The organism is Stenotrophomonas sp. GW821-FHT02D01 (assembly GCF_059421765.1).
This window is the reverse complement of the sequence record NZ_JBWKVP010000011.1, coordinates 57,672-115,342: the sequence shown is the minus strand read 5'-3', so window position 1 is coordinate 115,342 and position 57,671 is coordinate 57,672. Positions and strand designations below refer to the sequence as shown.

Annotated in this window: 43 protein-coding genes and 1 tRNA gene (2 of these 44 cut by a window edge); 37 read left to right on the top strand and 7 right to left on the bottom strand. The window is 67.3% G+C overall.

Translation table 11 applies throughout. The annotated features are described in order from the left end of the window. Positions 1–507, bottom strand: partial view of an L-piperidine-6-carboxylate dehydrogenase gene (gene amaB / locus AC07UW_RS17950; protein WP_495212563.1) — the 5' portion only. The gene continues 1,026 nt to the left of window position 1, outside the view; the window shows 507 of its 1,533 coding nt (coding positions 1–507); it begins with the start codon at positions 505–507; its stop codon lies beyond the left edge, outside the window. A 185-nt stretch (positions 508–692) separates the two neighbouring features. On the opposite strand from amaB, the gene AC07UW_RS17945 reads away from it, so the two are divergent. From AC07UW_RS17945 to AC07UW_RS17930, 4 genes are all read left to right on the top strand, one after another. Next, positions 693–769 (top strand) — tRNA-Arg (locus AC07UW_RS17945). Between the two features lie 45 nt (positions 770–814). Beyond that, the gene (locus AC07UW_RS17940) at positions 815–1,279 is read left to right on the top strand and encodes a GNAT family N-acetyltransferase (protein WP_495212562.1); all 465 of its coding nucleotides are present in this window, start codon (positions 815–817) and stop codon (positions 1,277–1,279) included. Positions 1,280–1,938: 659 nt separating this feature from the next. Then, entirely contained in the window at positions 1,939–8,118 is a 6,180-nt protein-coding gene (locus AC07UW_RS17935) for a CshA/CshB family fibrillar adhesin-related protein (RefSeq protein WP_495212561.1), read from the top strand. Next, positions 8,115–11,816, top strand: a complete 3,702-nt coding sequence (locus AC07UW_RS17930; RefSeq protein ID WP_495212560.1) for a TonB-dependent receptor — start codon at positions 8,115–8,117, stop codon at positions 11,814–11,816. Before AC07UW_RS17935 ends, AC07UW_RS17930 begins: the two co-directional genes overlap by 4 nt. A gap of 103 nt (positions 11,817–11,919) precedes the next feature. On the opposite strand, the gene AC07UW_RS17925 is transcribed toward AC07UW_RS17930, so the two are convergent. Continuing rightward, a complete protein-coding gene (locus AC07UW_RS17925; RefSeq protein WP_025874874.1) occupies positions 11,920–12,279 on the bottom strand; it encodes a response regulator in 360 nt (119 codons plus the stop codon). Then, positions 12,276–13,430 carry a two-component system sensor histidine kinase NtrB gene (locus AC07UW_RS17920; RefSeq protein ID WP_425518190.1) on the bottom strand — a complete coding sequence of 385 codons (1,155 nt, stop codon included), beginning with the start codon at positions 13,428–13,430 and terminating at the stop codon, positions 12,276–12,278. The genes AC07UW_RS17925 and AC07UW_RS17920 overlap by 4 nt, the downstream gene beginning before the upstream one ends. 151 nt (positions 13,431–13,581) lie before the next feature. On the opposite strand from AC07UW_RS17920, the gene AC07UW_RS17915 reads away from it, so the two are divergent. The 5 genes from AC07UW_RS17915 (at position 13,582) to AC07UW_RS17895 (ending at position 19,723) form a co-directional block, all read left to right on the top strand. Continuing rightward, positions 13,582–16,680, top strand: a complete 3,099-nt coding sequence (locus tag AC07UW_RS17915) for a response regulator (RefSeq protein WP_223494967.1) — start codon at positions 13,582–13,584, stop codon at positions 16,678–16,680. Further along, positions 16,677–17,501, top strand: coding sequence for a CheR family methyltransferase (locus tag AC07UW_RS17910; protein WP_032951761.1), 825 nt, complete (start codon positions 16,677–16,679; stop codon positions 17,499–17,501). Before AC07UW_RS17915 ends, AC07UW_RS17910 begins: the two co-directional genes overlap by 4 nt. Beyond that, entirely contained in the window at positions 17,501–18,076 is a 576-nt protein-coding gene (locus AC07UW_RS17905) for a chemotaxis protein CheB (protein WP_025874869.1), read from the top strand. The genes AC07UW_RS17910 and AC07UW_RS17905 overlap by 1 nt, the downstream gene beginning before the upstream one ends. Then, positions 18,073–19,212, top strand: coding sequence for a hybrid sensor histidine kinase/response regulator (locus AC07UW_RS17900; protein WP_025874868.1), 1,140 nt, complete (start codon positions 18,073–18,075; stop codon positions 19,210–19,212). The genes AC07UW_RS17905 and AC07UW_RS17900 overlap by 4 nt, the downstream gene beginning before the upstream one ends. A gap of 82 nt (positions 19,213–19,294) precedes the next feature. Next, on the top strand, positions 19,295–19,723 hold the full coding sequence (locus AC07UW_RS17895) for a BLUF domain-containing protein (protein ID WP_223494968.1): 429 nt from the start codon (positions 19,295–19,297) through the stop codon (positions 19,721–19,723). Between the two features lie 3 nt (positions 19,724–19,726). Here the strand turns inward: AC07UW_RS17895 and AC07UW_RS17890 are convergent, their stop codons facing one another. Next, a complete protein-coding gene (locus AC07UW_RS17890) occupies positions 19,727–20,014 on the bottom strand; it encodes an ArsR/SmtB family transcription factor (protein ID WP_223497244.1) in 288 nt (95 codons plus the stop codon). Positions 20,015–20,131: 117 nt separating this feature from the next. Here AC07UW_RS17890 and AC07UW_RS17885 point away from each other — a divergent pair, with 117 nt between their 5' ends. From AC07UW_RS17885 to thrC, 8 genes are all read left to right on the top strand, one after another. Next, entirely contained in the window at positions 20,132–20,569 is a 438-nt protein-coding gene (locus AC07UW_RS17885) for a YeeE/YedE family protein (RefSeq protein ID WP_495212559.1), read from the top strand. After that, positions 20,566–20,979, top strand: a complete 414-nt coding sequence (locus AC07UW_RS17880) for a DUF6691 family protein (protein ID WP_223494971.1) — start codon at positions 20,566–20,568, stop codon at positions 20,977–20,979. Before AC07UW_RS17885 ends, AC07UW_RS17880 begins: the two co-directional genes overlap by 4 nt. Before the next feature lie 63 nt (positions 20,980–21,042). Then, positions 21,043–22,095 (top strand): linear amide C-N hydrolase, encoded by a 1,053-nt coding sequence (locus AC07UW_RS17875; protein ID WP_223494972.1) that lies wholly within the window; start codon positions 21,043–21,045, stop codon positions 22,093–22,095. Between the two features lie 42 nt (positions 22,096–22,137). Further along, complete coding sequence (locus tag AC07UW_RS17870; protein ID WP_495212558.1) at positions 22,138–22,857, top strand: helix-turn-helix domain-containing protein; 720 nt, start codon at positions 22,138–22,140, stop codon at positions 22,855–22,857. A 67-nt stretch (positions 22,858–22,924) separates the two neighbouring features. Then, complete coding sequence (locus AC07UW_RS17865) at positions 22,925–23,875, top strand: DMT family transporter (RefSeq protein ID WP_309909018.1); 951 nt, start codon at positions 22,925–22,927, stop codon at positions 23,873–23,875. Between the two features lie 358 nt (positions 23,876–24,233). After that, a complete protein-coding gene (thrA, locus tag AC07UW_RS17860) occupies positions 24,234–26,738 on the top strand; it encodes a bifunctional aspartate kinase/homoserine dehydrogenase I (protein WP_495212557.1) in 2,505 nt (834 codons plus the stop codon). Beyond that, complete coding sequence (locus AC07UW_RS17855; protein ID WP_495212556.1) at positions 26,735–27,649, top strand: homoserine kinase; 915 nt, start codon at positions 26,735–26,737, stop codon at positions 27,647–27,649. Before thrA ends, AC07UW_RS17855 begins: the two co-directional genes overlap by 4 nt. A 29-nt stretch (positions 27,650–27,678) precedes the next feature. Continuing rightward, entirely contained in the window at positions 27,679–28,968 is a 1,290-nt protein-coding gene (gene thrC, locus AC07UW_RS17850) for a threonine synthase (protein ID WP_495212555.1), read from the top strand. A gap of 152 nt (positions 28,969–29,120) precedes the next feature. Here thrC and AC07UW_RS17845 read toward each other — a convergent pair whose 3' ends face one another. After that, positions 29,121–29,873: a Crp/Fnr family transcriptional regulator gene (locus AC07UW_RS17845; protein WP_336027699.1), complete on the bottom strand. Its 753-nt coding sequence runs from the start codon at positions 29,871–29,873 to the stop codon at positions 29,121–29,123. A 139-nt stretch (positions 29,874–30,012) separates the two neighbouring features. Between AC07UW_RS17845 and hisS the strand changes: the two genes are divergently transcribed. The 19 genes from hisS to cueR all read left to right on the top strand — a co-directional run bounded on the left by hisS (position 30,013) and on the right by cueR (position 50,732). Then, the gene (gene hisS, locus AC07UW_RS17840; protein ID WP_025874842.1) at positions 30,013–31,410 is read left to right on the top strand and encodes a histidine--tRNA ligase; all 1,398 of its coding nucleotides are present in this window, start codon (positions 30,013–30,015) and stop codon (positions 31,408–31,410) included. 23 nt (positions 31,411–31,433) lie between these two features. Further along, positions 31,434–31,703: a hypothetical protein gene (locus AC07UW_RS17835; protein WP_059064072.1), complete on the top strand. Its 270-nt coding sequence runs from the start codon at positions 31,434–31,436 to the stop codon at positions 31,701–31,703. A 164-nt stretch (positions 31,704–31,867) separates the two neighbouring features. Further along, positions 31,868–32,176: a YerC/YecD family TrpR-related protein gene (locus AC07UW_RS17830; RefSeq protein ID WP_099842376.1), complete on the top strand. Its 309-nt coding sequence runs from the start codon at positions 31,868–31,870 to the stop codon at positions 32,174–32,176. A gap of 34 nt (positions 32,177–32,210) precedes the next feature. Continuing rightward, positions 32,211–33,122 carry an ATP phosphoribosyltransferase gene (gene hisG / locus AC07UW_RS17825; RefSeq protein WP_033830971.1) on the top strand — a complete coding sequence of 304 codons (912 nt, stop codon included), beginning with the start codon at positions 32,211–32,213 and terminating at the stop codon, positions 33,120–33,122. Next, positions 33,119–34,414 carry a histidinol dehydrogenase gene (gene hisD / locus AC07UW_RS17820; protein ID WP_495212554.1) on the top strand — a complete coding sequence of 432 codons (1,296 nt, stop codon included), beginning with the start codon at positions 33,119–33,121 and terminating at the stop codon, positions 34,412–34,414. The genes hisG and hisD overlap by 4 nt, the downstream gene beginning before the upstream one ends. Next, entirely contained in the window at positions 34,411–35,505 is a 1,095-nt protein-coding gene (hisC, locus tag AC07UW_RS17815) for a histidinol-phosphate transaminase (protein WP_495212553.1), read from the top strand. The genes hisD and hisC overlap by 4 nt, the downstream gene beginning before the upstream one ends. Then, the gene (gene hisB / locus AC07UW_RS17810; RefSeq protein WP_025874831.1) at positions 35,502–36,575 is read left to right on the top strand and encodes a bifunctional histidinol-phosphatase/imidazoleglycerol-phosphate dehydratase HisB; all 1,074 of its coding nucleotides are present in this window, start codon (positions 35,502–35,504) and stop codon (positions 36,573–36,575) included. Before hisC ends, hisB begins: the two co-directional genes overlap by 4 nt. Continuing rightward, positions 36,572–37,174 (top strand): imidazole glycerol phosphate synthase subunit HisH, encoded by a 603-nt coding sequence (hisH, locus tag AC07UW_RS17805; RefSeq protein WP_025874829.1) that lies wholly within the window; start codon positions 36,572–36,574, stop codon positions 37,172–37,174. Before hisB ends, hisH begins: the two co-directional genes overlap by 4 nt. Further along, a complete protein-coding gene (gene hisA, locus AC07UW_RS17800) occupies positions 37,171–37,905 on the top strand; it encodes a 1-(5-phosphoribosyl)-5-[(5-phosphoribosylamino)methylideneamino]imidazole-4-carboxamide isomerase (protein ID WP_032975531.1) in 735 nt (244 codons plus the stop codon). Before hisH ends, hisA begins: the two co-directional genes overlap by 4 nt. Beyond that, entirely contained in the window at positions 37,899–38,675 is a 777-nt protein-coding gene (hisF, locus tag AC07UW_RS17795) for an imidazole glycerol phosphate synthase subunit HisF (protein ID WP_222389787.1), read from the top strand. The genes hisA and hisF overlap by 7 nt, the downstream gene beginning before the upstream one ends. Further along, positions 38,665–39,285 (top strand): bifunctional phosphoribosyl-AMP cyclohydrolase/phosphoribosyl-ATP diphosphatase HisIE, encoded by a 621-nt coding sequence (hisIE, locus tag AC07UW_RS17790; RefSeq protein WP_223494988.1) that lies wholly within the window; start codon positions 38,665–38,667, stop codon positions 39,283–39,285. The genes hisF and hisIE overlap by 11 nt, the downstream gene beginning before the upstream one ends. 158 nt (positions 39,286–39,443) lie before the next feature. Further along, entirely contained in the window at positions 39,444–41,033 is a 1,590-nt protein-coding gene (locus AC07UW_RS17785; protein WP_495212552.1) for a calcineurin-like phosphoesterase C-terminal domain-containing protein, read from the top strand. Between the two features lie 35 nt (positions 41,034–41,068). Next, positions 41,069–41,353: a hypothetical protein gene (locus AC07UW_RS17780; protein ID WP_025874818.1), complete on the top strand. Its 285-nt coding sequence runs from the start codon at positions 41,069–41,071 to the stop codon at positions 41,351–41,353. An 85-nt stretch (positions 41,354–41,438) separates the two neighbouring features. Continuing rightward, positions 41,439–42,461, top strand: a complete 1,023-nt coding sequence (locus tag AC07UW_RS17775; protein ID WP_032975527.1) for a glucokinase — start codon at positions 41,439–41,441, stop codon at positions 42,459–42,461. Positions 42,462–42,513: 52 nt separating this feature from the next. Then, positions 42,514–43,512: a glycosylasparaginase gene (locus AC07UW_RS17770; RefSeq protein ID WP_223494990.1), complete on the top strand. Its 999-nt coding sequence runs from the start codon at positions 42,514–42,516 to the stop codon at positions 43,510–43,512. Next, complete coding sequence (locus AC07UW_RS17765; protein ID WP_223494991.1) at positions 43,509–44,240, top strand: copper homeostasis protein CutC; 732 nt, start codon at positions 43,509–43,511, stop codon at positions 44,238–44,240. The genes AC07UW_RS17770 and AC07UW_RS17765 overlap by 4 nt, the downstream gene beginning before the upstream one ends. A gap of 381 nt (positions 44,241–44,621) precedes the next feature. Next, positions 44,622–47,579, top strand: a complete 2,958-nt coding sequence (locus AC07UW_RS17760; protein WP_495212551.1) for a TonB-dependent receptor plug domain-containing protein — start codon at positions 44,622–44,624, stop codon at positions 47,577–47,579. A gap of 186 nt (positions 47,580–47,765) precedes the next feature. After that, positions 47,766–50,267: a heavy metal translocating P-type ATPase gene (locus tag AC07UW_RS17755; RefSeq protein ID WP_495212550.1), complete on the top strand. Its 2,502-nt coding sequence runs from the start codon at positions 47,766–47,768 to the stop codon at positions 50,265–50,267. A gap of 12 nt (positions 50,268–50,279) precedes the next feature. Then, the gene (cueR, locus tag AC07UW_RS17750) at positions 50,280–50,732 is read left to right on the top strand and encodes a Cu(I)-responsive transcriptional regulator (protein ID WP_223494996.1); all 453 of its coding nucleotides are present in this window, start codon (positions 50,280–50,282) and stop codon (positions 50,730–50,732) included. Positions 50,733–50,809: 77 nt separating this feature from the next. Here the strand turns inward: cueR and AC07UW_RS17745 are convergent, their stop codons facing one another. Then, positions 50,810–51,004, bottom strand: coding sequence for a heavy-metal-associated domain-containing protein (locus AC07UW_RS17745; RefSeq protein WP_223494997.1), 195 nt, complete (start codon positions 51,002–51,004; stop codon positions 50,810–50,812). A 162-nt stretch (positions 51,005–51,166) separates the two neighbouring features. Then, positions 51,167–54,244 (bottom strand): TonB-dependent receptor, encoded by a 3,078-nt coding sequence (locus AC07UW_RS17740; protein ID WP_495212549.1) that lies wholly within the window; start codon positions 54,242–54,244, stop codon positions 51,167–51,169. 1,031 nt (positions 54,245–55,275) lie between these two features. On the opposite strand from AC07UW_RS17740, the gene AC07UW_RS17735 reads away from it, so the two are divergent. Then, positions 55,276–57,671, top strand: the 5' portion of a protein-coding gene (locus tag AC07UW_RS17735) for a GH92 family glycosyl hydrolase (RefSeq protein WP_495212548.1). It continues 79 nt past the right edge of the window; only the first 2,396 of its 2,475 coding nucleotides appear in the window; its start codon is at positions 55,276–55,278; its stop codon lies beyond the right edge, outside the window.

The window sequence follows — 57,671 nt, the reverse complement described above, 5'->3', positions numbered from 1 at the left end:
CCACACCGCCACCGGGAAGTTGAACGCGCTGATGATGCCGACCAGGCCGAGCGGCTGGTACTGCTCGTACATGCGGTGGCCGGGGCGTTCGGAATGCATGGTGTAGCCGTACAGCATGCGGCTCTGGCCCACGGCGAAGTCGGCGATGTCGATCATCTCCTGCACTTCACCGTCGCCTTCGGGCTTGCTCTTGCCCATTTCCAGCGCAACCAGCGAACCGAGGGCGTCCTTGTGCTTGCGCAGCGCTTCGCCACACAGGCGCACGGCTTCACCGCGACGCGGGGCCGGCGTGGTGCGCCAGACCTTGAAGGCTTCCTGGGCGCGCACGATGACGGTTTCGTACTCGGCTTCGGTGGTGGCGCGGACCTGCGCGATCGGCTCGCCCGTGGTCGGATTGATCGGGGTGATCAGTTCTCCGCCGGTAGCGCTCGACCACTCCCCGTTGCCCAGGTAGGTGCCAGCGTTGATCGCGTCCAGACCAAGGGACTTGAGCAGCTCGGAAGACATGCAGACTCCTGTGTTTCGTTACGTTGTGTTTGGTGCCGTCGCGGGCAGGTGGGGGCGCGACGAACTGAGCCGCCGATGGTAGCAGAGCGCCCGGACTGGCCATGGTGCGCCGCGCCAGTGGCAGTGGCGTGGCAGATGAAAGCTTGGAGGGCAGGGCGCCTTGCCTGTAAACTTGGCGGCTGCATGGCCCCGTAGCTCAGCTGGATAGAGCGTCCCCCTCCTAAGGGGAAGGTCGCCCGTTCGAATCGGGCCGGGGTCACCATCCACGTCGGGCGCATCGACGCGCGCCCGCAACAGCGCCGGCGCCATGGATTACGTCCTGCAGCCTGTCCAGCCTTCGCACTTTGCCGTTGTTGCCGGCTGGCTCGACTCACCTGAGGCGACCCTGCGCTGGGCAGGTCCCGGCGTTCCCTTCCCCTTGCCTGCCGAAGCCTTCGCCGCTGCATTGGCGTTGCCTTCGCGTCCAGGCTGGACACTGCAGGATGCCGACGGCACCTGCCTGGGCTTCGGCCAGTATTGGCAGACAACACCCGGCAGCATGCACCTCGGGCGCATCATCGTGTCGCCGCAGGCACGCGGCCGTGGTCTTGGCCGGGTGTTGATGACGGCGCTGTGCGCCGAAGCCGTTCGCCGCACCGCTGCGATGCAGCTGACGTTGAAGGTCTATAGGGACAATCAGGCGGCCGTGGCGCTGTACCGCGACCTCGGCTTCGTCGCCAGCGAAGACGCCTCCACGCCGGAGCTGCTGTTCATGGCCTGCCGTACAACCTGAGCGGGAAAGGGCAGGGCTCTGCACTCCCGCTGCACATCCTGTGCACGCGCTGCTGCAAGCGGACTCGGCAGTCTGGTGCCGTCCCCATCGGTTGCCTAGGAGCGCCCCCATGAATACCCCCGGCACCCCCAAGCCTTCCTGGCGCCAGCGCAACGTGCTGTTGACCGTCGCCGCCGTGCTGCTGGTGATCGTGCTGATCCTGCTCTTCGTGCCCTGGTAGAAGCTTGGCTGCCGCCAAGCGCGGCGCGATCACCCTTCCACTTCAGCTCCCGCCGGTAGCCCATGGCCCGGCGGTTTTTCTGTGCGCGCCCCCGCCGGACGCGTCGCTCCGGCTCCGAAAATGCGTGACGAATTGCCGGAAAGGGCGGTCCGCCTGCCGGATCCGTGCACGAGGCACGGGAGGGCGGTTGCTACAACTGTGTTCGTGGGGCCGGCGCCAGATTTGGCAAGCTTAAACGTGACCTGCATCACACAATTGTTCGTATTGTGTTATCTTCGTCACAGTTTTGCGAACCTGACCAACAGGGTCCAGGGACGGTTGTAGTCGCCACGGAACCGGCAGACACGCATTCGTACGCGTCTCCGGGTCCGGCAGAACCCTCCCCGGTACCCACTGAACAGCGGCTCCCCTGTGGGGCTGATGACGGGGAAAAACCAACATGTGGCAGTCGACGACGTCGCGCATCAGCGCGGGCGGTGAATCCGTTCATCCTGAAAAAAGTGCACATCCCGGCCGGACCGGGCGATGGCTGGCCGCCGGTCTGCTGTTGCTGCTGCTGTCGGTGGTGCTGCCATCGTCGGCCTGGGCTGCGGCCTACGCGACCGGCGGCACCAGCCCGTACCGCAACACGGTGCTGTGGCTGACCTGGGGGGGCGGCACGGACCTGGGCACTGCCGGGGTCACGCTCAACAATGGTGATACCTCGTCGATCTCGATGCCGGTGGCCGCGGGCATCAACCTCAGTGTCAGCTGCAGTCTGGCCAACATCAGTGGCGGCGGACTCCTGCAGAGCTATCGCCCGGGCAACTTCAGCGGCGACAGCCTGGACGACCTGTACAACGTCGGTGGCACTGGCGGCGCGAATCGGCTGATCGCGGGCATCTCGCGCAGCACGGGCACCTCCTCGTTCGAAATCAACTGCGTCTCGACCCTGGGCGGCGCGCCGTATCGCCTGCGCGGCGTGGTGATGGCCGACGCCGAGTCGATCAACAACAGCGGCGAGTTCGTCGAAGCCAGTGCACTGGGCACCTGGAACGTGGTGGAGATGCGCAAGAACCTCAGCGCAGGTGCCTACAACGTGACCAAGTCCAGCAGCGGCGGCAACAGCGTGATCCGCTTCGGGCCGGGCAACGACAACAACACCGCTGCGGTCACCTTCCTCAATTTCGACAACGCCGCGCACGCGCCGGGCAACCTCGCGGTGAACATGGGCTTCTCGATGCGCGGTGGCGGCACCACCGCCATCGCCATCGGCCTGCTGGTGCCGTACGCCGACTTCGGTGATGCGCCGCAGAGCTATGGCGACGCCATGCATGTGGTGGACGATCTGCAGTTCCGCCCGGATGGCCTGCCGGTCAACGCCACCCCCACCAACATCAACACCGCAGGCTATACGCCGGGTGGCCTGGCACCGCCGCTGACCGATTTCCTCGGCACGATGGGCCCGGATACCGAGCAGAAGAGCAGCTACAGCGCCGATGCGAAGGGCGACGACAACTTCCCTTCGGGCAATCCCAACGAAGAGAACGCCTGGCCGGCGAGCTACGTGCTGACGGTGATGCAGGCCGGTACCCAGATCAGCCAACCGGTGGCATGCGTGGGCAGCGGCAGCGTGGCCGGCTGGATCGACTTCAACCGCAACGGCACATTCGACCCGGGCGAGCGCAGCAACATCGCTGCATGCAGTGGTGGCGGGGCCAACCTGAGCTGGACCGTTCCCGCGCAGGTAAGCGCAGGTAGCAGTTACGTGCGCCTGCGCTATGCGACCAACGCGGCGCAGATCCAGCAGCCGACCGGCGTGGCCGACGACGGCGAAGTGGAAGACCACCTGATCACCATCACCGCACCCGCGCTGAAGGTGGTGAAGAGCAACAATGCCACCGGCGGCATCTGGAGCTACGGCCAGACCGGCACCCAGTACACGCTGACGATCAGCAACACCACCAACGTGCCGACCGGCAATCCGCCGAACGTGCCGGCGGGTGTCATCACTGTGCGCGACCAGTTGCCGGCAGGGATCGTGCCGAACTGGACCGGAACCCTCAGCAGTGGCACCTGGAGCTGTACGGCGAGCGGCCAGGCGGTGAGCTGCACCAGCAGCCAGGTGCTGTCGGCAGCCGGCACCGCCGGTGACAGCAGCAGCTTCACCCTGCCGGTGACCGTGTCCGCATCGGCAAGCGGCCTGTTGCGCAACCACGCCAGCGTCGGCGGTGGCTACGATCCGTTCAATGGTGGCAATCCGCCCGCACCGGGCGAGGCCTGCACCGATGCCAACCACTGCACCCGCAGCGATGTGACCGTTCCGGTTACACGGGTGAGCTACGCGAAACGCTCCAACACCACCGGTCCGGTGGCGGTGGGGGCGACGGTGAGCTACACCGTGGATGTCACCATTGCCGACGGCAACAGCCGCGACGTGTTGACCCTGACCGATACCCTCGGCACCGGTCTGGATTTCGCCAGCGTGACCAACGCCGGCGCCTTTACCTGCAATGCGGCCAATCCGCTGGTGTGCACGCTGCCAGCGGGCACCGTACCGGGTACCTACAGCCTGACCTATGCGGTCACCGTCAACGCGCAGGCCAGTGGCCAGGTGGTCAACACGGTGGTGGGTACCGGTACCGACACTCCCACCTGCAGCAGCAACTGCACCACCACCACGCCGGTGGCGGCGCCGCGCGTCTCGGTATCCAAGGCCAGCGCTACGGCCGGCCCGGTCGCGGTGGGCGACAGCGTTGCCTACACGGTGAGCGTGGTCGTGGCCGATGCGCGCACCACCGCTGCCGTCACATTGACCGATACCCTGGGCACTGGCCTGGACTTCGGCGGCATGACCAATGCCGGCGGCTTCATCTGCGTGCCCGGCAATCCGCTGGTGTGCACGCTGCCCGCCGGCACCGTGCCCGGCAGCTACGCGTTCTCTTATACCGGCATCGTCAACGCACAGGCGGTTGGCCAGGTGCGCAATGCCGTAGTGCCGAGCGGTCCGGAAAATCCGTCGTGCGTCGGCAGCTGTGATACCACTACGCCACTGGCCAGCCCGCAGGTGAGCTACGCCAAGCTGGCCTCCACCGGTGGACCGGTACGGGTGGGCGACAGCATCGGCTACACGCTCAGCGTGACCGTTGCGCGTTCGCGCACCACCGATGTGGTCACCCTGACCGATACGCTGGGCAGCGGCCTGGACTTCAGTAGCGTGACCAGCGCGGGCATCTTCACCTGCAATGCCGCCAATCCGCTGGTGTGCACGCTGCCTGCAGGGACGGTGCCGGGCACCTACAGCCTGAGCTACTCCGCCACGGTCAATGCGCAGGCCAGTGGCACGGTACGCAATGCCGTGCTCGGCACCGGCACTGACACGCCCTCGTGCACGACCAACTGCGATACCACCACGCCGGTGGCGACGCCGGGCGTGAGCTATGCCAAGTCGGTGAGCAGCACCGGCCCCGTGTCGGTGGGTGACAGCCTGACGTACACCTTGACCACGGTGGTGACCAACTCGCGCACCACCGATGTGGTGACGCTGACCGATACGCTGGGCAGCGGCCTGGATTTCGGCAGCGTGACCAGTGCCGGCGCCTACACCTGCAACGCGGCCAACCCGCTGGTGTGCACGTTGCCGGCCGGCACTGCGCCAGGCAGCTACAGCCTGTCGTACACCGCAGTGGTCAATGCCCAGGCCACCGGCCAGGTGACCAACGCGGTGCTCGGCAGCGGTGGCGACAACCCGAGCTGCACCGTCAACTGCGATACCACCACCCCGGTGGCTGGCAGCCAGATCGACTATCGCAAGACCTCGGCCGCGGCCGGTGCGGTCAAGGTGGGTGACAGCATCGCCTACACCCTGACCGCTGTGGTCAGCCGCTCGCGCACGACCGCTGTATTCACCCTGACCGACACCCTGGGGCAGGGCCTGGACTTCGGTTCAGTCACCGCCACCACCGGCTTCACCTGCAATGCCGGCAACCCGCTGGTGTGCACGTTGCCGGCCGCCACCGCACCTGGCACCTACACGGTGAACTACACCGCGACGGTGAACGCGCAGGCCAAGGGCAGCGTCAGCAATGCCGTGCTTGGCAGCGGCACCGGTACCAACACCTGTGCCACCGACTGCACCACCACCACCCCGGTGCTGGCGGCGACGGTCACCTACCGCAAGTCCTCCAGCACGGCATCGCCGGTCAACATCGGCGACGCGGTGGACTACAGCGTCGAGGTAGTGGTCGCCAACTCGCAGACCACCGATGTGCTCACCCTGACCGATACCCTGGGCGCAGGCCTGGACCTGCAGTCGGTGACCCAGCCAGGCGCCTTCACCTGCAATGCCAGCAATCCGCTGGTATGCACGCTGCCGGCAGGTACCGCACCCGGCACCTACACGCTGGGCTATCGCGCACAGGTCAACGCGCAGGCCAGTGGCAGCGTCCGCAACGCGGTGCTGGGCAGTGGCGGCGATACCCCCAGCTGCTCGGGAACCTGCAGCACCGAGCACGTGCTGGCCGAGCCGCGCGTGGTGCTGGAAAAACTGTCCGGCCCTGCAAGTGGCAGTGAAGTGCGTCCGGGTGACCGGTTGCGCTACACCCTGCGGGCCACGGTCGAGCGCGCTTCGCTGCGCCAGCCGTTGCAGCTGCTGGATACGCCCGATGCGGGCCTGAGCGTGGACACGCTGCCGGCAGGCTGCGTGCAGCAGGGCACCGACATCGTCTGCACGCTGCCGACCGGTACGCCGGTGGGGCAGCATGAATTCGTCTACCAGGCCATCGTCAACCAGGAGGCGCGCACGGAGGTGCTCAATCGCCTGCGCGGCCAGTATCCGGATGGATCGCCACCGCCGGAGTGCACCACCTGCGAAACGCGGCACAAGGTGATCTCGGACTTCGCGCTGCGCATCACCAAGACCGCCAACCCGCGGCTGGTGAAGATCGGCGACCTGGTGCGCTACCAGCTGGTGGTCGAGAACGTCGGCAGCAGCCACTGGCGCGACGGTGTGGTGGTCGATACGCCGCCGCCGGGCTTCAGCTATGTGGACGGCTCGATGCGCGTGGCCGACGACGACGGCGCGTTCTCGCTGGGCGGCAGCCAGACCCCGCTGCGCATCGGCGCGGTCGACATTGCCGTGGGCCGCAGTGCCACCATCACCTACCTGTTGCGTGTGGGTGCGGGCGTGCGCGCCGGCAATCACATCAACCAGGCCGTGGCCACCGCTGACGATGGCACGCCGCTGTCGAACGTGGCGACCGCTGAAGTACGCATGGATGCCGACCCGCTGCTGGAAGACAGCCTGGTGTTCGGCACCGTGTTCGATGACCGCGACGGCGACGGCTGGCAGGACAGTGCAGAACTGACCGGGGTTCGCGTGCAGGGCGGTTTCGCGCCTGCCGCGTACGTGCCGGGTTCGACAACGCTGGATCGTGGCGATGGACCGCAGTCGTTGGCCGATGCCAGCGCGCCCCTGCTGCATGGCGTGCAGGTGGGCGTGGTACACGGCCTGGCGTCTACGTCGGACACGGTCGAGAGCCACCAGGTGGTGATCCGCCAGCGCCTGCGCGAACTGTCATTCACCGATGATTTCGTGCTGGAAAGCGCCCAGGGCCATCGCCTGCAGCTGGATGCGCAGGGTGTGGCAACCGTGCAGCGCAGTGGCGAGGCGGCCAAGGGCCTGACCGCTGCCGAGCCGGCCGTGCATCGCGAGATCTCACGGGTGGCCGAGGGCTATGAGGTGGCCTACGTGATCCGCAACAGTGGCATCCAGGAGCAGGGTATTCCCGGCGTGCGCCTGGCCACCGTGGAGGGCCTGCTGATCGAAACCGATCCGTTCGGTCGTTACCACCTGGCCGATGTGCACGGTGGCGATGCGCGGTTGGGCCGCAACTTCATCGTCAAGCTGGACCCGGCAACGGTACCGGCGGGTTCCGGACTGACCACCGAGAATCCGTTGCTGCGGCGGGTTACCCAGGGCGTGCCGACCCGCTTCAGCTTCGGCGTGCGCCTGCCGCCGTCGCCGCAGGCGTCCGCCGAGCGCGCCGAACTGGCGTTGGGCGAAGTGTTGTTCGCCCCGGGCAGCAGCGAGCTGCGTGCCAGCTATCGTCCGGTGCTGGCGAAGATGGCCGAGGTGGTCGATCGCTACCAGGGCGGTGACGTGGTGATTGCCGCCAACGGCGAAAGCCAGGCATTGGCCTTCGCCCGTGCGGTGGCCGTTCGTGATGCGCTTCAGGCCGAAGTGGCTGAAGGTTCGCGCGCTGGCCTGACGGTGCAGCTGCGTACCGACGTGCGCGATCCGCACTCGCTGGTCGCTGGCGTAGATGCCGGCGGCGCCCTGCTGGGCAACGTGCTGTTCGACACCGACAAGGCGGTGATCCGCGAGGAGTTCAAGCCGCTGCTGGCTGCCATCGCCGCGCGCCTGGAGCAGATGGGGGGAGGCCAGGTCAGCCTGGTCGGCCATACCGATGTGCGTGGCAGCCACGCCTACAACCAGGCGTTGGGCCTGCGCCGTGCCAATGCCGTGTTCGAAGCGCTGCGCGTGCAGCTCAGCCCCGCCGTGCAGCAACGCCTGCGCGTGCGCAACGAGGAGACCGCCGCCACCCGCGCGGCGGCCCACCAACAGGAGGCCCGCCGATGAGCGCCCATCACTCTGTCGTCCGGCGTCCCGCCCGCCTGCACCGCGCTGCGCTGTACCAGGCACTGCTGCTGGGTCTGGCAGCAACCGCGCAGGCCGCGCCGCCGCCGGCCAAGGACGCGTCCATCGATGGCGCGCCCATCCACTGCGAGGCCAACCAGTGCAGCGCCGAGGGCGACCTGCTGTTCACCCTGCGCTCGCGCAGCTTCGATGAGCCGGTGACCGAAGGCACGTCGACGCGCTCGTCATCGCAGGTACTGCAGCCGGACCGGCGCGTAAGCGTGGCGCTGGACGAGCCGGGCAAGGCGACCGTCCGCGGTGAATTCATGATCCGCCTGCCGGAAGGCGGCGCGATCTGGACCACCGAAGACCCTGCGATGGGCCAGCCCGAGCTGTCGATCTCGGCGCCGGGCATGGTGGCGTTCGACCAGGGCCGCATCGTGCGTCCGGTCGAATTCTTCGTACGTGGCAACTACACCGCGTTCATCAAACGTCTGGAGGTCAGCATCTATCGCGGCAGCGACAGTGACCGGGTCGCGCCATTGGCGACCTTTGAACTGCCTGTGGCTGCAGTCGGGCAGGGCAGTTGGGACGGTACGCTGCCGGCGTCCACGCCGCTGCGTCGTGGCGACCGCCTGGTCTATGTGCTGCGCGCGTACGATGCCGAAGGCAATGTCGATGAGACCTCGGCGCAGTCCATGCAGCTGGTGACGCTGGCCGAAGTGGAGCGTGGCAACCAGCAGCTGCGTGACGCCCTGGAAGATCGCCGCGGTACTGCCGTCGATGCCAACCAGGCCGCCGCGTTGTCGCTGCTGGAGCAGGTGTTCGACAGCAACGGTCTTCGCCAGCAGAACATCCCGGTGTACGGCTCGCGCGTGCGCCTGCGGGGCCGCGACCTGCCGCTTGGCGCGGCACTGAAGATCAATGGCGAAAGCTACCCGCTGGACCAGGACCGCAAATTCGCCGCCGAGTACCTGATGCCGATCGGTCACCACGTGTTCGACGTGCGGGTCGAGCGGCCCGACGCGCCGGCGATCGCACGCACGCTGGAGGTGGATGTCAGCGGCAGCTATCTGTTCGGTGTGGGCCTGGCCGATGTCACGGTGTACCAGAACAAGGCCAGTGGTGCGGGCCGCGATGTCGCTCGTGGCGAGCGCGATGACGATGTGCTCAGCGATGGGCGGCTGGCGTTCTATCTGAAGGCCAAGACCCGTGGCCGCTACCTGCTGACGGCGCAGGCCGATACCCAGAACCGGCCGCTGGACGAACTGTTCACCGGTTTCACCACGGCCGATCCGCAGGACCTGTTCCGCAGCCTGGACCCGGACCTGTATTACCCCACCTATGGCGACGATTCGCTGACCCAACGCGACGTCGACAGCATGGGCCGCTTCTACCTGCGCATGGACTGGGACAAGAACCAGGCGCTGTGGGGCAACTACAACACCGGGCTGAGCGGCACCGAATACGCCCAGTACGTGCGATCGCTGTACGGTGCGGCGCTGTCGTGGCGCTCACGCGGCGCCAATGCCTGGGGCGATGCGCAGACCGAACTGCGCCTGTTCGGATCGCAGGCCGAGACCGCGCCGGGCCACAGCGAGTTCATCGGCACCGGCGGCAGCCTGTATTACCTGCGCCACGCCAGCATCCTGCGCGGCTCGGACCAGGTGGTGCTGGAGATCCGTGACCGCACCACCGGCCGTGTCGAACAGCGGGTGTCGCTGGTGCGCGGTGCCGATTACGAGATCGACGCGTTGCAGGGGCGCATCCTGCTGACCCGGCCGCTGGCCCAGGTCAGCCGCGAGAACCTGCGCCGGATCAGCCGCGACGTGCCGCTGGACGGCTACGAGCAGCGCCTGATCGTCGATTACGAATGGGTACCGACCGGCTTCGACAATGACGACATCACCGCTGGTGTGCGTGGCAAGCACTGGTTCGGTGATCACGTGGCGGTGGGCGCCACCTATGTGGACGAACAGCGCGCTGGGCAGGACTATTCGCTGCGCGGTGCGGACCTGACCCTGCAGGCCGGGCGTGGTACCTACCTGAAGGTCGAGCACAGCCGCAGCGAGGCGACCAGTGCGCCGGTGTTCTTCTCCGACAACGGTGGCCTGAGCTTCACCCGCCTCAACCCCGAGGGGCCGCGCGAAGGCGAGGCGACCGCGGTGGAGGCACGGGTGAACCTGCGCGAGCTGGGCTGGACCCAGCGCGACTGGAGTGCCGGCGCCTGGTGGCGGCAGGTCGAGGGAGGCTATTCGGTGGGCCGCTTCGACACCGGCCAGCGCGTGCGCGAACAGGGCGCCGAACTGCTGGGCTACGTGACCGACGATTTCAGCCTGTATGCGCGTTACAGCGAAGCACGGCGTGGCAATGAATCGTTGATCCAGGCCCAGGCCACCGCCGAATGGCGGATTGGTGAAAACGACCGCGTGTCAGCCGAGCTGCGCCGGGTGCAGGAGGACCGCGGCATCGGCAGCAATGCCGGTGTGCTGGCGGCAGCGCGCTACACCCATCGCATCGGCACCGCGCTGGACATTTATGGTGGCGGCCAGCTGACCGTCGATGACGATCATGGCCGCTACGCGGACAATGATGCGGTGGTCGCCGGTGGTACCTACACCTTCGCCAACCTGTCCACGGTTGGTGCCGAGGTCAGTGATGGTGATCGGGGCAGTGCCGCGCAGGTCAATGCCGAGTACAAGCTGACCCCGCAGCACAGCTTCTATGGTGCGTTCACCCAGTCCACAGACCGCAGTGAATACGACCCGCTGTTCAGCCCCAATGCGCAGGATGGCTGGACGCTGGGCCAGCGCTGGCGGTTGTCCGACCAGGTCAACGTGTTCAACGAGAGCCAGTTCCTGAAATCCGGCCAGGAATCCGGCCTGGCCAACACCTTCGGCATGGATTTCTATCCGGCGGTGGGCTGGAATGCGGGATTCACCCTCAGCGACGGCAAGCTGGATGCGAGCACTGGCCAGGTCGACCGCAAGGCCGTCAGCCTGTCCGGCGGCCGTACGTCGCCGGGTACCGACTGGCAGAGCAAGCTGGAGTGGCGTCGCGACACCGGTGCCGAGCGCCGCACGCAATGGGTCAGCACCAACCGCCTCAGCCATCGTCTCAATGACAGCTGGCGGATCGCCGCGCGGTTCAACTACGCCGACACCGACGATGCGATCAACCCGGTGGCCGGCGCCCGCTTCATCGAGGGCAATCTCGGCTTTGCCTACCGCCCCTGGGACAATGACCGCTGGGCGCTGTTCGGCCGCTACAGCTATCTGTACGACCTGTCGACGATGGGCCAGGTCAACGGCGTGGACTACGACCAGCGTACCCAGGTGTTGTCACTGGAAGGCGTGTACCGCATCGACCAGCGCTGGGAAGTGGCGGCCAAGCTGGCCCGACGCGAAGGCGAGGTCCGCTATGGCCGGGGCACCGGTCCGTGGTTCGATTCAGCCACGAACTTCGGCGCCGCGCAGCTGCGCTATGACCTGTACTACCAATGGCATGGCCTGCTGGAGTACCGCCTGTTGGACGTGCGTGATGGCGGTCGCCGGCAGGGTTGGCTGGCCGGCGTGGACCGCGACGTCGGCCGCAACTTCCGGGTTGGCGTGGGCTACAACTTCACCGACTTCAGTGACGACCTGACCAAGTTCGACTACACCCACCGCGGGTGGTACCTGAACCTGGTGGGTCGCTATTGAGGTGCCGGTGACCGAGGACCGGGCAACGCCAGGCCACGCCTGGCGGGCCCGCGACGGTCGCTACCCAGTAGTGCCAGGCCACGCCTGGCAGGGCAGCAACGGCTCAGGCCTGCCTGAGCAGCTCCACCAGCTGCCGCAGGCGGTAAGGCTTGGGCAGGAATTCCACCTGCTCGGGCAGCGGCGGCAACTGCGAGCGTGCGTAGCCGGAAGAAAGGATCATCCGCGCCTGCGGCTGGTCGCGCGCAACATGCTCGCTCAGCTCGATGCCCGACATGCCATTGGGCATGCTGATGTCACTGAACACCACATCGAAACGCGTATCGCCCTGCAGCAGCGCGACCGCTTCCTGCGCATCGGCCGTGGTAGCCACGTCGATGCCGAAGTCGCGCAGGGCCAGGCCGATCATTTCGCGCAGATCGGTCTGGTCCTCCACCATCAGTACGCGGATCGGATCATCGGTCATGGGTTGGGTTCCTCTGTGGCGGGTAGCAGCAGGCTGACCGTGGTGCCAACACCGGGCGTGGTGGACACGTCTACGAAGCCGCCGCTCTGGGTGGTGAATCCGAACACCTGGCTCAGGCCCAGGCCGCTGCCCTTGCCGATGTCCTTGGTGGTGAAGAAAGGCTCGGTCGCGCGTTCGGCGATGTCCGGGGCCATGCCGTGGCCCTCATCGCAGACGCTCAACGTCACATAGGTCCGTTGCCGGGATGTGTCGGCGTCGGGGTCCATGCGGTGTTCCAGCGCGGTGGCGATCAATACCCGGCCGCCACCCACCGTAGCGTCCGCAGCGTTGCCGACCAGGTTGGCGAGCGCGGTCTGCAGCTGCACGGTATCACTGAGTATGGCAGGCAGGCCCGCAGCCAGCGCGGTTTCCAGAGTGACGCCGGCAGGGCAGGTGGCCTGCAGGGCGGGCAACCAGTCGCGGATCCGCGCATTGATGTCCAGCGTTTCGCGGATCAGGGTCTGCCCGGTGCTGAAGGCCAGCAGCTGCCGGGTCAGCAGTGCGCCACGATCGCTGGCCGCCTGCGCGGTGGTCAGCAGGGTGTTGGCACGCTCGTCATCCCCCATGCGTGCCGACAGCAGGTCCAGCGCATTGACGATGGTGGTCAGCAGGTTGTTGAACTCATGGGCAAGGCCGCGGCTGAGCTGGCCGACCGTCTCGAACTGCTGGGTCTGGCGCAGCGCCCGCTGCGCATCGCGCAACAGCCGTTGCGCCTGCCACTGTTCGGTGATGTCGCGGGTGATCTTGACGAAGCCCACGAGCTCACCGTTCTCGACCACCGACTCGATGACCACGCTGGCACGGAAGGGAGACCCATCTCGGCGCACCCGCCAACCCTCAGCGGCATGGTGCCCGCATTCCGCCGCCAGCCGCAGCAGGCGCTGCGGCTCTCCCGTATCGCGATCAGCGGGCAGGTAGAAGCGGCCGAAGTGGGTGCCGATGACTTCTTCCGACCGGTAGCCCTTGATGCGTTCGGCGCCGGGATTCCAGCTGCAGACGATGCCATCGGGATCGAGCAGGTACAGCGCATGGTCGCGCACGCTGTCGATCAGCAATCGCAGCTGTCGGGAAGGGTCCGTCAACACGGACGGCGTCGAAGCGGCAGCGACCACGATGAAATGCGTATTACCTCTGTCAGGCACGAGAACGTAGGCAGTGGAGTGTGAAGAGGGCGTGCATGCGACGCCTGTGCCATTGGTCGTATGCGGCTGAATGCGACAAGGAGTAACATCAGTCCCCTTTTCCAAACTGGAACCGACCTGCATGCGTCCTGGTGCGACTACGCGTGACCGCTGGATCTGGATGACGTCGGCGGTACTGGTGGCGGCTACGGCCGCGCTGGAACTGGTGGTACCCCTGGGCTATGCCGTGTGGCTGGCCTATTTCATGGCCATCGGCGTCACTGTGTTCCAGCGCAGCGCCCGGGTGCCGTTCGTGGTGGCTGTCAGCGCCTGCGTGCTGCTGGCGGTGGGCTACAACGTGGCGCCGGCCAGCAACAACTCATCCTTCTCGTTCGTCAACCGGTCGATCGGTGGCGCGGCTTTCCTGATGATCGCACTCATAGCCTCGCGCGCCATCCAGGCGCGACGCGAGGCGATGCGTGCGCTGTGGCTGCAGGAGGCGGAGAACGCGGTCGCGCTCAGCCTGCGCGGTGAGCTCGGGCCGGAACAGATCGCCGAAGCGGCGGTGTCGACGCTGGCGACCCAGCTGGGTGCCGATGTCGGTGCGCTCTACCGGCTGGAAGGCGGACGCCTGCAGCTGACCGGTGGGCTGGCGTTGCCGAACGGCATCCCGGCCACGTTGGGCCTGCAGGAAGGGGTGGCAGGGCAGGTGGCCCGCGACCAGCGGGCGCGGCATCTGCAGGGGGATGAAGCGGCGCCGCTGGAGCTGCAGACCAGCCTGGGGCGCGTGCCTGTGCGTGAACGGATCCTTGCCCCGGTCAGCAGCGACGGCGCGATCGTGGGCGTGCTCGAGCTGGGCCGGGCGGCGGTTGGCGAACAGCGGGCGCTGGATGACGAGCTGCTGCTGCGCTGCGCCGAGACCATCGGCATGGCCCTGCGCACCTCGATGCTGCGCGCACAGCTGGTGGTGCTGCTGGAAGAGTCGCAGCGCCAGGGCGAAGAACTGCAGGCACAGCAGGAAGAGCTGCGGGTGGCCAACGAGGAGCTGGAAGAGCAGAGCCGCAGCCTGATGCAGTCGCAGACGCATCTGGAACAGCAGCAGGCCGAGCTGGAGCAGAGCAACGTGCAGCTGGAAGAGCGCACCCACGAGCTGGAGGCGCAGAAGCAGGCGCTGCTGGTCGCGCAGGGGCAGCTGGTGCGCAACAGCAATGAACTGGCGGCCACCTCGCGCTACAAGTCCGAGTTCCTGGCGAACATGTCGCACGAGCTGCGCACCCCGCTGAACAGTTCGCTGATCCTGGCCAAGCTGCTGGCCGACAACAAGGACGGCTCGCTCAGCGACGAGCAGGTCAAGTACGCCCGCGCCATCCTGTCGTCGAACAACGACCTGCTGGCGCTGATCAACGACATCCTGGATCTGTCGCGCATCGAAGCAGGGCACGTCGAACTGGCCGACGAAGTGGTGGTGGTCGACAGCGTGCTGCAGCGACTGCGCGAAACCTTCGAGCCGATGGCGCGGCAGAAGGGCCTGACGCTGCAGATCGAGTCCGATGGCCTGGCCCCCAGCCAGCTGGTGGCCGACAACCAGCGCCTGCAGCAGATCCTGAAGAACCTGCTGGCCAATGCGGTCAAGTTCACCGAGCACGGCAAGGTGAGCCTGCACGTTCGCAGCGGCGGCAATGGCCGGATCCGATTCGAAGTGGCCGACAGCGGCATCGGCATTGCACGCGACCAGCTGCAGCTGATCTTCGAAGCGTTCCGCCAGGCCGATGGCAGCACCCGCCGCCGTTACGGCGGCACTGGCCTGGGCCTGTCGATCTCGCGTGATCTTGCGGTGCGCATGGGCGGTGACATCCAGGTGGACAGCGAGCCGGGCCGCGGCAGCTGCTTCATTCTCGAATTGCCGCTGCAGGGCGCGCCGGCAGCCGAGGCCGCCGCAGGCGCCGCAGCGCCGGTGCCCGTGCAGCCAGTACCCGCCACCCCCGTGGCACCAGCCCCCCTTGCCCAGCGGTCCAGTGCCGCACCGGTGGCAGCGGTGGCCGATGACCGTGGCCGCCGCCACCATGCGGGACGCTTGATCCTGGCCGTGGAGGACGATGCGGTCTTCGCCGAAGCCCTGGTGACGCTGGCGCACGAGCTTGATTTCGACTGCGTGGTGGCCACCACCGCCGAAGAGGCGCTGGCGCTGGCGGCGGACCTGCGTCCCAACGGCATCCTGCTGGACATCGGCCTGCCCGACGTTTCGGGCCTGACCGTGCTTGAACGGCTCAAGCGCAACCCCGACACCCGGCACATTCCGGTGCATGTGGTCTCGGGCATGGACCGCGGCCAGGTGGCACGCGAACTGGGCGCGATCGGCTTTGCGATCAAGCCGACCACGCGCGAGCGCCTGGTGGCTGCCATCGAACAGCTTGAACAGACCAGCCAGCGCGACGTGCGGCGCCTGCTGATCGTGGAGGACGACAACGATCTGCGCCGCAACCTGGAGCTGCTGCTGGGCCGCGATCAGCTGCAGATCGCTGCTGTCGGTACGCTTGCCGCAGCGGTGGAGCAGCTGAGCACGGTCACCTTCGACTGCATGGTGATGGACCTGTCGCTGCCCGACGGCAGTGGCTACGACCTGCTCGAGCACATGGCAGGCAACGATGATGTCGGCTTCCCGCCGGTCATCGTCTACACCGGCCGTGCCCTCAGCCGCGAAGAAGAGCAGCGCCTGCGCCGCTACTCCAAGAGCATCATCATCAAGGGTGCACGCTCGCCCGAGCGCCTGCTCGACGAGGTGACACTGTTCCTGCACAGCGTGGAGGCCAACCTGCCCAGCGACCAGCAGCGCCTGCTGCGCGAAGCGCGCCGCCGCGACACCGTGCTCGATGGACGCACCGTGCTGCTGGCCGAGGACGACGTGCGCAACATCTTCGCGCTGTCCAGCGTGCTGGAGCCGCTGGGGGTGACGCTGGAGATCGCCCGCAATGGACAGGAGGCCGTCGACCGCCTTGCCCAGCGCGAGGTGGACCTGGTGCTGATGGACATCATGATGCCGGAGAAGGATGGCCTGCAGGCGATGCGCGAGATCCGCGCGCAGCGCCACCTGCAGGACCTGCCGATCATCGCGCTGACCGCCAAGGCCATGCCCGATGACCGTGAGCGCTGCCTGCAGGCCGGTGCCAACGACTACATCGCCAAGCCCATCGACGTGGACAAGCTGGTGTCGCTGTGCCGGGTCTGGTGCTCGCGGCAATGAACGAGCAGGCGCTGTTCGACCTGGAGCTGAAGGTGCTGCTGGAGGCGCTGTACCAGCGCTACCACTACGACTTCCGCAGCTATGCGGTGTCCTCGCTGCGCCGTCGCGTCAGCCAGGCCATGCAGCGCTACGAGTGTGAGCGCCTGTCGGACCTGCAGCATCGGCTGCTGCACGAGCCGGAGCTGTTCGCGCAGGCGATGCAGTTCTTCACCGTGCAGGTTTCGGAGATGTTCCGTGACCCGGAGTATTTCCGGCAGATGCGCGAACAGGTGGTACCGGTGTTGCGCACCTACCCCTCGGTGAAGCTGTGGGTGGCCGGCTGCAGTACCGGCGAGGAAGTGTGGTCGCTGGCGATCCTGCTGCACGAGGAAGGTCTGCTTGAGCGCAGCATCGTCTACGCCACCGACATCAACCCCGCTGCACTGGCCACGGCTGAGGCCGGCGCCTACGGCATCGACCGCCTGGCCCAGTTCAGCCGGAACTACCTCGCCGCCGGCGGCACCGCTTCACTGTCGGACTATTACAGCACCGCTTACGACGGCGCGGTCTTCGACCGCCAGCTGCGCCGCAACGTGGTGTTTGCCGACCACAGCCTGGCCACCGACACGGTGTTTTCGGAAGTGCACCTGGTCTCGTGCCGCAACGTACTGATCTATTTCAACCGCGACCTGCAGGATCGCGCGGTAGGACTGTTCCGCGAAGCCCTGGTGCATCGTGGCTTCCTCGGCCTGGGCAGCAAGGAGTCGCTGCAGTTCGGTCGCCATCACGATGCCTTCGAAGCCTGTTCGCGGGAGCACCGCCTGTACCGGAAGGTGGCCTGATGGCGGCGATGTCCCACCCTGACGTGGTGGTGATCGGCGCATCGGCCGGTGGCGTGGCCGCCCTGCAGATCGTGCTGGGTGCGTTGCCGGCCACCCTGCCGGTGCCGGTGCTGGTGGTGCTGCACCTGCCGCGCGACCGTTCCAGCCGCATCGCCGAGGTGCTGGCGCCGTACTGCACGTTGGTCCTGCGCGAAGCGGAGGACAAGCAGCCCCTGCAGGCCGGAACGGTGACGTTCGCGCCGCCGGACTACCACCTGCTGGTGGAGGACACGCAGGCCATCGCATTGTCGATGGACGAACCGGTGCTGTTCTCGCGGCCGGCCATCGATCCGCTGTTCGAATCGGCCGCAGCCGCGTTCGGCACGGGTGTGCTGGCGATCCTGCTGACCGGTGCCAGCAGCGATGGCAGCGATGGCGTGGCCGCCGTGCGCGCCGCTGGCGGCCAGGCCTGGTTGCAATGCCCCGAGGAGGCCGAGGCATCGATGATGCCGGCCTCTGCCCTGCAGCATGCCGGCGCCGACGCCGTGCTGCCCCTTGAACTGATGTGCCGCCGCCTGAAGGAGTTGTTTGCATGAACCTGCTGCCGCCGGACCCTGCCCAGTCGCAGGCGCCGGTCAACCTGCTGATCGTCGACGACGTGCCGCAGAACCTGGTGGCCATGCAGGCGCTGCTGCGCCGCGAGGGCGTCAACCTGTTGCTGGCGGACTCTGGCGCGCAGGCGCTGGAGCTGCTGCTGGAGCATGAGGTAGCGCTGGCGCTGCTGGACGTGCACATGCCGGAGATCGACGGTTTCATGCTGGCCGAGCTGATGCGTGGCTCGCAGCGCAGCCGGGATGTGCCGATCATCTTCCTGACCGCCTCGCCGGATGATCCGCTGCGGGTGTTCAAGGGCTACGAGACCGGCGCGGTGGACTTCCTGCACAAGCCGGTGGCGCCGCAGGTGATCCTCAGCAAGGTCAATGTGTTCATCGAGCTCTACCAGCAGCGGCAGCTGCTGAAGGCGCGCAACGAAGCGCTGGAGCGCGCGTTGAAGCTCAACGAGACCATGGCGGCGGTGCTGACCCACGACCTGCGCACGCCGCTGTCGGCCATCCTGCTGTGTGCCGACAAGCTGTCGCTGGAACTGCCGGACGACAATGCCGGTGCGCAGCAGACACTGAGCTACCTGGAGGCCAGCACGCTGCGGATGGCACGCATGGTCGAGCAGTTGCTGGACTTCTCGCGGATCCGCAGCGGTGGCCTGCGCCTGCAGAGCAGCGTCTGTGACCTGGCCGAGGTGACGCGTGCGGTGCTGGTCGAGGCCGGTGCCGGCCATCGAAGCGATCGGATCGCGCTGGACGTCCGTGGCGATTCGACGCTGCAGGGCGACATGGATCGCCTTGGTCAGATCGTCGCCAACCTGGTCGGCAACGCACTCACCCATGGCGCCGACGCGACGGTGCAGGTGCAGGTCGATGGTGGCGATGCACGGGTGGTCGCGCTGCGCGTACGCAACACCGGCCATGTCGATGAGGCGTTGCTGCCGCGCCTGTTCGAACCCTTCAAGGCCAGCTTCCACCAGAGCAACGGGCTCGGGCTGGGGCTGTACATCGTTGACCAGTTCGTGCGTGCCCATGGTGGCCAGTTGAGCGCGCGCAACGAGGCAGGGCACGTGGTGTTCGAGGCGCTGCTGCCTCGTCGATCCGATTTGCGCAGTCCGGCGGTTTCCTGAATTCTTCAGCTGGCGCGTGAGCGAACTGAGACGGGCTCGTCCGCAACTGCTACCGTGGCACCACTCTTGCAAAGGAAGCTCCATGCCACTGCGTGCCATCGCCTATGTCAGCCAGGCCAAGCCGGATCTGTCTGCCCCACGTCTGCAGACGCTGGTCGAGGATGCCGCGCGCTTCAACAAGATGGCAGGGGTGACGGGGGTGCTGCTGCATGACGGCGAGCGCTTCCTGCAGTACATCGAAGGCCCGCCTGATGGCATCGATTCGGTATACGAGCGCATCCTGCAGGCCGGCAGCCATGTCGACATCGTCGAGCTGGCGCGTGGCCGGCTGGGCCAGCGCCAGTTTCCGTACTGGGCAATGCGCGGGCTGCCGGTCGACGCCGCGCTGCTGCGTCAGCTTTCCGCAGGCGACTGGTCGGGATTCGCCCGCTCGGTGAACGGCGACAGCGTCGTGCTTACGGCGGTGGATCTGTTGGCCGAGGTCGTGCGGCCGGTACTCAGCGCGGGTTGACCGCTAACGCTGCGGGGCGCAGTACGCCGCGTGCAATGCCTGCAGCACCCCCAGCGCCGGACCCTCCAGCAGCCGATAGTGCAGTGTCTGTGCCTGCCGCCGCGTTGCCACCACCTCCAGATTGCGCAGCACGGCCAGATGCTGTGACAGCGCCGATGCGCTCAGGCCAGTCAGGGCCAGCAGTTCCGGCACCGGTGCTTCGCCTTCCACCAGGCGACACAACACGCGCAGTCGCGCCGGGTGTGCCAGCGATTTCAGCAGGGCGGCCGCCTGTGCGGCATGCGTAGCCATCGCGGCACTGTCGGTGGTGATGCTGGGCACGGCTTGACCCGGTAATTCAGGAAAGTCTAATTTAGAGAAATCTAAATTGAAGGGCAAGCCGATGCGCGCGATGCAGAGGGGCAGGGCATGAACCTGCCATGGGCGGCAATTGCAGGCGGCGGCCTGATCGGTGCGTCGGCGGTGCTGCTGCTGGCCACGCTCGGTCGGGTGGCGGGCATCAGCGGTATCGCTGCCGGCGCCGCGGCCGCGCCGCGTGGTGATCGTGGTTGGCGCTGGGCTTTCCTGCTCGGACTGATGTTGGCTGCTGCGGCGGTGCTGAGCTGGCAGGCGGGCACGGGACAACCACCAAGCGCCTTGCTGCGTGACGCACTGCCGGCTTGGCAATTGATCGGTGCCGGTGTGCTGGTGGGCTTCGGTACGCGGCTGGGCAATGGCTGCACCAGCGGCCACGGTGTCTGTGGCCTCTCCCGTGGTTCACGACGATCCCTGGTGGCGGTGCTGGTGCTCATGGCGTGCGCGATGCTCACCACGTTCCTGGTACGCCACGGCGGAGGCCTGGCATGAGCCGCAGCGTCTGGTTCGCAGGCGCGGCCGGTGGCCTGTTCGGTGCCGGCCTCGCGCTTGCCGGCATGACCGACCCGCGTCGCGTGCTCGGTTTCCTCGATGTGGCTGGAGACTTCGATCCCACGCTGGCCTGGGTGCTGGCGTCGGCGCTGCTGGTCAGTGCACTGGGTCAATTCTGGCTGCGGCGGCGGCAGCGGCCATGCTGCGCCGAGCGCTTCCAGCTGCCGACGGCGCAGGCTGTCGACACGCGGTTGCTGCTGGGTGCGGTGCTGTTCGGTATCGGCTGGGGCTGGGTCGGCTATTGCCCGGGGCCCGCGCTGGCCGCGTTTGCGGTGGGCGCGCGCGAAGCCCTGTGGTTCGTGCCAGCAATGGCTGCCGGTTTCTGGCTGCATGATCGCTGGCTGCGCTGAGGCTTCACGTTCGTCTCACCGTTGCGGGGTTCAGATCACCTTTCCCGGGGAACGGAGGACGGTATGGCACGGATGAAATGGAAAGGCAGCGCATTGCTGGCGGCGGCACTGGCGACGGCGGCAACGCCGGCGATGGCCTGCACGCGCGCGGTGTATCTGGGCGACAACGGCGATGTCATCACCGCCCGCTCGATGGATTGGAAAGTGGACGTGGCCACCAATCTCTACGTGTTGCCGCGTGGCATTGCGCGCACCGGAAAGGCGGGACCGGGGTCGATCGCTTGGACTGCACGCTACGGCAGCGTGGTAGCCACCGGCTATGACATTTCCACCACCGATGGCATGAACGAGAAGGGCCTGGTCGCCAATCTGCTGTGGCTGGTGGAGTCGGAATATCCGGCCCAGCGCAGCGGCAAGCCCGGCCTGTCGATCTCGTTGTGGGCGCAGTACGTGCTGGATAATTTCGCGACGGTGGAAGAGGCGGTGACCGCCCTGCAGCGCGAGCCGTATTCGATCGTCACCGACAAGGTGCCTGGCGAGGACCGCCAGGCAACGCTGCACCTGTCGCTGTCCGATGCGACGGGTGACAGCGCGATCGTCGAATACATCGGCGGGCGCCAGGTGATCCACCATGATCGGCGCTACCAGGTGATGACCAATTCGCCGGTCTTCGACCAGCAGCTGGCATTGAACAGCTACTGGCAGCAGATCGGTGGCACGGTGATGCTGCCGGGCACCAACCGTTCGCCCGACCGCTTCGCGCGGGCCTCCTTCTACATCAACGCGATTCCGAAAGCGGAAGATCCGGTGGAGGCGCTGGCCAGTGTGTTCAGCGTGATCCGCAACGTGTCGGTACCGTTCGGCATCACCACGCCGGGCGAGCCCAACATCTCGTCCACCCGCTGGCGCACGGTCGCCGATCACAAGCGGCGCCTGTATTTCTTCGAGTCGGCGCTGACCCCGAATACGTTCTGGGTCGATCTGACCAAGGTCGATTTCGGCGGCAAGGTGCTCAAGCTTGATCTGGGCCGCGACCAACGCAATACGTTTGCCGGGGATGCGCTGCAGCACTTCGTGCCCAGCGCACCGTTTACCTTCCTCGGCGTGGAGGGTTAGCGCAACATTGCGGCCCGGCAGCGGCGCGCGCACACTGGGTGAATGGGCGCCATTTTCCATCTACGGCACTACGGTCAGGCCACCGGCCTGGATCGCCACGACTATGCGCAGTGGGTGCTGCCACTGCTGGGTGAGCTGCAGTTCGAGACGGAGGGCAGGGGCGGCCGTCTTGACCTGCTGCAGGGGGCATTCGTGGCTGCCGGCGAGGCGCACGACCAGATGGCCGATGGTCCCAACGGTTTCGTGATTGTCGACTGCGGGCCGGGTGTGCTCGATGACGCGACCCAGGAGCATCTGTGCCGGCAGCGCTGGCTGCATCTACCTGCGTCACTGCGGCAGCGGCTTGCCCGGGTGCAGGCAGGGCAGCCGGTGCCTGCGCTGTTGCCGGAACTGCTGCGGACCTTCGCGCCTGCCGGTAGCGGTGCGCGCCTGCAGGGCCTGTGCGCTGCGGTCGAGGCGATGCCGGGGCAGGCGTGGTCGGTAGCGCGCATGGCCGCCTTTGTCGGCATCAGCGAAAGCCGCCTGCATGCGGTGTTCCGGCGTGAGTTCGGGCTCAGCCCGCAGGCGTGGCTCAGTGCCAGCCGCCTGCGCTGGGCCAAGCACCAGTTGCGGGTCAGCCCGGCATCGATCAGCGACATCGCTCTGGCCGCAGGGTATTCCGAGCAGAGTGCACTGACCCGTGCGCTGCGCCGCGAATGCGGGCAGACGCCGGCGGCATGGCGGCGAGCCACGCCCGACGCCGCGGAAGCGAACCGCCAGTAGCCTCGGTCAAGACCGGCGGGCAAGGGGCCGCTTACACTGCGCGGCCCGTTCTTGCTGTGAACCTGCAATGCGCAACAATCCGATTGCCCTGGGCATCGCCAATGGCATCGCCGCCGGTGCGCTGTGGGGCGTGGTCTTCCTCGCGCCCGCTGTGTTGAGCACGTTCAATGCCCTGCAGCTTTCCGCCGGCCGCTATCTGGTCTATGGCCTGATCGCCGTGGTCCTGCTGCTGCCGCGCTGGAAGCGGCTGGCGCCGAAGCTCGGTCGCGCCGAGTGGATCGGCCTGTTGTGGCTCAGCCTGGCCGGCAACCTGGTGTACTTCCTGCTGTTGGCCACGGCGGTGCAGTGGGCCGGTGGCGCCGCTGCTTCGCTCATCGTCGGCCTGATTCCGGTGGTGGTCACCCTGGTGGGCGTGCGCGAGCAGGGTGCGGTGCCGTTGAAGCAGCTGCTGCCGGCGCTGGCGCTGTGCGTGCTCGGCGTAGCGATGGTCGGCTGGGAGGCGCTGATGTCCGAGCATCTGGGCACGCCCTGGCGGCAACGCCTGATCGGCCTGCTGTGCGCGTTCGGTGCGTTGTTCTCGTGGGCGCTGTATTCCATCGGCAACAGCCGTTGGCTGTCGCGGCGACCCGACCTTTCCAGCCACGACTGGTCGCTGCTGACCGGCGTCACCACCGGCGGGTTGTCGCTGCTGCTGGTGCCGATGGCGTTCAGTGGACACAACGAGGCGCATACGGCTGCGCAATGGGGTGGGTTCTGGGCCATCAGCGCCGGCGTGGCGGTGGTCGCCTCGATCCTCGGCAATGCGTTCTGGAACCGGGCCAGTCGCCTGCTGCCGCTGACCCTGACCGGGCAGATGATCGTGTTCGAGACCCTGTTCGCGCTGCTGTACGCCTTCGCCTGGCAACGGCGCTGGCCCAGCCTGCTGGAACTGCTGGCGATCGTGCTGCTGGTGGGCGGGGTGCTGTTGTGCGCGCATGCGCATCGCACGCCGCGCGCAATCACCGAACATGTCGGCTGAATCGACGCATTGAGGCCGACGATCACTGTTTTGTCTCATTTGCAACCAAATGCCGGCACGTTGGCCGATGATCGCCGCAAAGAAATATTGCGCCGCAACACTTGACAGCGGCCATCGCGGCGGTGTTTTCTGTACGCCATGGTCCTTGATGCCGCCACTGCCCGTCTGATCGACCCCGCTGCTGCGGGCCGTTCGACTGCGCCGGTCGCCATCACCACCATTACCACCACCACCGTCACCACTGCCCTGGTGCGGCCCGTCGTCTTCGTGTAACTCCCGAAAACAACGGCCCCGCACCATCCAGGTGACGGGGAAACTCGACCACCTGCATGCGACGGGGCCTCCAACCGAGGTCTGCATGTCTTCCAACGCCCCCGCCCATTCGCCTGCCGCGTCCGCTCTGGCCGCTCCGTCCACTGTCGTGCACAAGTTCGGCGGCACCTCGGTGGCCGACGCCGAGCGCTATCGCCATGTCGCCGGCCTGCTGCTGGCCCGTCCCGAGTCGTTGCAGGTCAGCGTGGTTTCGGCGATGAAGGGGGTTACCGATGCGCTGATCGAACTGGCGCATCTGGCAGCCCGGGGCGACACAGGCTGGCAGGAAGCCTGGCATGCGCTTCGCGCGCGGCATCGCGGTGCCGCGGTAGCGCTGCTGGGTGAGCAGGTGGGCGATACCGTGGACTGGATCGATGCACGCTTCGACCAGTTGGCCGAGGTGCTGGCCGCGCTGGCGGTGATCGGCGAACTGCCACGCGAAGTGCTCGACCGCGTGCAGGGCCTGGGCGAAGTGTTCTCCGCACAGTTGCTTGGTACCCACCTGTGCGCGCTGGGCGAGGACTGCGCGGTGCTGGATGCACGCGACGTGCTGGTGGTCGGCCACGGCGAACTGGGAGTGGATGTCGACTGGGATGCCAGTGCCGGCCGCCTTGCCGCGTGGCGGCTGCAGCACCCGCAGTCGCGCGTGGTCGCCACCGGCTTCGTCGCCCGCGACCGCCAGGACCGCGTCACCACGCTGGGCCGCAACGGCAGTGACTACTCCGGCGCGATCTTCGCCGCACTGTTCGCCGCCGATGAACTGCATATCTGGACCGACGTCGACGGCGTGCTGTCGGCCGACCCGCGGCTGGTGCCGGAGGCCGTGCAGCTGCACGCGCTGAGCTACGACGAGGCCTGCGAGCTGGCCTATTTCGGGGCGAAAGTGGTGCATCCGCAGACGATGTCACCGGCGATCCGGCTGGGCCTGCCGATCTTCATCCGCAATACCTTCCAGCCCAGCCATCCGGGTACCCGGATCAGCGCCGAGCGCTCGCCACGTGGCCCGGTGAAAGGGCTGACGCTGAGCACGGATCTGGCCCTGCTGAACCTGGAAGGCACCGGCCTGATCGGCGTGCCGGGTACCGCCGAACGCGTGTTCGCCGCGCTGCGCCAGGCGCAGGTCTCGGTAGTGATGATCTCGCAGGGCTCTTCCGAACATTCCATCTGCTGCGTTGTCCGTGCAGGCAAAGCGGCGCGTGGTCGCGAAGCCGTGGTGCAGGCGTTCTCGCACGAGCTGGCTGCTGGCCAGGTGCAGCGCGTGCAGGTCAGCGAGGGTGTCAGCGTGCTGGCCGCGGTCGGCGATGGCATGGCGGGCCAGCCGGGCGTGGCCGCGCGGCTGTTCGAATCGCTGGGCCGGGCGCAGGTGAACATCCTGGCCATCGCGCAGGGGTCTTCGGAACGCAACATCTCGGTGGCGGTGGCAAGCGCCGACGCGACCCGCGCACTGCGTGCCGCGCATGCCGGATTCTGGCTGTCGCCGCAGACATTCGCGGTGGGGGTGATCGGTCCGGGCAATGTTGGCGCTGCGCTGCTGGACCAGCTGTTGGCGGCGCGCCCGCAGTTGTTGGCCAAGGCCAATGTCGATCTGCGCCTGCGCGCGCTTGCGTCACGCTCGCGCATGCGCCTGGAGGCCGATGGCCTGCATGAAGACTGGCGCCAGGCGCTGCAGGACGCCGGCCAGGCCAGCGATCTGGACCACTTCACCGAGCACCTGCTGGCCGCGCATCTGCCGCACGCGGTGGTGATCGACTGCAGTGGCAGCGCCGAGGTCGCCGAGCGCTATGAAGGCTGGCTGGCCGCCGGCATCCATGTGGTGACCCCGAACAAGCAGGCTGGCGCCGGTCCGCTGGCACGCTACCAGCGCATCCGCGCGGCGGCGGCGGCCAGTGGTGCGCGCTTCCGCTACGAGGCCACGGTGGGTGCCGGCCTGCCGGTGATCACCACGCTGCGTGACCTGGTGGATACCGGAGACGAAGTGCTGGCGATCGAAGGCATCTTCTCGGGCACGCTGGCCTGGCTGTTCAATCGTTTTGACGGCAGCCAGCCGTTCTCGGCACTGGTCGCGCAGGCGCGCTCGATGGGCTACACCGAGCCGGATCCGCGCGACGACCTGTCCGGTGTGGATGTTGCGCGCAAGCTGGTGATCCTGGCCCGCGAGGCCGGTCACGCGCTCAGCCTGGAGCAGGTGCAGGTGGAGAGCCTGGTGCCGGCGTTGCTGCGCGAAGGAAGCGTGGACGATTTCATGGCCCGCCTGGGTGCCTCCGATGAGGCGCTGCTGGCCCGGCTGCACGATGCCCGCCAGCGCGGTGCGGTGCTGCGCTATGTCGCGCGGCTGGGGCCGGATGGCGCGTCGGTCGGGCTGCAGGAGCTGCCGGCCGACCACGCGTTCGCCAACCTGCGGCTGACCGATAACGTGGTGCAGTTCCGTACCCGCCGCTACTGCGACAACCCGCTGGTGGTACAGGGCCCGGGCGCGGGCCCGGAAGTCACCGCTGCCGGCGTGTTCGCCGATCTGCTGCGGGTGGCGGCCGGCGAAGGAGCGCGGCTGTGATCGCACGCGCTTTTGCACCCGCATCGGTGGCCAACGTGGCGGTCGGCTTCGACATCCTGGGCCACGCCATCGCCGGTATCGGCGATACGGTGAGCGTGCGCCGCATCGACGAACCGTTGGTGCGCATCGATGCGATCCGTGGCAGTGCGGTCGAACTGCCGCTGGATGCGCCAGGCAATACAGCAGGGGCCGCGTTGATCGCACTGCGTGCAGCGCTGGGGCTGGGCTTCGGTTTCGCCATCGAGATCGACAAGGGCATTCCGTTCGGCTCCGGCATGGGCGGATCGGCGGCCTCCTGCGTGGCAGCGCTGGTGGCAGCCAATGCACTGCTGGACGCACCACTGCTGCGCGACGCGCTGTATCCGTTCGCACTGGATGGAGAAGCCGTGGCCAGCGGTGGCCGCCATGGTGACAACGTCGGCCCGCTGCTGCTGGGCGGCGTGGCGTTGTGCACGGCCGATCGCCTGGTGCCGGTGCCGGTGCCGGCCAGCTGGCACAGTCTGCTGGTGCATCCGCATGCGGTGCTGGAGACCCGGCGGGCACGACAGGCGCTGCAGGGCAGCTATGCGCTGGGCGAATTCGTCGCGCAGAGTGCCCACCTGGCGCTGGTGTTGAGCGGTTGCCATCGCAGCGATGCCTCGCTGGTGCGCGCCGGCCTGCGCGATGTGCTGGTGGAGCCGCGGCGGGCGGGCCTGATCGTTGGCTTCGACGCGGCGCGTGATGCGGCATTGGCGGCAGGTGCGATGGGGGCGGGCATTTCCGGCGCCGGGCCCAGCGTCTTTGCCTGGTTTGAAGATGCCGACCAGGCGCGCGCGGCAGCGCAGCCGGTGCGTGCGGCGTTTGCCGCTGCCGGCTTCGACAGTGATGCCTGGATCTCGCCGCTGGATGCACCCGGAGCCTGCTTGTGCTGAATTCTTCCCCCCTACTGGATATCGATCCCATGCAATTCGTTTCGACCCGCGGCCAGTCGCCGGCTGTTGGACTCAGTGCGGCCATCGCCGCCGGTCTCGCGCCCGACGGCGGGCTGTACGTTCCGGAGGCGCTGCCGGCGCCGCGGATACTGCAGGCCGGTGCAACCCTGGCCGATACCGCCGCTGACCTACTGGCGCCATTCTTCGACGGTGACGTGCTGGCCGATGCCTTGCCATCGATCTGCCGCGAGGCCTTCGATTTCCCCGTGCCATTGCGCGCGCTGTGCAACAGCGGTGACCATGTGCTGGAGCTGTTCCATGGGCCGACGGCGGCGTTCAAGGACATCGGCGCGCGCTTCCTCGCCGGTGTGCTGTGGCGGCTGCAGACCGGCAAGGGACGCGATCTGACCATCGTCGTGGCCACCTCTGGTGACACCGGTGCGGCCGTGGCGGCGGCGTTCCATCGGCAGCCCGGCGTACGCGTGGTGGTGCTGTATCCCGATGGGCGGGTGTCGCCGCGACAGGCGCATCAGCTCGGCTGCTTCGGCGACAACATCCAGGCACTACGGGTGGCCGGCTCGTTCGATGATTGCCAGGCGATGGTGAAGCAGGCGCTGGCTGACCGCGATCTGCAGGCACAGGTGCCGCTGAGCTCCGCCAACAGCATCAGCCTGGGCCGGCTGCTGCCGCAGATGAGCTATTACGCGCACGCGGCGCTGACCCATCATGCGCAGCATCAGCGGCGCTTGAACCTGGTGGTGCCGACCGGCAACCTCGGCAACGCCATGGCGGCGGTGCTGGCGCGTGCACTGGGAGTGCCGATCGGGCAGATCGTGCTGGCCACCAACGCCAACGCGGTGCTGCCGCGCTATTTCAGTGGCGACCCGTACCAGCCAGCGGCCAGCATTGCGACCGTGGCCAACGCGATGGATGTCGGCGCGCCCAGCAACTTCGAGCGGCTGCGCTGGCTGTACCAGGGCGACGATGCCGAGCTGCGGGCGGCGTTCCGCGCCTTCGCAGTGGATGACGTGACCATCCGCGCGACCATCGCCAGCGCGCATGCCAGCGACGGTGAACTGTTCTGCCCGCACACGGCCACGGCGGTGAAGGTGCTGCAGGATCTGCGCGCCGGTGGCGCCAAGGGCGACTGGGCGGTGGTTGCTACCGCGCACCCGGCCAAGTTCGAGGCGGTGGTTGAACCGTTGATCGGTGAAGCAGTGGCGGTGCCGCCGGCCTTGGATGCATTGCTGCAGCGTCCGGCACATGCCGAGCCATTGGCGGCGGACTACGCGGCATTGCGTGAGCTGTTGTTGCGTTGATGGAGGCGTCTGCGTGGATGCCGGCCAGCGGCCGGCACTACCCATGATGGGTTGGGGATTTCTGCGGTTGCCGGCCAGCGGCCGGCACTACCCGTGATGCGTGCTTCTGGTAGTGCCGGCCGCTGGCCGGCAATCCGATACCAATCGGGCGCTCAGCCCTGCACGTCACCGGCCAGCGTGCGCAGGCCATCCTCGTCGAGGATCTCAACCACGTTCAGATGGGGCAGGGCGATCAACCCCTGCTGGCGCAGCTTGGTGAAGGTGCGGCTGACCGTCTCCATCGTCAGGCCCAGATGATCGGCGATGTCGCCGCGGCCCATCGGCAGGGAGACGCGCAGGCCATCTCCGCCCAGCTTGGCCTCGCGCGCGGCCAGGCGACGCAGGAAATCAGCGAGTTTTTCCGCCGGCTGCAGGCGTGCCAGCGCCAGCGCGGCGTCCTGTGCGGCGTCCAGCTCCTGGCAGGCGCGCTGCAGCAGCTTGCGCTCCAGGTGCGGATAGCGGGCGCGCAGGCCCTTCATCTGCGGCAGGGCAACGCGGCACACGCGGCTGTCGGCGATGGCCTCGATGTCGTAGCGATGGTGGTCGCTGCCGCTCAGGCCCAGGTAATCGCCAGGCAGCACGAAGCCATTGATCTGGCGACGGCCATCGGCAAGCGTGCGCACCAGCCGCAGCGCGCCACCGGTCAATGTATAGACATGCTGGCGCTCTTCGCCGCTGCGGGCGAGGGTGCTGCCCATCGCCAGCTGCTGCGATACGGTCACCTGTTCCAGCGCCTGCACCTCATCGGGCGACAGCGCAGAGCACACCGCCAGGTGGCGTACCGAGCAGTGCAGGCAGTCCAGCGTGGCGCAGGACGGCGCGGCGGGGTCGTTGGTGGCGGGCGGAGCGCCGGAAGGCCGGGACATGTTGCGTGGGCGTATCGCGGGCGGGGGAGGGCTTTATGATACTTCAAGCGGCCGTTGGACCCCTTATCTGCGGCTGAGCGATGCGGGGCGCTAGAATGTCGCCCCCTCCCACGTCCCCGATTCCGCAGGAGCTCCGCCCGTGATCAAGCCCCGTACCCCGCCCGGCACCCTTGAACTGCTGCCGCGCGAGCAGATTGCGTTCCAGCGCATGCTGGACGTCATCCGCCGCAACTACGAGCGCTTCGGGTTCCTGCCGGTGGAGACGCCGGTGTTCGAGCTGTCCGATGTGCTGCTGACCAAGTCCGGCGGCGAAACCGAGCGCCAGGTGTATTTCGTGCAGTCCACCGGCGCGCTGGCCAACGCTGCTGAATCCGGCGATCGTTCGCTGCCGGAGATGGCGCTGCGCTTCGACCTGACCGTGCCGCTGGCGCGTTACGTGGCCGAACACGAACACGAGCTGACCTTCCCGTTCCGCCGTTACCAGATGCAGCGCGTGTACCGCGGCGAGCGCGCCCAGCGCGGCCGCTTCCGCGAGTTCTACCAGTGCGACATCGACGTGATCGGCAAGGACAGCCTGAGCGTGCGTTACGACGCCGAAGTGCTGGCGGTCATCCATGCGGTATTTGCCGAACTGCGCATCGGTGACTTCAGCATCCAGTTGAACAACCGCAAGCTGCTGCGCGGCTTCTTCGAAAGCCTGGGCGTGGCCGAGGGCGAACGACAGCTGGCAGTGCTGCGCGAAGTGGACAAGCTGGACAAGCGTGGCCCCGACTACGTGCGCGAGACGCTGGTGGGCGAGGGCTTCGGCATTCCGGCCGAACAGGTCGAGAAGATCCTGGCCTTCGTTGCCGTGCGTTCGCAGGGTCATGCCGATGCGCTGGCACAGCTGGCAGCGCTGGAAGACGGTGCGGGTTCCTCGGAGATCCTGCGTGCCGGCGTGGCCGAGCTGCGCGAAGTACTGCAGCTGGTGCAGGCACTGGGCGTGCCGGAAAGCGCGTACTGCCTGAACTTCTCCATTGCACGTGGCCTGGATTACTACACCGGCACGGTGTACGAGACCACGCTGACCGACCACCCGCAGATCGGGTCGATCTGTTCCGGTGGCCGTTATGAAGACCTGGCCAGCCACTACAGCAAGTCCAAGCTGCCGGGCGTGGGCATTTCCATCGGCCTGTCGCGCCTGTTCTGGCAGCTGCGCGAAGCTGGCCTGATCGAGGGCATCGAGGCCAGCAGCGTGCAGGCGCTGGTGGCGCTGATGGACGAGCAGGGCATGCCGCAGTCGCTGGACATCGCCCGCCGCCTGCGCGCCGGTGGCATCAACACCGAAGTGCAGATGGAGCCGAAGAAGATCGGCAAGCAGTTCCAGTACGCGGCCAAGGCCGGTATCCGTTTCGTGGTGCTGGCTGGCGAAGACGAGCTGGCGCGCGGCGTGGTGGCGGTGAAGGACCTGCTGCGCGAGCAGCAGTTCGAAGTCTCCCGTGATGAACTGGCCAGCACCCTGCAGGTGGAACTGGAGCAGTCGCGGGTCATGCCGTGACGCGTGCCGCTGCAGGAACACTGATGCTGTTCCTGCTGGCGGCATGCCAGAGCGATCCGGCGTTGCGCAGCACCCGGATCGGCCCTGCGAATTACCAGCTGGTGGCTGATCGCTGCCATGTGATGGATCGAGCGCAGCTTGAGCAGGATCTGCAGGCCCTTGCCGAGCGGGCGTGCCCGGGCCGGGCAGGAACGCTGCAGAACCTGCAGTCCCGTCCAAGCCGGCAGGGCAGCCTGTTCGGTGAATGCCTGCGGCGCGGCGCGCTGCAGGCAGAGGTCCGCTGCCTGCCCTGATCGAAGCCCTGTCCATTGCCGCATCCGAACGCCCACCGCCCGGTGGGCGTTTTCGTTTCCGCTGCCTGAACGGGCCTGGCGGAACCTGGTCGTGCCTTTGACGCGGCCTGCAAGAATGCGTTAATGTACTAACACGATATTACATTGATGCAAGAGCCCCGCCCGTGAAAGCCCGCCCCGACATCGCCGCCAAAGACCCGCACGCCGATCTTGAAGCCTTGGCCCAGGCCTTTGCCGCGCTGCGCGAGCCGGAGCAGGTGGTCGCCTTCCTGCGTGACCTGTGCACGCCAGCCGAGCTGGAAGCCATGGCCGACCGCTGGAAGGTGGTGCCCCTGCTGCAGCAGGGCGTGCCCTACCGCGAGATCCACGAGCGCACCGGCGTCAGCGTGACCACCACCGGACGGGTGGCACGCACGCTCGAGCATGGCCATCGAGGCTATGCCGCCGCTGTCGACCGCCTTGCTTCGCGCTGATCCGCGCCCCGTTCCAGACTTCGAGACCTCCCCCATGAGTGCAACCCAGGCAGCGCCGGCGCGAGACCGGCTGCGTATCGCCATCCAGAAGAGTGGCCGGCTGGCCGAGCCCGCCCGCAACCTGCTCAGTGCCTGTGGCCTGAGCTGGCGCGAGAGCCGCGACAAGTTGTTCTGCTACGGCGAATCGCTGCCGGTGGACCTGCTGCTGGTGCGCGACGACGACATTCCCGGCCTGATCGCCGATGGCGTCTGCGACCTGGGTATCGTCGGCCGCAATGAACTGGACGAACAGGCGGCCGCGCGTCGCCAGATCGGCCTGGCCGATGCCTACCAGGCATTGCGGGGGCTGGGCTTTGGCCAGTGCCGCTTGATGCTGGCGGTGCCGGAAGACTGGCAATGGCAGGGGCCGGCACAACTGGCCGGTACCCGCATCGCCACCAGCTACCCGGCCATCCTCAAGCAGTGGCTGGCCGCGCAAGGCGTCGATGCACAGGTGGTGGAACTGTCCGGCTCGGTGGAGATCGCGCCGCGCCTGGGCACCGCCGACCTGATCTGCGACCTGGTCTCCAGCGGCGCCACGCTGCGTGCCAACCAGCTCACCCCGGTACACAACCTGCTCGACAGCGAAGCCGTGCTGGCCGGTGCGGTACGCGTTCCCGATGATGCGCGCGGCGCGCTGCGCAGCATGCTGCTGCGCCGCCTGGACGGTGTGGTGCAGCGGCAGGACCGCAAGCTGCTGATGTTCCGCGCCAGCGAGGACCGCGTCGACGCGTTGTCGCAGCTGCTGGCCGATGCCGAACCGTTGGTGCGTTTGCCTGCCGATGGCGGTGCATTGCGCCTGCAGACCATGTGCCCCGGTCCATTGACCTGGCAGCGCATGGAAGAACTGGAGCGCGCCGGCGCCCAGGGCCTGATGGTACTGAGCGTGGAGCGGTCGCTGGCATGAATCGTCTGATCTGGTCGCAACTTGACGAGGCCGCACGCAGCGCGGCGCTGACCCGCCCGGTGCAGACCGTGGCGCAGCAGACCCGTGATGCGGTGGCCGCGCTGATCGCGCAGGTGCGCACGCAGGGCGACGCCGCGCTGCGCGCGATCACCGCGCGCTTCGATGGCGTGGATCTGCAGGATTTCGAAGTTTCCGCAGCCGAGTTCGCAGCTGCCGATGCCGTGGTGCCGGCCGAGCTGCGCCAGGCCATGGTGGAAGCGGCCGAACGCATCACCCGCTTCCACGCGGCCGGCATGGGCCAGGGCTATACGGTGGAAACCGCGCCGGGCGTGGTCTGCGAGCGCATGCTGCGGCCGATCGGCCGGGTTGGGCTGTACGTGCCGGCCGGTAGTGCGCCACTGCCGTCCACCGCGCTGATGCTGGGCGTGCCGGCGCAGTTGGCCGCTTGCCCACAGGTGGTGCTGTGCACCCCGCCGCGTGCCGACGGTACGGCCGATCCTGCGGTGCTGGTGGCCGCGCGCCTGACCGGTGTGCAACGCGTGTTCAAGCTGGGTGGTGCGCAGGCGATCGCGGCGATGGCCTATGGCACCGAAAGCATCCCGGCGAGCGACAAGCTGTTCGGGCCGGGCAACAGTTTCGTCACCGAAGCCAAGCAGCAGGTGGCACAGGACGGTGCCGCCGCCATCGACATGCCGGCCGGTCCCTCGGAAGTGCTGGTGATCGCCGATGCCGGTGCCAACCCTGCATTCGTTGCCGCCGACCTGCTGTCGCAGGCCGAGCACGGCCCGGATTCCCAGGTGCTGCTGCTGACCGATGACGCGGCGATGCTGGCCGCGGTCGAGGCCGAAGTTGAGCGCCAGGTGGCCCTGCTGCCGCGGCAGGACATCGCCCGCCAGGCGCTGTCGGCATCGCAGTTGATCCAGGTGGAGTCGTTGGCCGATGCGTTTGCGATCAGCAACCGCTACGCCCCCGAACACCTGATCCTGGCCCTGCGCGAACCGCGCGCGTGGCTGGACCAGGTGCAGGCGGCCGGTTCGGTGTTCCTCGGCGACTACACGCCGGAAGCACTGGGTGACTACTGCAGCGGCACCAACCATGTGCTGCCCACCGCCGGTGCTGCGCGCGCCTACAGTGGCGTCAGCGTGGCCAGCTTCCAGAACCTGATCAGCGTACAGAGCGCGAGCGCCGCTGGCGTGGCCGCGATCGGTGGCTGCGCGCGCATCATCGCCAGCGCCGAAGGACTGGACGCGCACGAACGTGCGGTGGCACTGCGCATGGAGGTGGCCGCATGAGCGCGGACATTGACGGCGTGCTGGCCCTGGTACGGCCGGACCTGCAGGCCTTTGCCGGCTACAGTTCGGCGCGCAGCAGCGCTGTGCAGGGCGAGGTGTGGTTGAACGCGAACGAATCGGCGTGGGCCAATCCGGCAGACGCCGCCGGGGGCAGCCGCCGCTATCCGGAGCCGCAGCCGGCTGCGCTGTGTGATGCGCTGGCGTCGCTGTACGGCGTGCAGCCGCAACAGCTGCTGGTAGGCCGTGGCAGCGACGAGGCGATCGATCTGCTGGTCCGCGCCCTGTGCGTGCCGGGCCGCGATGGCGTGCTGGTGACGCCGCCGGTATTCGGCATGTACGCAGTCTGTGCGCGGTTGCAGGGTGCGCCGTTGATCGAGGTGCCGCTGATTGACGATGGTGAGGGCCTGCGCACGGACCTGGACGCGGTTATCGCTGTGGCCCAAGGGCAGGGCGCCAAGCTCGTTTTCCTGTGCGCGCCGTCCAATCCTGCCGGCAGCGATATCCCGCTGGCGGAGATCGAGCGCGTGGCCCTTGCCCTGCGCGGGCAGGCGCTGGTGGTGGTGGACGAGGCCTATGTCGAGTACGCGCAGCGCGCTTCGGCGACCACGCTGCTTGCCGTGCACGCCAACCTGGCGGTGCTGCGCACGTTGTCCAAGGCGCACGCACTGGCCGCCGCGCGTATCGGCACGTTGATCGCCGCGCCGGAACTGATTGCCGTGCTGCGCCGATGCCAGGCGCCGTACCCGGTGCCGACGCCGTGCGCCGAGCTGGCCGTGCAGGCGCTGCAGCCGGCCGCGCTTGCGCGCACCGCTGAGCGGGTAGCCACGGTCATCACCGAGCGCGAGCGCCTGTACCGCGCCCTGCAGGGCCTGCCCGGCATTGGCCGGGTATACGCTTCGGCCGGCAACTACCTGCTGGTCCGCTTTGCCGATGCGCAGGCGGCGTTCGACGCGCTGCTTGCTGCCGGCGTGGTGGTGCGCGACCAGCGCGCCGCATCGCAGCTGGGTGACGCACTGCGTATCAGCATCGGCAGCCCCGAAGAGAACGACCGCGTGCTTGCGGCCCTGTCGGCACGGAGGGCTGCGGCATGACGCCGATCCTGTTCATCGACCGCGACGGCACCCTCATCGAGGAGCCGGCGGATTTCCAGATCGACGCCTACGAGAAGCTGCGTTTCGTGCCGCAGGTGATCCCGGCGCTGCTGAAGCTGCGAGATGCCGGCTACCAGTTCGTGATCGTCACCAACCAGGATGGCCTCGGCAGCGAGAGCTACCCGCGCGCCAGCTTCGATGGCCCGAATGACCTGATGCTGCAGATCTTCGAAAGCCAGGGCATCGTTTTCCGTGACGTGCTGGTCGACTGCAGCTGGCCGCACGACAACGCGCCGACGCGCAAGCCGGGCATCGGCCTGATGACGGCCTACCTGCAGGACCGCAGCATCGACTGGGCGCGCTCGGGCATGGTGGGCGACCGCATCACCGACCTGCAGTTCGCCGACAACCTCAACATCCGTGGTTTCCAGCTGCGCACCGAACAGTTCGGCGGCGAGTGGGACTGGCCCGGCATCGCCCACGCACTGGCCGATGCACCACGCACGGCAGTGGTCCAGCGCAATACCAAGGAGACGAAGATCCGCGTCGAGCTGGATCTGGATCGTGCCGGCGATGCGCACATCCACACCGGCCTGCCGTTCTTCGACCACATGCTGGAGCAGATCGGCAAGCACGGCGGTTTCGCCCTGGACATCCGCGCCGAGGGCGATCTGCACATCGACGAACACCACACCATCGAAGACACCGGCCTTGCGCTGGGCCAGGCCCTGCGCGAGGCGCTGGGCGACAAGCGCGGCATCGGCCGTTACGGCTTCACCCTGCCGATGGATGAAACCCTGGCCAGCGCTGCGCTGGATTTCAGTGGCCGCCCGTATTTCGTGTTTGAAGGCGAGTTCAAGCGCGAGCGCGTGGGCGACATGCCGACCGAGCTGGTCCCGCACTTCTTCCGTTCGCTGTGCGATGCCAGCGGGCTGAACCTCAACCTGCAGGTGCGTGGCGACAACGACCACCACAAGGTTGAAGCCTGCTTCAAGGCCCTGGCACGTGCACTGCGGCCGGCACTGGCGCGGCAGGGCACCGCCTTGCCGACCACCAAGGGGGCGCTGTGAGCGAGGTCGTGCTGATCGATGCCGGTGGTGCCAACCTGGGTTCGGTGCGCTACGCATTGGAACGGCTTGGTGCGACGGTGAAGCTGGTCCGCGATGCTGAAGGCCTGGCCGGCGCGCAACGGGTGATCCTGCCCGGCGTCGGCGCGGCCGGCCCCGGCATGCAGCGCCTGCATGCGCAGGGCCTGGTCGAGCCGCTGCGCCAGCTGCAGGTGCCCTTGATGGGCATCTGCCTGGGCATGCAGCTGTTGTTTGACCGCTCCGAAGAGGCCGGCGTGGATACGCTGGGATTGATCCCCGGCGTGGTGCGCAAGCTGGTGCCGGCCTGTGGCATCCGCGTTCCGCACATGGGCTGGAACCGGCTGCTGCCGCTGCGCCCGTCGCTGCTGCTGCAGGGGGTACCCGAGCGCGCCAGCGCGTACTTCGTGCACAGCTATGCCGCGCCGCTGAACAGCCATACCGTCGCCGCCTGTGATCACGGCGGCCTGTTCACCGCCGTGGTCGAGCAGGGCCGCTACTTCGGCGCCCAGTTCCATCCCGAGCGGTCCGGCGATACCGGTTCGCTGATGCTGCGCAATTTCCTCGAGGGCACCGCTGCATGAGTTTCATCGTCTACCCCGCACTGGATATCCGCGACGGCCGCGTCGTGCGGCTGCGCCAGGGCGACTACGCGCAGGAAACCCACTATGGCGACGACCCGCTGCCGCGTGCGCAGGCATTCGCCACGCAGGGCGCACAGTGGATGCACCTGGTCGATCTGGATGCTGCACGTGCCGGTGGCTACACGTTGGCGCCGCTGTTGGCCGCGATCCGTGCGCAGACCCCGCTGCAGGTGCAGACCGGTGGCGGCGTGCGTGGCCGTGACGACGTGGCACGCATCCTCGATGCGGGTGCAAGCCGCGTGGTGATCGGGTCACTTGCGGTGCGCGAGCCGGCGCAGGTGATCGGCTGGCTGGGCGAGTTCGGCCCGGAGCGGCTGACCATCGCCCTCGATGCACGGCAGGACGCGCAGGGACAATGGCAGCTGCCGGTGCATGGCTGGACCGAGAACGCGGGGGTGACCCTGGATGCGCTGGCCGAACGCTATGCACAGGCCGGCATGCGTCACCTGTTGTGCACCGACATCGCCCGCGATGGCATGCTCGCCGGGCCCAACATCAGCCTGTACCAGCACCTCGCAGCGTTGCTGCCGGGCGTGGCGGTACAGGCGTCAGGCGGTATCCGCGATGTGGCCGACGTGGCTGCGGCACAGGCCGCCGGTTGTGGCGGCGCGATCCTCGGCAAGGCGTTGCTGGAACAGCGCATGGACCTGGCGGAGGCGCTGGCATGCTGAGCCGCCGCATCATTCCGTGCCTGGACGTGCGCGATGGCCGCGTGGTCAAGGGCGTGCGTTTCCGCGATCACGTCGACATGGGGGACATCGCCGAACTGGCGCAGCGCTATCGCGACCAGGGCGCCGACGAGCTGGTGTTCTATGACATCGGCGCCAGCCCGGAGGCACGGTCGGTGGACGTGGCCTGGATCGAGCGCATCGCGCGCCTGATCGATATCCCGTTCTGCGTGGCCGGCGGCATCGACAGCGTGGAGACCGCGCGTCGCGTGCTGTTCGCCGGCGCGGACAAGATCTCGATCAACTCACCCGCGCTGGGCCGCCCGGAACTGATCACCGAACTGGCCGAAGAGTTCGGCGTGCAGTGCGTGGTGGTCGGTGTCGACTCGGTACGCGAGGACGACGGCCAGTGGCGCGTGCGCCGTTTCAGCGGCGACCCGGACAGAACCCAGGCAGTGCCGCTGCGCACGCTGGACTGGATCGTCGAGGCGCAGCGCCGGGGTGCCGGCGAGATCGTGCTGAACTGCATGGACAGCGATGGCGTGCGCCGTGGCTATGACGTCGAGCAGCTGCGCCAGGCACGTGCGCTGTGCCAGGTGCCCCTCATCGCATCGGGCGGTGCGGGTACGATGGAGCACTTCGCCCAGGCCTTTGACCAGGCCGACGTTGACGGTGCGCTGGCGGCCAGCGTATTCCACAGTGGCGCCATCGCCATTGCCGACTTGAAGCGCTACCTGCGCGAGCAGCAGATCGAGGTGCGGGATGTCTATTGATGTGCGGCCGTCGCCGCAGGCGCTGGAAACGCTGGACTGGGACAAGGGCGATGGGCTGCTGCCGGCCGTTGTGCAGGACGCCGACACCCTGCAGGTGCTGATGCTGGGCTACGTCAGCGCCGAGTCGCTGGCAGCGACGCTGGCCATCGGCCACATGACCTTCTTCAGCCGCAGCAAACAGCGTCTTTGGACCAAGGGCGAGCAGTCCGGCAATGTGCTGGTGGTGCAGTCGATCAGCGTCGATTGCGATGCCGATACGCTGCTGGTGCTGGCGCGTCCGGCAGGCCCGACCTGCCACACCGGAGCGGAAAGCTGCTTCGACGGCGCGCCGAAGGACTTCCTCGGTGGCCTGGACCAGCTGGTCGCCGTGCGTGAGGCGCTGCGCCCCTCCGGCAGCTATACGACGTCCCTGTTCGAAGGCGGCATCCGCCGCATCGCGCAGAAGGTGGGCGAGGAAGGCGTGGAGACGGCGCTGGCTGGGGTGGCACAGGACGATGAGGCCTTGCTGGGCGAGGCGTCGGACCTGCTGTACCACCTGCTGGTGCTGCTGCGCGCGCGCGGGCTGTCGCTGGAAGATGCCCGCGACGTGCTGGAAAAGCGCCATCGTTAGAGGTGCGGTAGCGCCGGCCGCTGGCCGGCAACCTGATGATCGTGGGACGCCTGGTGGAATGCCGGCCAGCGGCCGGCACTACAGGAAACGCGGCAATCGCGTGCGCGATGTCATCGGCGGAATCTACAATAGGCGGTCTCTTTTTCTTGGACCGCCCCATGAAACTGCCTGCCGCCTGGCTGTGCTGCCTGTTGCTGACCTCGCCGGCCTGGGCCGCCGATACCGTGGTCAGCGGCAAGGTCTATCTGGAGCGTGACGGCAAGCCGGGCCGTGGTGCGACCGATCCGGGCCTGGCCGGCGTGCAGGTATCCAACGGCGAAGCCATCGTCAAGACCGCCGCCGACGGCAGCTACAGCCTGCCGGTGCGTGACGGGCAGACGGTCTTCGTGATCAAGCCCGATGCCTATTCCTTCCCGAAGGCTGCCGACGGCCTGCCGTCGTTCTGGCGGCACTACCGGCCCAACGGTTCGCCGGCGCTGAAGTACGGTGGCATCGCCGCGACCAGTGACGTTGCCCGCAACTGGGACTTCGCCCTGCAGAACGACCGGCATGACAGCCGCCGTGGTTTCCAGATGCTGGTGTTCACCGACTCGCAGACCGCCAACCTGCAGGACATCGGCTACTACCGGCAGTCGATCGTGGCGCCGCTGGTTGGGCAGACCAAGGCGCGGCTGGGTACCACGCTGGGCGACATCGTCAACGACGACCTGACCCTGTACCCGGCGATCAACAAGGTCACCACCGAACTCGGCGTGCCGTGGTTCCACGTACCCGGCAACCACGACCTGGATTTCGATGCGGCCAATGACGCGCATTCGCTGGACAGCTGGCGCAACATCTACGGCCCCGATACCTATGCAGTGGAAGAGGGCGGCGCCAGTTTCGTGTTCCTCGACGACGTGGTGTACGACCCCACCGCCAAACCGAAGTATGTCGGTGGCCTGCGCGAGGATCAGCTCGCTTTCCTTGCGGCCTACCTGAAGGGCCTGCACAAGGACCGCCTGCTGGTGCTGGGCATGCACATCCCGTTGTTCGACGCGGCACCGGGGCGCGAGACCTTCCGCCATGCCGACCGCCAGCGCCTGTTCGACCTGTTGAAGGACTTCCGTAACGTGCTGGTGCTCAGTGGCCACAGCCACACCCAGCAGCACGTCTACCACGGCAAGGCTGATGGCTGGCAGGGCGCCAGGCCGCTGCACGAGTACAACGTCGGTGCCAACTGCGGTGCGTTCTGGTCGGGCGTGAAGAATGCCGCCGGCGTGCCGGACAGCACCATGAGCGATGGCACGCCGAAGGGCTATGCGCTGCTGGACGTGGCCGGCAACGGCAGCTACCGCCTGCAGTACCGGGTGGCCGGTGCGGCAGCCAGCGAGCAGATCGGCCTGCATGCACCGAAGGTGCTGCGCAAGGGGGCTTACCCGGCGTGGGGCATCTACGCCAATGTGTACATGGGCGAGGATGCCAGCGTGGTCGAGTACCGCGTCGATGGCGGCGCCTGGCAGCCGATGAAGCAGGTCAGCCAGCCTGATCCGCGCCTGCTGGTGGAGAACGTCGCCGACGACCTGGCCACCACGCTGCGCGGTTACGACCGCTCGCCGGAAGCCACCGCCTCGCCGCACCTGTGGCGTGGCGCGTTGCCGACCGACCTGGCCGTGGGCAGCCACAAGGTCGAAGTGCGCTCCACCCAGCCCGATGGTGCGGTGTTCACCGCCAGCACCAGCTACAGCCTGCAGACCGCGCAGCCCTGAGCGCGGGCCACGCTTCCATCACGAAAGGACGCAGCATGGATATCCGCTTCATGGCCGGCACCACGCCGGTCACCCTCAGCCGCCACTGGTTCACCGGCGCGATGATGCTGCAGAGCGCCAGCGAGAAGGTCTGGGTGCAGCACCCGCTGCATCCGGGCACGCACTTCTCGTTCTCGCTGGTACAGTCGTGGCAGCGCCATATCGCCGGCCATGAAGTGCTGGTGGAGCGGACCCGGCCGCTGCTGTTCGCCGGGTTCCGCCCGCAGCGCCTGCGGGTGCTGGTGGACGGTGTGCAGGTGGCCGAGCAGGAAGGCATGTGACCCCGGGCGGCGCTGTCGCCGCGCTAGGCAAAGGCCGTCCAATGCCTGAGAATCGGCACGATTCAATCGATCCAAGCAGGCCAGCGTGAACGTTGCAGCAGTGTCCCCGGCGCCATCCGAGTCCGCCCGCAGCGGCGTCCCCCGCAGCCTGGTCGTCGCCGATGTCGGCGGTACCTTCGCTCGTCTTGCGTTGGCTGAGACCCTGCCGGGGCAGGCGCCGCGGCTGGGCAGCTACCGCACCTACGCCTGCGCCGACCACCCCAGCCTGGCGGCGATCCTGGCCGATTTCACCGCCAGTCTCGGCCAGCCGATGGCCAGTGCGGTGGTCGCCATCGCCGGCCTGCTCGACGGCGATACCCTGATCAATGCCAATCTGCCGTGGACGGTGTCGCTGTCGGCGACGCGCCGCGAGTCGGGCCTGCCCGACCTGCAGCTGATCAATGATTTCGAAGCAGTGGCGCTGGCCATTCCTTACCTGCAGGCCGACACGCTGGTGCCGCTGAATGGCGATGCCGATCCGGCCAAGACCTTCCCGGCATTGGTGCTGGGGCCGGGCACCGGCCTGGGCGCCGCGTTGCGCTTCGCCGATGGCGAGCGCCCGGTGCTGGCCAGCGAGATCGGCCACGCTGCGTTGGGCGCCGGCAATGCGCTGGAACTGCATGTGCTGGGCCAGCTGCTGCAGCGCTGGCCGCATGTGGACAACGAACGCGTGCTGTCCGGCAGCGGCCTGATGAACCTGTATCCCTGCCTGTGCGAACTGCGCGGCGTGGCTCCGCAATGGACCAGCACCGAAGCGCTGATCGCGGCTGCGCGGCAAGGCGACGACGCGCTGGCAGTGGAAACCCTGCAGGTGTTCTGCGCCTGGCTGGGCAGCCTGGCCGGCGACGCGGCGATCGCCGTGGGCGCGCGCTCGGTGTACCTGGCCGGCGGCATTTCCACCCATGTGCAGGACTTCCTGGCCGACGGCCGTTTCCGTGAGCGCTTCCTCAACAAGGGGGTGCTGACCGACGTGCTGCGCCAGGTGCCGGTATGGCGGGTCGAACATGGCCAGCTGGGTGTGCTCGGTGCGGCAGCTTGGCACGCAGCGCGGACCCCCGCGCACGATTGATCGGCGCTGCCGGCATCGGGCCGGCGGGCGCAGCATGCAGACGGAGGCGAAGATGGTGGATCGCAGGCAGTTTTTGCAGGCCGGTGCACTGGCCGCAGGCGTGGCAGCGTTGCCGGTGGTGAAGGCGAGGACGCACGGCGGCGCCAAGGTGGTCTCGACCTGGGACTTCGGCGTACCGGCCAACCAGGCCGCGTGGAAGGTACTTGCGCAGGGCGGCAGTGCGCTGGATGCGGTGGAAGCCGGTGCACGCTGGGCCGAAAGCGAGTTGTGCAATCCCACCGTCGGCCATTGTGGCAACCCGGACCGCGACGGCGTGCTGAGCCTGGACGCCAGCATCATGGATGGTGACGGCCGCTGTGGCGCGGTTGCTGCGCTGGTCGACATCCTGCACCCGGTGTCGGTGGCCCGCAGGGTGATGGAGAACAGTCCGCATGTGCTGCTGGTGGGCGAGGGCGCCCAGCAGTTCGCCGTGCAGCAGGGCTTCCAGCGCCAGCACCTGCTGACGCCGAAGGCCGAAGCGGCCTGGCGTGAGTGGCTGAAGACCGAAAAGTACGCGCCGCAGATCAATGCCGAGCGCCGCGGTCTTCCCGGCAACAGCGACAACCACGACACCATCGGCATGCTGGCACTGGACGCCAAGGGCAACCTGGCCGGTGCCTGCACCACCAGCGGCATGGCCTGGAAACTGCACGGCCGGGTCGGCGACAGCCCGATCATCGGCGCCGGCCTTTACGTGGACAACGACGTGGGCGCGGCCACCGCCTCGGGTGTGGGCGAAGAAATGATCCGCAACGCGGCCTCGTTCCTGGTGGTCGAGCTGATGCGCCAGGGCCGTTCCCCGGCACAGGCCTGCCGCGAAGCGATCGACCGGGTGGTACGCAAGCGCCCCGAAGCCAGCCGCACGCTGCAGGTCTGCTTCCTTGCCATGAACAAGCAGGGCGAGGTGGGTGCCTATGCACTGCATCGCGGCTTCGTCTACGCGGTGTGCGATGCGCAGCGCCAGGATGACCTGCGCGACTCACCGTCGATCTATACGAGCACGCAGGCGTGAGCGCGCGCCTGGCGCTGGAGATCGCCAGCAATTCGGTGGCTTCGGCGTTGGCCGCGCAGGCCGGTGGTGCAGATCGCATCGAACTGTTCGACAACCTTGCCGAAGGCGGTACCACGCCGTCGTTTGCCAGCATCGCCATCGCCCGCGAGCGGTTGCAGGTACCGTTGTTCGTGCTGGTGCGACCGCGTCCGGGGGATTTCCACTACGACGCGCTGGAAACCGAGCTGATGCTGCGCGACATCGCCCAGTGCCGCGCACTGGGCTGCGATGGCGTGGTGATCGGTGCGCTGGATGCGCAGGGCGATATCGACCTGCCGCTGTGCCGCGAACTTCTGCGTGCGGCTGGCCCGTTGCAGGTGACCTTCCACCGTGCCTTCGATGCCGCGCGCGATCTGCCGGCGGCGCTGGAGCAGGTGATCGGGCTGGGCTGCCAGCGGGTGCTGACGTCCGGCGGCCAGGCCAGCGCCGACGCCGGTGCCGATGTACTGGCCGCGCTGGTCGCGCAGGCGGCCGGAAGGATCAGCGTCATGGCCGGCGCAGGGCTGGGTCCGGGGAACATCGCCGCCGTGGCGCGGCAGACCGGCTGCCTCGAACTGCATGCCTCGGCCAAGGGGAAGCGACGTTCGGCCATGCAGTTCCAGAACCCGGTCCTGTGCGGGCTGGACCCGGACTGGAGCCAGACAGACACCGCCACGGTGAGTGCGCTGCGGAAGGCGCTCGACGGCTGAGAGCCTCAGGGGTTGGATCCCTTCGCTGAAGGGCTCCGACCCCGACCAGACGCTATCGGATCAGAGCGCCTCTGCGAGAGGATCCGACCCGGCTGCCAGTTCCCTACGGACAAAATCGTTCTGCGCGCGACTGTCGTGATCGTGTCATCGACATCTGTGCCGCTTCCATAAAGATGTCGTGCAACCCATTGATTCGCTTGGATGCCCTTCGGCGATAACGACACGCGTCAGGTGGATGCTGCGTCGCCGCATGCTGGGCGTGGTTCAGCTGTGCTTTAGTTTGGATCGATCCACAGGGGAGGGCGGTGGAATCGAGATGGATCGATTCAACGCCCGGGATCGCCATCCGACCGCGCGTCCACCATCCAAGAGCAACCACCCATGGCTCAGTCCGTCCGCAACCGCCGACATCTGCTGTCCCACGCCCTCGCCCTGGCCCTGCTGCCGTTTGCCGCTGGCGCACAGGAAGCGGCCCCGTCGCCCACCAAGGATCTTGATGCGGTCACCGTCACCGGTTCGCGCATCAAGCGTGCCAGCGTCGAGGGCCCGGCCCCGGTCAACGTGATCAGCGCCGCACAGATCCAGAAGGAAGGCTTCGTCACCGTCTACGACGCACTGAAGACCCTGACCGAGGCGACCGGCACCGTCGAGGCGGCGTCGCAGTGGGGCTCGCACACCCCCAATGCGAGCGGCCTGAACCTGCGCGGCATGGGCCCCAACCGCAGCCTGCTGCTGATCAATGGCCGCCGCGTGGCCGACTATCCGCTGCCCTATGGCGGCGAGACCAATTTCTCCAACTACAGCAACATTCCGGCGGCGGCGGTCGATCGCATCGAAGTGCTGACTGGCGGCGCCTCGGCGATCTACGGTTCAGACGCCATCGCCGGCGTGGTCAACGTCATCCTCAAGACCAACTACGACGGCGACGAAGTGCGCGTGCGCGGCGGTACCTCCACCGAGGGCGGGCGTGACACCTGGGATCTGTCTTGGGCGGGCGGCAAGACCGGTGACAACTGGAGCGTGACCTACGCCCTGCAGTACACCAAGCGCGATCCGCTGTTCGGCCGTGACCGGCCACAGATGGACGACGCCGACGATGCGCTGTACCCGTCCTGGAACATGGAGCAGCGCAAGGTCGGTTTCCGTCCCACCGCTGGCCTGGCGTTGATCGACCCCAGCAACGGCCAGCGCCTGGCGCCGCCGGACGGCACCTGCGAGAAATTCGCTGGCGAGTACTACACCGCCGACCGCCTGGTCTACAACTACAACGCCAATACGGTGAGCAACACCGGCCGCCTCTGCGGCATGAGCGCCGACTACGCCAACTGGCTGTTGACCGGAGGCTCGGAGAACCTGTCGGGCAACCTGTATGCCACCTTCGATTTCGGCAACGATCTGCAGGCCTGGAGCAACCTGGCGGTATACCGTTCCGAAGCGATCTGGGGCACCAATCCGCCGAGCGTGTCGCTGATCGACGATGCCAACGGTTACTACTGGGATGCCAACCGCAATCGCCCGGTGCTCGGCGTGCGCCAGTTCACCCCGAACGAAGTCGGTGGCCTGGACACGCTGCGCAATACCAACCGCGAGTTGTCGTGGGATATCAGCGCAGGCCTGCGCGGGCGCCTGGCCGATCGCTTCGACTGGAGCGCCACGGTCGGCCGTTCCTACTACCGCGTCGAGGAGCGGCAGAACGTGGTCGACGAGCAGAAGTCGTACGACTTCTTCCTCGGCCCACGGCTGGGCACCACCGGCGATGGCGAGGCGATCTACGCCTTGAACGAGTCGCGCTGGTGGAACCCGATCACCCCGGACCAGTACTGGCAGATGGGCACGGTAGCGAAGAACCGGGCGTCGTCCTACGTCAACCAGGCCTCGGCCGACATCACCGGTGAACTGTTCCAGGGCTGGGCCGGGCCGATCTCGTTCGCCGCGGTAGCCGAAGTGGCCAAGCAGGGTTATCACCTCAGCCCGGACCCGCGCGCGGGCATCGATTTCGATCTGCAGAACGTCGATCGCGGCGGTGGCGAGCGTACCCGCTACTCGGCCGGTGTCGAATTCAAGATCCCGTTGGCCGACAGCCTGATCGCCACCGCGGCGGCACGCTATGACCGGTACGGCAGCTACAAGGCCGACGGCGGCGGCGAAGCGCTGGATATCGGCAGCCAGAAGGAAACCACCTGGAACGCCGGCCTGGAATGGCGGCCGTTCGAGTCGCTGCTGGTGCGCGGTTCCTACGCGACCAGCTTCCACGCGCCGGACATGCACTACCTGCTGGGCCAGGCCAGCAGTTCCGAAGTGCTGACCTACGATCGCCTGCGCTGCATCGAGAGCGGCGCTTATCTGGTCAACAACTGCGGCGTGGGCAATACCGATGTCTGGTACGCGTTCGATGTGAACCGTCGGGGTACGCCGCTGCTGCGCTCGGAAACCGGCGATTCGTGGACGGTCGGCTTCGTGTGGGATGTGCTGCCGAACCTGTCGATGAGCGCTGACTACTGGGCGATCAAGCTGGAAGACATGATCGTCGACGTCGGTGCGGACGAGGTGCTGGCCAGCGAGGCCGGCTGCCTGACCGGCAAGAACATGGACGGCACGCCGTGGGCGAACCCGGCAGGTGAGGCTTACTGCGCCGGCATCCTGGCTCGGGTGAACCGTGACAGCAGCGGCCGGCTGGTGTCGATCGAGCGCGGGCCGTTCAACCTGGCCAGCCGCGAAGTGCGCGGCATCGACCTGAGCGCGCGCTACCGGCTGGAGACCGCCGCATGGGGCAGCTTCCAGCTGGGGGTGAATTACACCAACCAGATCTCGACGAAGGAGCAGCGCTACGCCAACGACCCGAATCCGGAACGCCGCGATCGTGACCTGCGCAGCAAGCTGCGCGCCAGCGTGGCCTGGCAGGGCGGCAACTGGAATGCGAACGTGTATGCCGACCGCATCGGTTCGGTGCCGGGCGTGCGCTACCACTGGGGCACCGACCGCTTGGACAACCCCGGTGGCTGCCTGCCGTTCGCCGATGGTTACGTGCCCAGCGACAGCCCGTCGCTGAACTGCCTGGAACCCGCCACGCGTCCGGATGGATCGGCCAATCCGAACCCGAATGCGGGGCAGCAGACGGCGCGCTATTACGGCCGGGTCGGACCGTTCATTACCTGGAACTTCAACGTCGGCTATCAGGTGACCGAGTTCATGAAGGTCAATCTGTACGTGAACAACGCTTTCAATGCGACCAGCTGGAACCACAAGGACCCGTACAAGGTCGACTACGATTTCGCGCCGACCCGCTTGTTGGGCGCGGTGGGCCGCGAGTTCGCGCTGGAGTATGTGTTCACGTTCTGAGGGAAGGCGGCGCCGGGCATGGCCCGGCGCCAGCCACGATTTGACGGGCAGCCACGCATGGCGTGGCTCTACTGGGCGCGCGCGGGATGGGTGGGTCGTTGGCGGGGTGGGGTGGATTTGACCTTCCCACGATGGCAAGGTCTAGGCTGGTCGCCATCCTCCAGATGGAACCAGGGAAACCAGGCCATGAGCACCTCCAGCCCCACAGCCGTCCACGAGACGGCTTCCACCATCAGCCTGCCGATCGAAGGCATGACCTGCGCCAGCTGTGTTGGCCGCGTTGAAGCGGCCCTGGCCAAGGTCGAGGGGGTCGCCAGCGTGTCGGTCAACCTGGCCACCGAGCGCGCGGACATCCGTTCCTCTGGTCCGGTCGACCGCGATGCGCTGATCCAGGCAGTGGAGAAGGTGGGCTACGAAGTACCCGCCGCGACCACCGAACTGGCCGTGGAAGGGATGACCTGCGCGTCCTGCGTCGGCCGCGTGGAGCGCGCGCTGCTGGCCGTACCGGGCGTCAGCCACGCCAGCGTCAACCTGGCCACCGAGCGTGCGACCGTGCGCGGCGTTGCCGGCATCGATGCACTGGTGGCGGCGATCGACAAGGTTGGATATGCGGCGCGCGCGATCGATGGCGGTACCCAGGTCGACGAGGAAGCGGCGGAAAAGAAGGATGCCGAGCGGGTGGCGCTGAAGCGCGACCTGATCCTGGCCAGCGTGCTGGCGGCCCCGGTGTTCGTATTGGAAATGGGCTCGCACCTGATCCCCGGCATGCACCATTGGGTGATGTCCACGATCGGCATGCAGGCCAGCTGGTACCTGCAGTTCGTGCTGACCACGCTGGTCCTGGCCATTCCCGGCCGGCGTTTCTACCAGAAGGGCTTCCCGGCGCTGCTGCGCCTGGCGCCTGACATGAACTCGCTGGTGGCGGTGGGTACCGCGGCGGCGTTCGGTTATTCGGTGGTGGCCACCTTCATCCCGCGCCTGCTGCCGGCGGGCACCGTGAATGTCTACTACGAAGCGGCGGCAGTGATCGTCGCGCTGATCCTGCTCGGCCGGTTCCTGGAGGTGCGCGCGAAAGGCCGCACCTCGGAGGCGATCAAGCGCCTGGTCAACCTGCAGGCCAAGGTGGCGCACGTCAGCCGCGAAGGGCGCATCGTCGATATCCCGATCAACGAGGTGCTGCTGGGCGATCTGCTGGAAGTGCGTCCGGGCGAGCGCGTGCCGGTGGATGGTGAGGTGACCGATGGTCGCAGCTACGTCGACGAATCGATGATCACCGGCGAGCCGATCCCGGTGGAGAAGTCGCCCGGCAGCAGCGTGGTTGGCGGCACCGTCAACCAGAAGGGTGCGCTGACCCTGCGTGCGACCGCGGTGGGTGGGCAGACCATGCTGGCGCAGATCATCCGTCTGGTTGAACAGGCACAGGGTTCCAAGCTGCCGATCCAGGCCGTGGTCGACAAGGTGACGCTGTGGTTCGTGCCGGCGGTGATGCTGGCGGCCCTGGCCACCTTCCTGGTGTGGCTGATCTTCGGACCGTCGCCGGCGCTGACCTTCGCGATGGTCAACGCGGTGGCCGTGCTGATCATCGCCTGCCCATGCGCGATGGGGCTGGCGACGCCGACCTCGATCATGGTCGGCACCGGCCGCGGCGCCGAGATGGGCGTGCTGTTCCGCAAGGGCGAGGCGCTGCAGCTGTTGAAGGACGCCAAGGTGGTGGCGGTGGACAAGACCGGCACCTTGACCGAAGGTCGCCCGCTGCTGACCGACCTGGAGATCGCCGACGGCTTCGATCGTGCGCAGGTACTGGCGCGGGTGGCGGCGGTGGAGTCGCGCTCGGAGCATCCGATCGCACGCGCCATTGTCGAGGCGGCGACGGAGGAGGGTATCGCGTTGCCGGCGATGGTTGATTTCGAGTCGGTGACCGGCATGGGTGTGCGTGCCACCGTCGACGGTGCGCGGGTGGAAGTGGGTGCCGATCGCTTCATGCGTTCGCTAGGCGTGGACATCGGCATGTTCGCTGCGCTGGCCGACCGCCTCGGCAACGAAGGAAAGTCGCCGCTGTATGCCGCCATCGATGGCCGCCTGGCGGCGATCATCGCCGTCTCAGATCCGATCAAGCCGAGTACGCCGGCCGCCATTGCCGCGCTGCACCAGCTGGGCCTGAAGGTGGCCATGATTACCGGTGACAACGCTGCTACCGCGCAGGCCATCGCCCGCCAGCTCGGCATCGATGAAGTGGTGGCCGAGGTGTTGCCCGAAGGCAAGGTGGAGGCGGTGCGCCGGTTGAAGGCGGCCTACGGGCAGATTGCGTTCGTCGGTGATGGCATCAACGATGCGCCTGCGCTGGCCGAAGCTGATGTGGGCCTGGCCATCGGTACCGGCACCGACGTCGCGGTGGAATCGGCTGACGTGGTGCTGATGTCCGGCAACCTGCAGGGCGTGCCCAACGCCATCGCGCTGTCGAAGGCGACCATCGGCAACATCCGCCAGAACCTGTTCTGGGCCTTCGCCTACAACACCGCGTTGATTCCGGTCGCGGCGGGTGCGCTGTACCCGGTATGGGGCGTGCTGCTGTCGCCGGTGTTCGCCGCCGGTGCCATGGCCCTGTCCAGCGTGTTCGTGCTCGGCAATGCGCTGCGCCTGCGGCGCTTCCAAGCGCCGATGGTCGAGGCGCCCCATGCGGCCCAGTAAAGGAGTGTTGGCATGAACATCGGTGAAGCATCGAAGGCATCCAGCGTGTCGGCCAAGATGATCCGCTACTACGAGCAGATCGGCCTGATTCCGCCAGCTGACCGCACCGGCGCGGGCTATCGCGCCTATTCGCAGGCCGACGTGCACCGGCTGCGTTTCATCCGTCGCGCGCGTGATCTCGGCTTTTCGGTGGCCGAGATCACCGACCTGCTGGGCCTGTGGAACGACACCTCGCGGCACAGCGCCGACGTCAAGCGCCTGGCCGAGCAGCACATCGATGATCTGGAACAGCGCATCGAGAACATGCGGCAGATGGCCGATACGCTGAAATCACTGATCAGCTGCTGCGCCGGCGATGATCGTCCCGAGTGCCCGATCCTGGAGCGGCTGGGGGAAGGCGAGGAGGGCGCTGCGCCGGTGGCGGCGTCCACCGGGGCGGTACGCAGGCGCGCGCGCAGGACCTGACCAGGAAATACGGAAAAGAAAATGCCCGCCCCGGCAGCTGCACGGGGCGGGCACCGTTCAAGCAGTGGGTCAGGCGATCAGGCCGGGCGCGGCGGGAAACCCGCTTCGGTCAGCGCTGCAATGATCTGCGCTTCGCTGGCCGAGGTCTGCACCTGCACGCGGCGGCTGGGCGCGTCGGCCGACACCGTCGCCGCCGGGTCGACCAGCTCGATCGCCTTGGTCACGCTGCGCGCGCAGCCGCCGCAGGTCATGCCTTCCACATGGAATTCCATCTGTAGCTCCTTCGATGCACTTGGGGGTAGAGGCAGTGTGCACCTTGCAACGATGGCAGGGTCAAGGGCTCCCTCGGAAGAGGGCCCACGAAAAACGGCAGCCACCTGTACCAGCGCGGCTGCCGTGGAGGATCGTCCCCGCCCGCAGGCGGGGGTAGTGCCTTAGAACTTCCAGTTCACGCCGAAGTACAGCTGGCGCCCGGCATACAGGTTGGACAGCAGTCGGGCCTGGCTGTCGTTGCCGATGTAGCTGCGCAGCTCGGACTTGGTGGCGTTCAGCACTGCTGCGGTCACGGTCCAGTCCGCAGTGATGTTGTAGGCCACGTTCAGATCCAGTTGGCTGTACGGCTTGGTGTAGGTGGTCAGGCCGTTGTTGAGGCCGCCCACCACTTCGCCACGACGGTTGTACGAGGCACGGGCCAGGAACTTCTCGTTCTCGTAGAACACGGTGACGTTGGCCTGGTTCTTGGCGCTGCCGACCAGCGGCGACGAACCGATCTCTTCGCCATCAAGCACGATCGAGGCCAGGTTGGTGTCGTTGTAGGTGTAGTTGGCCTGGACACCAAAGCCCATGTCGAAGGTGTACTGGCCATACAGCTCCACGCCCTGCGACACGCCGTCGCGGCCGTTGGCTTCGGTGCTGTACTTCTGCACCACCACCGTTTCACCACCGACGCTCATCTGCTGGTCGCGCACGACCGGCACGGTGAAGTTGTCCACGTTCTTGCGGAACAACGCCACGCCTGCAACCGAACCCGGCTTGAAGTACCACTCCAGGCCAAGGTCGAACTGCACCGCCTTGAACGGCTCCAGTGCCTTGTTGCTGCCCGAGCCGTACCAGCCGGGGGTGTCGGTGCCGCCAGCGACCCGACGATCATTGCTGTATTCCTGACTGATGTACTGCAGGCCGCCCGGATAGGCGATGCTGGTGTAGCCCGGGCGCGCGATTACCTTCGACGCGGCACCGCGCAGCACCAGGTTGTCGGTGATGTCCCAGGCGATGTTGAAGCTCGGGAGGAAGTCCGTATAGGTCTTTTCCAGCGAGCTGAGGGTATAGACCTTGTCGCGCACCTGGTTGTCCGGCAGACGCACGAAGCCGCCCTGGCAACGCAGGTTCGGATCGGCAGCCGGGTCATCGCAGCTCATCGGTGCGCCGCTGGCGTTGTCCACGAAGTAGTCGTTGAAGCGCTCGACCGAATCGCTGGACTGCGCGAACTGCTTGGTGCGCACCACGCGCACGCCAACGTTGCCGCGTACGCGCTCGGTACGGAAGTTGGCCTGGAAGTAACCGGAGTAGATCTTCTCGTTGACGTCGTAGACGAAGTCTTCCTCGGTACGGTTATGCGAGCCGCCGTAGGTCTGGTTGAGGTAATCGATGTAGGCCGGGTAGTTGATGCCGGGGAACACGTTGGCATTGAAGCCACCGGCGATGTTGCTGATCGGGTTGGACAGGAAGAAGCCCGGCTGCGCATTGCCTGCGGTCGGATCGCAACCGGCCTGGTAACGATTGTTGTCATAGTCGGCCGGGTCCAGGCCCTGGCAGACCCAGTAGGTGTTGCCGGTATTGCGGTGCACCTGGCCGTCGCGGTACTTGGCGCCGAACTGGATGGAATCCAGCCAGCCGGCTTCGAACATCTTGGTGACGTCGGCCTGGAAGTAGTTCTGCTTGACCTCGGTCTGCATCCACGACGAATCGGTGGAGCCGGTATCGACCTCGGCGATGCCAGCCATCAGCTGCTGCTGGATGTCCGGCGAGACGGTCAGCGACGGCGTGCCGGTCAGGTCCCATGCGGTGTACTGGTTGCCGGCCTGCCACTGGTCACCGACCTTGCGGCGGGGCTTGGCCGACATGCGGAAATTCATCGACGGGCCACCCTTGGACCAGGTGCGGCCGCCGGTGAAGCTGGCCTTCCACAGCGGGCTGATGTCCCAGTCGACGGTCAGATCGGCCGTCTGCGAAAGCGCCTTTTCCTTGCTGTAGCCACCGGTCAGCTGCGGAGTGGGGATGGTGCAGTCATCCGGACCCCAGCCCCCCGGCGGCAGGCCAGCTGCGGCGGCCTGGTCTTCGCTGCAGTAATAGGTCTTGCCGGCAAGCTTCTCGTACTGCGCGCCGGTGACGATGCTGCCACTGGGATCGAAGCTCAGCCCGTTGAGCAGGCGCCCACCGGCCCAGTTGCCATCGCCGTTGTAGCGGGCCAGGTTCCACTCCGGCACCTTCAGCATGTTCTGGGTGTAGTCACCCTGCAGTTCGAAGCGGAAGTAGTTCGCGGTCAGGGTCAGGTTGTCGATCGGCTTGAACTGGAAAGTCAGCTGGCCGCCCTTGCGCTCGCGCTTCTCTTCCTTCACCGCGAAGTTCACCGAGGTCGGCATGAAGAATTCGCTGTAGTTCGTGCCGGTCTGGTTGTTGAAACCGGATTGGCCCCACCAGTAGTGGATGCCATCCTGTTCCAGCAGGTTGCCGTTGGCATCACGGGCGGTGGTGTTGTTGCCGTACCACTGGTAGTCCTCGGTGCTGGTCTCCATGGTGCGGGTGGTGCGCTTCTGCTGGGTCACGCCGACCAGCACGCCGAAGCGCTCGTCCTTGCTGTGCCAGGAATACAGCGCCGACACCTGCGGATCGACGTCGTGGCTGGTATCGGACGAAGTGCCTTCCAGGTTGACGTAGCCGGAATTGGCTTCCATCTCCAGCGGTCGGCGGGTGTGCAGGATGACCGTGCCGCCGATGCCGCCTTCGTCGATGCGCGCCTCCGGCGACTTGAACAGCTCGGCGCTGGACAGCATGTTCGACGGCAGCAGGGTGTAGTTGAACGAGCGGGTAGCTTCGTTGTTGGTTTCCGACGAGGCGACATAGTTGCCGTTCAACTGGGTCAGGGTCAGGTCGGGCGCGAGGCCGCGCACGCTGACCGACTTGCCTTCGCCACCGCTGCGGGTGATGACCACGCCGGGCACGCGCTGCAGCGCATCGGCCACGTTCTTGTCGGGGAACTTGCCAACGTCCTCGGCGGTGATCACTTCGACCACGGCGTTGGCGTCGCGCTTCTGCTGCAGGCTCTTTTCGATCGCGTAGCGATAGCCGGTGACCTGGACGCTGTCCAGGGTGGTGGCGTCCTGCGTGCTGGTCGTTGCTGACGCCTGCTGGGCGGAAGCGCCAAGCGGGGCGACGGCGGCGGCCAGGGCCAGCGCGATGGCCAGCGACAACGCGTCGTGGCCCTGCGTACGTGTTGAATGCTTCATTGCCATCTCTCCCTCTCTCCTGGATTGATCCGGTGACTGACTGACGCGGAAACTTGAATCGATCTAATTCGTGATGCCGATCTTGCCTTCGCCCTGCAGATGCGACGAGCGCCTGGCAGATGGCCTGACACGTCCTGTCCTGCTCCCCAACTCCCGGGCCATCGCGATGTCGTCTTGGATCGATCTAAGCGATGGGCGGGGCGATTTTTAGCACGGCCAAGGCGCCGACGCATGTTGCTGCGCAATATGGCAGCGACGTGTCGTGCAAATGACCCTTTGCGCAAAAACGCTGTAAGCGTTTACATGCGCAGACGGGGTGGGCCGGCCGGGCTGCGCCCGGCACCCGCAGAGGCCTTCAGGCCAGGGCAACAGCACAGCAACTGCAACAGCAACAGCTGGTTTCCTGCGGGATGGCGGGGTGGGTCCGGTTGCGGGGGACGCTGCAAGTACGTCCCTGTAAGCTCGGTCGCGCCATCCATGGCGCTCACGCCCCCGCAACCGGACCCACCCCACCTTCGACAGATTTCCGCGATTTGTCGGAATGGCATGGCGTGGTCCTGGTGGGTGTCGACCTTGGTCGACACGTGGATCCATGCCATGCATGGATGAAAGCCATTCGATGATTTCGAAATCGGTAGGAATATCCATCCGCGCACGGCGTGGATCTACCAGATCTCGGGAAACTGTCAGGGGTGGGGCGGTATGGGCAGGCAGGACCGTTGGCGCCATGGATGGCGCCATCGAGCCCCCATGGATGGGTCTACGGCGTGTCCTGCCTGCCCATACCGCCCCGCCCAGCTCGGTAGCCCGCCGTTGCTGTTGCTGTTTTCTTGGCTTGAAGGCCTCTACGGGTGCCGGGCGCAGCCCGGCCGAAGCCCCCCGCTCATGCTGCGCCGCAGAATGCATTGGGCGAAATTCCCATGCTCTACTTGAATCGATCTAAATCCGCCGGGGTGCGGATTTGTACCGATGGAAACGAGGGCTCGGCCTGTGCGGCCGGTTCTTCGCTGCCGCCCTGCCGCCAAGGAGTCCTGCCCGTGACCAGGTTGTCCCGCCGTCGTCCCGCCCGCCGCCTGTCGGCATTGTCCCATCGGCCCCTGGCCCGCATCGCCTGCCTGCTGGCACTCGCGGTGACGCCCTGGCTGCAGGCCGCACCGGCCGCGCTGGAGCGCGAGGTCAATACCTTCATCGGCAGCAAGGATGACGGCAATACCTTCCCCGGTGCCTCGGCACCGTTCGGCCTGATCCAGGTCAGCCCGATCGGCAGCCACTATTCGGGCTGGCGCTACGACGACGAGAAGATCCGCGGCTTCGGCCACTCCTTCCTGTCCGGCGCCGGTTGCTGGGAGCAGGGTGGGCAGGTCTCGGTGCTGCCGGTGACCGGTTCGATCGGCCCGGGCGGCGACTTCGATACCGCCGATGCGAAAGCCTTCAATCACAAGACCTATGCGTCGGCCTACAGCCACGACGGTGAGATCGGCCAGGCCGGCTACTACAAGGTGCGCCTGACCAGCTACGGCGGCATCGACGCAGAAGCGACCGCGCGCACCCGCGCAGCTGCCGAGCGTTACACCTTCAGCCAGCGCCAGGGCGACGGCCACGTGCTGGTGAATGTCGGTCAGGCCAACGAGCGCCACTCGGTGATCGGCAGCGTGGTCGATGTGGTGGGTGACCGCGTGGTGGAAGGCAAGCTGGTCACCAAGAGCTTCTGCGGTGGACATCAGTACACCACCTGGTTCCGCATTGAGTTCGACCGCCCGTTCAAGGCGCATGGCACCTGGGGCGAGGGCGGCGGCCTGCCGGGCGCGCGCCACAGCATGGAAGGCGAGCAGAAGCCGAATGGCGCGTGGCTCAGCTTCGACCTGGCCAAGGGCCAGTCGGTCACCGCCGTCAGCGCGATTTCGCATGTGGATGCCGAAGGTGCGCGCACCAACCTGCGCGCCGAGGGCATGCAGGGCGGGGCGCTGCTGGGCTTCGAACGCATGCGCGCGCTGTCGCAGCAATCGTGGCGGGAGCAGCTGGCACGCGTGCGCGTGCAGGGCGGCAATGGCGATGACCGCACCGTGTTCTACAGCGCGCTGTACCACGCGCTGCTGCAGCCGCTCACCGGCAGCGATGCCGACGGCCGTTACCGCGGCTACGACGATGGCGTCCATCGCGCCGATGGCTGGACCTACTACGAGTACTTCTCGCTGTGGGACACCTACCGTGCACAGAACCAGTGGCTGGCACTGACGCGCCCGGACGTGGCGCGCGACATCGGCCGCAGCCTGCTGGCGATCGATGAGCAGGGCGGCTGGCTGCCGCGCTGGGGCTATGCCAACTTCGAGACCAACATCATGACCGGCGATCCGGTCACCCCCTTCATGGTCGACCTGTGGCGCTTCGGTGCACTCAAGGGCCGCGAAGGGCAGGCATGGGATGCGTTGCGCCGCAATGCGTTCGGTACGCCGCCGCTGAACTCGCGTGCTGCCGGTCGCTCCGGCAACCCGACCTATCTGGACAAGGGCTACGTGGTCTACGACCGCGCGTTCCCGTCCAAGGGCATGGACGTCGATCCGCACCACGGCGGTTCGGCCACCTTGGAATACGCGCTGGCCGACTGTGCGCTTTCGCAGATGGCCGATGGCCTCGGCCATGCGCAGGACGCGGCGACGCTGCGTGAGCGCGGCCGCAACTGGCGCAAGGTGTGGGACCCGCAGGTGCGCGACGCCGAGACCGGCTTCACCGGCTTCCCGCGCCCGCGTACCGAAGATGGCCAGTGGTACACGCCGGCCGATGGCCACTACAACCCGCGCTCGCATCACGGTTTCCATGAAGGCACGGCGTGGCAGTACCAGTGGCTGGCGCAGCAGGACGTGCCGGGCCTGGTCGAAGCGATGGACGGCCGCGAACAGGCCGGCCGCCGCCTGGATGCTTTCTTCGCCATGGATGCTCTGCAGGCCGACCCCCTCAATGCCGCCCGCAAGGAGTGGGTGGTCGGGCCGTACAGCTATTACAACCAGTTCCGCTACAACCCGAACAACGAACCGGACCTGCACTCGCCGTGGCTGTACACGCTGATCGGCCAGCCGTGGAAGACCGCCGCCGTGGTGCGCGCCGCGCAGCAGCTGTTCACCAATGCGCCCAACGGCGTGACCGGCAACGATGACCTCGGCACGATGTCGGCCTGGTACCTGTTCAGTGCGATCGGCGTGTACCCGGCGGTGCCGGGCAGCGGCGAGTTCCTGCTGCATACGCCGCGCTTTGCCAAGGTCGAGGTCGAGTTGGGCAATGGCCGCACCCTGCGCATCGAGGCACCTGGCGCCGATGGCCGCCGCCTGCAGTACGTGCAGGGCGTGCAGGTCGACGGCCAGGCACATGCCCCGGTATGGCTGGGCTGGAGCCAGCTGCAGCAGGGCCCGAAGCTGCGCTTCGCGCTTGACGGGCGGGC

Coding starts and splice junctions, on each gene's coding strand:
- AC07UW_RS17940 (WP_495212562.1), top strand. CDS start 815: ATGGATTACGTCCTGCAGCCTGTCCAGCCTTCGCACTTTGCCGTTGTT.
- AC07UW_RS17935 (WP_495212561.1), top strand. CDS start 1,939: ATGTGGCAGTCGACGACGTCGCGCATCAGCGCGGGCGGTGAATCCGTT.
- AC07UW_RS17930 (WP_495212560.1), top strand. CDS start 8,115: ATGAGCGCCCATCACTCTGTCGTCCGGCGTCCCGCCCGCCTGCACCGC.
- AC07UW_RS17925 (WP_025874874.1), bottom strand. CDS start 12,279: ATGACCGATGATCCGATCCGCGTACTGATGGTGGAGGACCAGACCGAT.
- AC07UW_RS17915 (WP_223494967.1), top strand. CDS start 13,582: ATGCGTCCTGGTGCGACTACGCGTGACCGCTGGATCTGGATGACGTCG.
- AC07UW_RS17910 (WP_032951761.1), top strand. CDS start 16,677: ATGAACGAGCAGGCGCTGTTCGACCTGGAGCTGAAGGTGCTGCTGGAG.
- AC07UW_RS17905 (WP_025874869.1), top strand. CDS start 17,501: ATGGCGGCGATGTCCCACCCTGACGTGGTGGTGATCGGCGCATCGGCC.
- AC07UW_RS17900 (WP_025874868.1), top strand. CDS start 18,073: ATGAACCTGCTGCCGCCGGACCCTGCCCAGTCGCAGGCGCCGGTCAAC.
- AC07UW_RS17895 (WP_223494968.1), top strand. CDS start 19,295: ATGCCACTGCGTGCCATCGCCTATGTCAGCCAGGCCAAGCCGGATCTG.
- AC07UW_RS17890 (WP_223497244.1), bottom strand. CDS start 20,014: ATGGCTACGCATGCCGCACAGGCGGCCGCCCTGCTGAAATCGCTGGCA.
- AC07UW_RS17885 (WP_495212559.1), top strand. CDS start 20,132: ATGAACCTGCCATGGGCGGCAATTGCAGGCGGCGGCCTGATCGGTGCG.
- AC07UW_RS17880 (WP_223494971.1), top strand. CDS start 20,566: ATGAGCCGCAGCGTCTGGTTCGCAGGCGCGGCCGGTGGCCTGTTCGGT.
- AC07UW_RS17875 (WP_223494972.1), top strand. CDS start 21,043: ATGGCACGGATGAAATGGAAAGGCAGCGCATTGCTGGCGGCGGCACTG.
- AC07UW_RS17870 (WP_495212558.1), top strand. CDS start 22,138: ATGGGCGCCATTTTCCATCTACGGCACTACGGTCAGGCCACCGGCCTG.
- AC07UW_RS17865 (WP_309909018.1), top strand. CDS start 22,925: ATGCGCAACAATCCGATTGCCCTGGGCATCGCCAATGGCATCGCCGCC.
- thrA (WP_495212557.1), top strand. CDS start 24,234: ATGTCTTCCAACGCCCCCGCCCATTCGCCTGCCGCGTCCGCTCTGGCC.
- thrC (WP_495212555.1), top strand. CDS start 27,679: ATGCAATTCGTTTCGACCCGCGGCCAGTCGCCGGCTGTTGGACTCAGT.
- AC07UW_RS17845 (WP_336027699.1), bottom strand. CDS start 29,873: ATGTCCCGGCCTTCCGGCGCTCCGCCCGCCACCAACGACCCCGCCGCG.
- AC07UW_RS17835 (WP_059064072.1), top strand. CDS start 31,434: ATGCTGTTCCTGCTGGCGGCATGCCAGAGCGATCCGGCGTTGCGCAGC.
- hisG (WP_033830971.1), top strand. CDS start 32,211: ATGAGTGCAACCCAGGCAGCGCCGGCGCGAGACCGGCTGCGTATCGCC.
- hisD (WP_495212554.1), top strand. CDS start 33,119: ATGAATCGTCTGATCTGGTCGCAACTTGACGAGGCCGCACGCAGCGCG.
- hisC (WP_495212553.1), top strand. CDS start 34,411: ATGAGCGCGGACATTGACGGCGTGCTGGCCCTGGTACGGCCGGACCTG.
- hisB (WP_025874831.1), top strand. CDS start 35,502: ATGACGCCGATCCTGTTCATCGACCGCGACGGCACCCTCATCGAGGAG.
- hisA (WP_032975531.1), top strand. CDS start 37,171: ATGAGTTTCATCGTCTACCCCGCACTGGATATCCGCGACGGCCGCGTC.
- hisF (WP_222389787.1), top strand. CDS start 37,899: ATGCTGAGCCGCCGCATCATTCCGTGCCTGGACGTGCGCGATGGCCGC.
- hisIE (WP_223494988.1), top strand. CDS start 38,665: ATGTCTATTGATGTGCGGCCGTCGCCGCAGGCGCTGGAAACGCTGGAC.
- AC07UW_RS17785 (WP_495212552.1), top strand. CDS start 39,444: ATGAAACTGCCTGCCGCCTGGCTGTGCTGCCTGTTGCTGACCTCGCCG.
- AC07UW_RS17780 (WP_025874818.1), top strand. CDS start 41,069: ATGGATATCCGCTTCATGGCCGGCACCACGCCGGTCACCCTCAGCCGC.
- AC07UW_RS17770 (WP_223494990.1), top strand. CDS start 42,514: ATGGTGGATCGCAGGCAGTTTTTGCAGGCCGGTGCACTGGCCGCAGGC.
- AC07UW_RS17760 (WP_495212551.1), top strand. CDS start 44,622: ATGGCTCAGTCCGTCCGCAACCGCCGACATCTGCTGTCCCACGCCCTC.
- AC07UW_RS17755 (WP_495212550.1), top strand. CDS start 47,766: ATGAGCACCTCCAGCCCCACAGCCGTCCACGAGACGGCTTCCACCATC.
- cueR (WP_223494996.1), top strand. CDS start 50,280: ATGAACATCGGTGAAGCATCGAAGGCATCCAGCGTGTCGGCCAAGATG.
- AC07UW_RS17745 (WP_223494997.1), bottom strand. CDS start 51,004: ATGGAATTCCATGTGGAAGGCATGACCTGCGGCGGCTGCGCGCGCAGC.
- AC07UW_RS17740 (WP_495212549.1), bottom strand. CDS start 54,244: ATGGCAATGAAGCATTCAACACGTACGCAGGGCCACGACGCGTTGTCG.